General features: G+C 63.2%; 38 protein-coding genes and 2 pseudogenes. 24 read left to right on the top strand and 16 right to left on the bottom strand.

The genetic code is table 11. The annotated features are described in order from the left end of the window. The 4 genes and pseudogenes from WFP78_RS10255 to WFP78_RS10240 all read right to left on the bottom strand — a co-directional run. On the bottom strand, positions 1 to 1,834 hold a 1,834-nt coding region (locus WFP78_RS10255), incomplete at its 3' end, for a hypothetical protein (RefSeq protein ID WP_336961441.1). A 181-nt stretch (positions 1,835 to 2,015) separates the two neighbouring features. Beyond that, positions 2,016 to 2,234, bottom strand: a pseudogene (locus tag WFP78_RS23415) (BapA/Bap/LapF family prefix-like domain-containing protein); the annotation flags it as partial. Positions 2,235 to 2,645: 411 nt separating this feature from the next. Next, complete coding sequence (locus WFP78_RS10245; protein ID WP_336961435.1) at positions 2,646 to 3,122, bottom strand: hypothetical protein; 477 nt, start codon at positions 3,120 to 3,122, stop codon at positions 2,646 to 2,648. Between the two features lie 239 nt (positions 3,123 to 3,361). Beyond that, positions 3,362 to 4,603, bottom strand: a complete 1,242-nt coding sequence (locus WFP78_RS10240; RefSeq protein WP_336961433.1) for an EAL domain-containing protein — start codon at positions 4,601 to 4,603, stop codon at positions 3,362 to 3,364. A 252-nt stretch (positions 4,604 to 4,855) separates the two neighbouring features. On the opposite strand from WFP78_RS10240, the gene WFP78_RS10235 reads away from it, so the two are divergent. Further along, positions 4,856 to 5,797, top strand: a complete 942-nt coding sequence (locus tag WFP78_RS10235; protein ID WP_336961429.1) for a tyrosine-type recombinase/integrase — start codon at positions 4,856 to 4,858, stop codon at positions 5,795 to 5,797. Between the two features lie 530 nt (positions 5,798 to 6,327). Here WFP78_RS10235 and WFP78_RS10230 read toward each other — a convergent pair. Then, the gene (locus WFP78_RS10230) at positions 6,328 to 7,194 is read right to left on the bottom strand and encodes an AraC family transcriptional regulator (RefSeq protein WP_336961770.1); all 867 of its coding nucleotides are present in this window, start codon (positions 7,192 to 7,194) and stop codon (positions 6,328 to 6,330) included. Positions 7,195 to 7,346: 152 nt separating this feature from the next. Between WFP78_RS10230 and WFP78_RS10225 the strand changes: the two genes are divergently transcribed. Together WFP78_RS10225 and WFP78_RS10220 are read left to right on the top strand one after the other, a co-directional pair. Next, a complete protein-coding gene (locus WFP78_RS10225) occupies positions 7,347 to 8,120 on the top strand; it encodes an SDR family oxidoreductase (RefSeq protein ID WP_336961426.1) in 774 nt (257 codons plus the stop codon). Between the two features lie 443 nt (positions 8,121 to 8,563). Then, positions 8,564 to 11,713, top strand: coding sequence for a TonB-dependent receptor (locus WFP78_RS10220; RefSeq protein ID WP_336961423.1), 3,150 nt, complete (start codon positions 8,564 to 8,566; stop codon positions 11,711 to 11,713). 534 nt (positions 11,714 to 12,247) lie between these two features. Here the strand turns inward: WFP78_RS10220 and WFP78_RS10215 are convergent. From WFP78_RS10215 to WFP78_RS10195, 5 genes are all read right to left on the bottom strand, one after another. Next, positions 12,248 to 13,588, bottom strand: a complete 1,341-nt coding sequence (locus tag WFP78_RS10215) for a M20/M25/M40 family metallo-hydrolase (RefSeq protein ID WP_336961420.1) — start codon at positions 13,586 to 13,588, stop codon at positions 12,248 to 12,250. Positions 13,589 to 13,763: 175 nt separating this feature from the next. Continuing rightward, positions 13,764 to 14,777, bottom strand: a complete 1,014-nt coding sequence (locus tag WFP78_RS10210) for a FecR family protein (protein WP_336961417.1) — start codon at positions 14,775 to 14,777, stop codon at positions 13,764 to 13,766. Then, complete coding sequence (locus WFP78_RS10205; RefSeq protein ID WP_336961414.1) at positions 14,774 to 15,286, bottom strand: RNA polymerase sigma factor; 513 nt, start codon at positions 15,284 to 15,286, stop codon at positions 14,774 to 14,776. The genes WFP78_RS10210 and WFP78_RS10205 overlap by 4 nt, the downstream gene beginning before the upstream one ends. A 381-nt stretch (positions 15,287 to 15,667) precedes the next feature. Continuing rightward, the gene (locus tag WFP78_RS10200; RefSeq protein ID WP_336961411.1) at positions 15,668 to 15,925 is read right to left on the bottom strand and encodes a hypothetical protein; all 258 of its coding nucleotides are present in this window, start codon (positions 15,923 to 15,925) and stop codon (positions 15,668 to 15,670) included. A 27-nt stretch (positions 15,926 to 15,952) separates the two neighbouring features. Beyond that, complete coding sequence (locus WFP78_RS10195; RefSeq protein WP_336961408.1) at positions 15,953 to 16,960, bottom strand: YncE family protein; 1,008 nt, start codon at positions 16,958 to 16,960, stop codon at positions 15,953 to 15,955. Positions 16,961 to 17,145: 185 nt separating this feature from the next. On the opposite strand from WFP78_RS10195, the gene WFP78_RS10190 reads away from it, so the two are divergent. From WFP78_RS10190 to WFP78_RS10145, 11 genes and pseudogenes are all read left to right on the top strand, one after another. Next, entirely contained in the window at positions 17,146 to 17,823 is a 678-nt protein-coding gene (locus tag WFP78_RS10190) for a response regulator transcription factor (RefSeq protein ID WP_336961405.1), read from the top strand. Next, positions 17,816 to 19,141, top strand: coding sequence for a sensor histidine kinase (locus tag WFP78_RS10185; RefSeq protein WP_336961403.1), 1,326 nt, complete (start codon positions 17,816 to 17,818; stop codon positions 19,139 to 19,141). The genes WFP78_RS10190 and WFP78_RS10185 overlap by 8 nt, the downstream gene beginning before the upstream one ends. Next, positions 19,138 to 20,472, top strand: coding sequence for a TolC family protein (locus WFP78_RS10180; RefSeq protein ID WP_336961400.1), 1,335 nt, complete (start codon positions 19,138 to 19,140; stop codon positions 20,470 to 20,472). Before WFP78_RS10185 ends, WFP78_RS10180 begins: the two co-directional genes overlap by 4 nt. After that, on the top strand, positions 20,460 to 21,491 hold the full coding sequence (locus tag WFP78_RS10175) for an efflux RND transporter periplasmic adaptor subunit (RefSeq protein WP_336961398.1): 1,032 nt from the start codon (positions 20,460 to 20,462) through the stop codon (positions 21,489 to 21,491). The genes WFP78_RS10180 and WFP78_RS10175 overlap by 13 nt, the downstream gene beginning before the upstream one ends. Further along, positions 21,488 to 24,544, top strand: coding sequence for an efflux RND transporter permease subunit (locus WFP78_RS10170; protein WP_336961396.1), 3,057 nt, complete (start codon positions 21,488 to 21,490; stop codon positions 24,542 to 24,544). Before WFP78_RS10175 ends, WFP78_RS10170 begins: the two co-directional genes overlap by 4 nt. Before the next feature lie 325 nt (positions 24,545 to 24,869). Next, a complete protein-coding gene (locus WFP78_RS10165; RefSeq protein WP_336961393.1) occupies positions 24,870 to 25,463 on the top strand; it encodes an RNA polymerase sigma factor in 594 nt (197 codons plus the stop codon). Continuing rightward, positions 25,405 to 25,587: pseudogene (locus WFP78_RS23410) on the top strand (FecR/PupR family sigma factor regulator); the annotation flags it as partial. The gene WFP78_RS10165 and the pseudogene WFP78_RS23410, both read left to right, overlap by 59 nt. A gap of 24 nt (positions 25,588 to 25,611) precedes the next feature. Continuing rightward, positions 25,612 to 26,511: a FecR family protein gene (locus WFP78_RS10160; RefSeq protein WP_336961389.1), complete on the top strand. Its 900-nt coding sequence runs from the start codon at positions 25,612 to 25,614 to the stop codon at positions 26,509 to 26,511. Positions 26,512 to 26,651: 140 nt separating this feature from the next. Continuing rightward, positions 26,652 to 29,627 (top strand): TonB-dependent receptor, encoded by a 2,976-nt coding sequence (locus tag WFP78_RS10155; protein ID WP_336961386.1) that lies wholly within the window; start codon positions 26,652 to 26,654, stop codon positions 29,625 to 29,627. A 128-nt stretch (positions 29,628 to 29,755) separates the two neighbouring features. Beyond that, entirely contained in the window at positions 29,756 to 31,003 is a 1,248-nt protein-coding gene (locus WFP78_RS10150; protein WP_336961383.1) for a sialidase family protein, read from the top strand. Between the two features lie 139 nt (positions 31,004 to 31,142). Beyond that, positions 31,143 to 32,294: an alkaline phosphatase gene (locus WFP78_RS10145; protein ID WP_336961380.1), complete on the top strand. Its 1,152-nt coding sequence runs from the start codon at positions 31,143 to 31,145 to the stop codon at positions 32,292 to 32,294. A 229-nt stretch (positions 32,295 to 32,523) separates the two neighbouring features. Here WFP78_RS10145 and lldD read toward each other — a convergent pair whose 3' ends face one another. The 4 genes from lldD to WFP78_RS10125 form a co-directional block, all read right to left on the bottom strand. Further along, a complete protein-coding gene (gene lldD, locus WFP78_RS10140; RefSeq protein WP_336961376.1) occupies positions 32,524 to 33,720 on the bottom strand; it encodes an FMN-dependent L-lactate dehydrogenase LldD in 1,197 nt (398 codons plus the stop codon). A gap of 127 nt (positions 33,721 to 33,847) precedes the next feature. Beyond that, positions 33,848 to 34,729, bottom strand: a complete 882-nt coding sequence (locus WFP78_RS10135; protein ID WP_336961373.1) for a LysR family transcriptional regulator — start codon at positions 34,727 to 34,729, stop codon at positions 33,848 to 33,850. Positions 34,730 to 35,070: 341 nt separating this feature from the next. After that, positions 35,071 to 36,375, bottom strand: a complete 1,305-nt coding sequence (locus WFP78_RS10130; RefSeq protein WP_336961370.1) for a metallophosphoesterase family protein — start codon at positions 36,373 to 36,375, stop codon at positions 35,071 to 35,073. A 10-nt stretch (positions 36,376 to 36,385) separates the two neighbouring features. Beyond that, on the bottom strand, positions 36,386 to 38,605 hold the full coding sequence (locus tag WFP78_RS10125; protein ID WP_336961367.1) for a TonB-dependent receptor: 2,220 nt from the start codon (positions 38,603 to 38,605) through the stop codon (positions 36,386 to 36,388). A 246-nt stretch (positions 38,606 to 38,851) separates the two neighbouring features. On the opposite strand from WFP78_RS10125, the gene WFP78_RS10120 reads away from it, so the two are divergent. Beyond that, positions 38,852 to 39,517: a TetR/AcrR family transcriptional regulator gene (locus WFP78_RS10120; protein WP_336961364.1), complete on the top strand. Its 666-nt coding sequence runs from the start codon at positions 38,852 to 38,854 to the stop codon at positions 39,515 to 39,517. Positions 39,518 to 40,024: 507 nt separating this feature from the next. Here WFP78_RS10120 and WFP78_RS10115 read toward each other — a convergent pair. Then, a complete protein-coding gene (locus WFP78_RS10115) occupies positions 40,025 to 40,549 on the bottom strand; it encodes a hypothetical protein (RefSeq protein ID WP_336961362.1) in 525 nt (174 codons plus the stop codon). Positions 40,550 to 40,652: 103 nt separating this feature from the next. Here WFP78_RS10115 and WFP78_RS10110 point away from each other — a divergent pair, with 103 nt between their 5' ends. Then, positions 40,653 to 43,070 carry a TonB-dependent receptor gene (locus tag WFP78_RS10110; protein ID WP_336961359.1) on the top strand — a complete coding sequence of 806 codons (2,418 nt, stop codon included), beginning with the start codon at positions 40,653 to 40,655 and terminating at the stop codon, positions 43,068 to 43,070. Between the two features lie 79 nt (positions 43,071 to 43,149). After that, the gene (locus tag WFP78_RS10105) at positions 43,150 to 44,220 is read left to right on the top strand and encodes a tyrosine-protein phosphatase (protein WP_336961356.1); all 1,071 of its coding nucleotides are present in this window, start codon (positions 43,150 to 43,152) and stop codon (positions 44,218 to 44,220) included. A gap of 44 nt (positions 44,221 to 44,264) precedes the next feature. Here the strand turns inward: WFP78_RS10105 and WFP78_RS10100 are convergent, their stop codons facing one another. Further along, positions 44,265 to 44,435 (bottom strand): hypothetical protein, encoded by a 171-nt coding sequence (locus tag WFP78_RS10100; protein ID WP_336961354.1) that lies wholly within the window; start codon positions 44,433 to 44,435, stop codon positions 44,265 to 44,267. 236 nt (positions 44,436 to 44,671) lie between these two features. On the opposite strand from WFP78_RS10100, the gene WFP78_RS10095 reads away from it, so the two are divergent. The 7 genes from WFP78_RS10095 (at position 44,672) to WFP78_RS10065 (ending at position 51,618) form a co-directional block, all read left to right on the top strand. Continuing rightward, the gene (locus tag WFP78_RS10095) at positions 44,672 to 44,914 is read left to right on the top strand and encodes a hypothetical protein (protein ID WP_336961351.1); all 243 of its coding nucleotides are present in this window, start codon (positions 44,672 to 44,674) and stop codon (positions 44,912 to 44,914) included. Beyond that, positions 44,865 to 45,170: a hypothetical protein gene (locus WFP78_RS10090; RefSeq protein WP_336961348.1), complete on the top strand. Its 306-nt coding sequence runs from the start codon at positions 44,865 to 44,867 to the stop codon at positions 45,168 to 45,170. The genes WFP78_RS10095 and WFP78_RS10090 overlap by 50 nt, the downstream gene beginning before the upstream one ends. Next, positions 45,134 to 45,463, top strand: coding sequence for a hypothetical protein (locus tag WFP78_RS10085; protein ID WP_336961345.1), 330 nt, complete (start codon positions 45,134 to 45,136; stop codon positions 45,461 to 45,463). Before WFP78_RS10090 ends, WFP78_RS10085 begins: the two co-directional genes overlap by 37 nt. Positions 45,464 to 45,794: 331 nt before the next feature. Continuing rightward, positions 45,795 to 46,301 carry an RNA polymerase sigma factor gene (locus tag WFP78_RS10080; RefSeq protein WP_336961342.1) on the top strand — a complete coding sequence of 169 codons (507 nt, stop codon included), beginning with the start codon at positions 45,795 to 45,797 and terminating at the stop codon, positions 46,299 to 46,301. Beyond that, a complete protein-coding gene (locus WFP78_RS10075; RefSeq protein ID WP_336961339.1) occupies positions 46,288 to 47,220 on the top strand; it encodes a FecR family protein in 933 nt (310 codons plus the stop codon). Before WFP78_RS10080 ends, WFP78_RS10075 begins: the two co-directional genes overlap by 14 nt. A gap of 126 nt (positions 47,221 to 47,346) precedes the next feature. Next, positions 47,347 to 50,178, top strand: a complete 2,832-nt coding sequence (locus tag WFP78_RS10070; protein WP_336961336.1) for a TonB-dependent receptor — start codon at positions 47,347 to 47,349, stop codon at positions 50,176 to 50,178. Between the two features lie 171 nt (positions 50,179 to 50,349). Beyond that, on the top strand, positions 50,350 to 51,618 hold the full coding sequence (locus WFP78_RS10065; protein ID WP_336961334.1) for a ComEC/Rec2 family competence protein: 1,269 nt from the start codon (positions 50,350 to 50,352) through the stop codon (positions 51,616 to 51,618). Positions 51,619 to 52,042: the final 424 nt, after the last annotated feature.

The following is a 52,042-nucleotide window of genomic DNA, read 5'->3' as shown; positions in this document are numbered from 1 at the left end:
GCATCAGCATCAGCATCAGCATCAGCATCAGCATCAGCATCAGCATCAGCATCAGCATCAGCATCAGCATCAGCATCCGCGTCAGCATCTGCGTCCGCATCTGCGTCGGCATCCGCATCTGCGTCGGCGTCGGCGTCAGCATCCGCGTCAGCATCCGCATCCGCGTCAGCATCTGCGTCGGCATCAGCATCTGCGTCGGCGTCAGCGTCAGCGTCCGCGTCAGCGTCAGCGTCAGCGTCGGCATCCGCATCTGCGTCCGCGTCAGCATCCGCATCCGCGTCAGCATCGGCGTCAGCATCGGCATCAGCGTCCGCATCGGCGTCAGCATCTGCGTCGGCATCCGCATCTGCGTCGGCGTCGGCGTCAGCGTCGGCATCCGCATCCGCGTCAGCGTCAGCGTCAGCGTCAGCATCTGCGTCGGCATCAGCATCCGCATCCGCATCCGCATCTGCGTCGGCATCAGCATCCGCATCCGCATCTGCGTCGGCGTCGGCATCAGCATCAGCATCAGCGTCAGCGTCCGCATCGGCATCCGCGTCGGCATCAGCATCCGCGTCAGCATCGGCGTCAGCATCCGCGTCAGCATCGGCATCAGCGTCCGCATCGGCGTCGGCATCAGCATCAGCATCGGCATCCGCGTCAGCATCGGCGTCAGCATCTGCGTCAGCATCTGCGTCGGCATCCGCATCTGCGTCGGCGTCCGCGTCCGCGTCCGCGTCAGCATCCGCATCCGCATCCGCGTCAGCATCGGCATCAGCGTCCGCATCGGCGTCAGCGTCAGCATCTGCGTCAGCGTCAGCGTCAGCGTCAGCGTCAGCGTCAGCGTCCGCATCGGCATCGGCATCCGCGTCAGCATCGGCGTCAGCATCTGCGTCGGCATCCGCATCTGCGTCGGCATCCGCATCTGCGTCGGCGTCGGCGTCGGCGTCGGCATCCGCGTCAGCGTCAGCGTCCGCATCGGCATCCGCGTCAGCATCTGCGTCGGCATCCGCATCTGCGTCGGCATCCGCATCAGCATCAGCATCAGCATCCGCGTCGGCGTCAGCGTCAGCATCAGCATCAGCATCCGCGTCAGCATCTGCGTCCGCATCAGCATCAGCATCGGCGTCAGCATCTGCGTCGGCGTCAGCGTCTGCGTCAGCGTCTGCGTCAGCGTCAGCGTCAGCATCTGCGTCGGCGTCAGCGTCAGCGTCAGCGTCAGCATCTGCGTCGGCGTCGGCATCCGCGTCAGCGTCCGCATCGGCATCCGCGTCAGCGTCAGCGTCAGCGTCGGCATCCGCATCTGCGTCGGCATCAGCATCAGCATCAGCATCGGCGTCCGCATCGGCATCGGCGTCGGCATCAGCGTCAGCATCTGCGTCGGCATCAGCATCAGCGTCGGCATCAGCGTCCGCATCAGCGTCAGCGTCAGCGTCCGCATCGGTATCGGCATCCGCGTCAGCATCCGCGTCAGCGTCAGCATCGGCATCAGCGTCGGCGTCGGCGTCGGCATCCGCGTCAGCGTCCGCATCGGCATCCGCGTCAGCGTCAGCGTCAGCGTCAGCATCCGCATCTGCGTCGGCATCAGCATCGGCGTCCGCATCGGCATCGGCGTCGGCATCAGCGTCAGCATCTGCGTCGGCATCAGCATCAGCATCAGCGTCGGCATCAGCGTCCGCATCAGCGTCAGCGTCAGCGTCAGCGTCCGCATCGGCATCGGCATCGGCATCGGCATCTGCGTCAGCATCTGCGTCGGCATCCGCATCTGCGTCGGCGTCAGCGTCAGCGTCAGCGTCGGCATCCGCATCTGCGTCGGCGTCAGCATCGGCATCGGCGTCAGCGTCAGCGTCAGCATCGCTATCATCCCGGGGATGATGATCGTCGTCGCCAGCGACAAGGATAACGCCGCCCAGAGCGGCAAGGCCCGCCAGCGCGCCTGCGGTCGTAATCACATTTCCTGCCCCGCCAGCTGCGGGAACGCCGATCAGGGAGTCCAGGGACTGGATCTCGGAGAACTGAAAATTGGCCAGGCCGTCGCCGTGGTGGCCAAGCCACATGGTGCCGTCATGATCTTCAAGGACGAGCTCGCTTTGGGTGCCGTCGCTGGCGACCACGTAGAAATTATGAATTCGGACGGATTCGCCCGATTTGAGCTGGATGACGAGATCCTGCCCTTCCCGTGCATATGAAGCGATGTCTTCCGGCCCAAGCGGCAATTCGACAACACTGACGGTCGTCAAATCAATATTGGACATTTCGACGGACCGGGCGGCCCCATCGATCTTACTTATTACTTTAGCAGCCATACATCGCCTCCTTTGAACAAGAACTCGATGGGGCGACCACGCCGCCACCTTCGATCATCATCACTGCAGTTGGATGCCCGGCACGCACAGCCGCGCCGAGCCTGGACGTCCGACGCGGCATCACCACCCGCCATCGGACCGTTTTTGCCCGGAGCGGCCCTGATCCCGCTCCGTTCATATTTTCGGCAAAAGGCCGAAATCCGCGCCAAACGCCCCCTTCCGCCCACCCCGGATCGGCGGTCGTGAAACGGCGCGAACATATACGGCGGGGTTCGGCGATCCGCCGCCGCCGCACCGCTCCGGCTCCGGGCGGCGATATCGGGGGGATCGCCCTTCGATCCCGCGGGCCGGAATGGATATTCACCAGCGCACCTCCGCCACCAGATACCAGAGGGCGAATGCGCCGATGCCGAGCCAGAAGAGGAATGCCATCACCACCACCACCGCCACCCATGCGGATGGCCGGTCGGCCTCCAGCGCGGGCGCGCAGGGCAGCGATGCTGCAGGCTGGCAATCTTCCCCGGCCGCGACGCGCACCGGATCGGCAGGATCTTCCTGCTGCGAGCAAACGCGGTGGCGTGCAGTCTTCCGCCACCGCGCCGCTCCCAGACCGAGGGCATTCCGGAGAGGTGCCTGGCGGTCGGAAAGCCCGTATATCGTGGCGGCCATCAGCGCGACGATCGCGAGAAAGAGAAGCGGCGCCCGGAAAATCAGAATCCACAGGACCAGCGGCAGCACGACCAGAGTCAGCCCATGCAGCCAGCCTGGCGCCTTCCGCTCGGCCGGCAGGTCGACCCGCTGCCCATCCGGCGATGCCCGGCGCGCGTCTCCGGCCATCGCCCCAGCGCGCCAGCGGCCCGCTTCCGCGCGGGAGGGCTCGCCCTCCCCCCATGATCCGACGGACATGAGGCCCTGCCCCTGCTCCTGCCCCCACCCGGCATGATGGTTCCGCACGATTCGGCGCGATTCCCGGAAGCGATCGCTCAAGGCGCCGACCTGCCTCAGCCAGGCGTTCACCGCGGCAGGCGCCCATCGGGCGGCGGCGAACCGCGACCATGTCCGGCCCGCAACCCCCGTCACGCCACGGCTCCGCCGGTGAAATGCGCCGTGGCCACATCCGGGAATCGCGACGGCGCGTCCCCCTGCCGGCGGGGGACCGCCCCCATCCATGATCGCACCACGGTGGGTCGGCCCGCATAGGCGCCCTGAATCCAGGCCACGCCCACCTTTTCCGCCAGTGCGCGCTCCGCGTCCGCCTCGACGCCCTCGACAATCACAAGGGGGGAGATCGCATATGCCAGCCCGATCGCATGCACGAAAATCTGGCGGTCGCGTTCCGACTGGAGCGCGCGATGGGTGAAATAGGCGTCGACCTTCACGATATCCGGCGACAGCGCCATCAGCCTGCGGATGGAAGCGAAGCCGACGCCGAAATCGTCCAGCGCGATGCGGCAGCCCAGGCTCCGCATCCGGTCCGCAAAGGCCGTGGCCTGCGAGGGCGCGATCTCTGCCGTTTCCGTTATCTCGATGACCAGGCGCCGCGCAACGTCGCGCCGGCCAAGCAGCCGCTGCTCGATCGCCACCCACCATTGATCGTGGACAGCGCTCAACGCCGAAATATTCGCGGCAAGAACGACCGACGGGTCCGCCTCCAGCTCTTCGAGCACGCGGCCGACGACATATTGGTCGAGAGCCCGGACAAGGCCCAGGCGCTCCAGGGCGCACAAGGCATCCAGCGGCGCGGCGGCATCGGCCCCCGCGCCCGCCTCCCTCAACAATGCTTCATGGTAGAGCACGTCGCCTGGGTTCGACGCGCCGCATATGGCCTGCCAGGCCAGGTCCAGCCGATTGTCGGCGACCATCGCGTACAGCCGCGCCGCCTGTACCATGTCGGAGCGATACCGGTGGACCCATCCGTCATCGGGCCGCGCCAGAGCCTTCGCCAAAGCGGATCGGGGGAATGGCGCGACCGCGTCACTGATTGACGCGGCCGCGCCCGAGCCGGACTCGGAGGCGACCCGCCGGGCTCTAACTGGATGACATGACAGAGCGATATGAATGGGCAAACCGTCGCAGACGACCGGCCGGAAGGCGACCATCGAGCAGAGCGCGAGCGCCACGCCTGCCTTGCCGTCGGCAAGGACAAGCGCCCCGGCAAGCAACCGCGCGGGCAGCAGCACATCGAGCCATTCGTCATCGGCGACAGTCCATCTGCCGATGTCGGCGGCGACAGGATCGGGCTGGCCGATCAGTTCGCCCAGAAGCGCGATCACATGGCTTCGGGCACGCCCACAGGCCCTGGGCCCATAGGCCGCCATGACCTGCCACCAATTGTCGATCCGAACGGTAAATTCGGACCCTACAGCCTCAGCGCATGGCGCCTGTGGCTGCTGCGGACAGCAATTTTCTGACCGATGATCCCGCCCCTGCAGATCCGCCATCTTCGCCCCCCGATATCGGGCGGAAGGTCCACCTGATTCTGTGACGGAATAGCCAAAACTGTATCAACCAAAGGAAATCAGGGGTTTAGCAACTTTTCAAACCCTACGCCGTTGTCACCGAAACCGACGATGGAGGGCGGCAAACAAATGCCTTGGACGATGTATAATAGAGACGGCCAACGAAAATATCTCACGAAGTCCGAACGAGAGGCATTCCTTCGAGTTGCCAAGAAACATAGCGAAACAGTCCGTACGTTCTGCTGGATCATGGCGGCAACCGGATGCCGTATCTCCGAAGCGTTGGCGCTTACGAGGAGGAACATCGATTTCGAGGCGAAGCATGTCATCATCGAATGTCTGAAGAAGCGCGGGAGGCAGGTGTTCCGGGCGATTCCGCTCCAGTCCGACCTGCTTGTACATCTGAAGGGACTGATCGACGGCAGCGCGGCGTCAGGCGGGCGTCTGTGGCCATGGTCCCGGATGACGGGCTATCGGCGCATCTGCGAGATCATGAGCGAGGCCGGCATCAGCGGTGGGCATGCGACGCCCAAGGGATTGCGGCATGGCTTCGGCGTCTACGCGATCCAGTCCAAGGTGCCGCTGAACCTGGTCCAGCGCTGGCTAGGGCACGCCGATATCAAGACGACGGCGATCTACACCAGCGCCATGGGGCCGGAGGAACGGGAAATCGCTGCCAGGATGTGGGATGAGAGCCCCGCGGAGACCGGCGCGGCGCCAAGACGATCGAGAAGTCACGCCAAGAAGGCTTCGCGCTGCACGGAAGGTAACGAAACGCATTGCTGCTCATGTTCCCATTCAGCATCCTGCGCCGGCGCGGGGAATATCTTGAAAAAATCGGATAACCCGATGGATATCCTGAACGATTTTACCGACTTGCTGGAAATCGACAGAAAAGGCCGCACAGATTTGGAGCCTTCTTGCCATCTGATACAGTTTTGGCTAAACTGTCTCCGCAGATATGCTTGTATACCATCGACTTTCTCCGATTTTATTGACCGCCGCGCGACACCGCTGATCCTGCCCTGGCACAAGACGCCGACCAGTCCCTAGCGCCTCACCTGTGACACAGGTCTGCATCCGATATTTTTCCTGGAACGGACGGTCGGGCCACCGCAGACGCATCAAAAGCTGACAGGCGGGCAAGCCATCGAAGGCCCCGCCCATTTCCGCTTACCCCGCCAGCCGTAGCGTGCCGGTCGGGTCGATGGGGCGTGTCCGTCGTCCGGCGGCATCATACCGCCCCCAATCGCCACGAGAGCGGGCTCAAGGCCTAAGACCGTCATTCCGTTCCAAAGCGATGGACATCACAGTCAGCATCTAGACGGAGGATTATGAACAAAGTCCGAAGATTTTGAAAGAGGGCCGGATATTCTGCAAGGCGCAGCCACGGCACAGACCGGCATGGTTCCGATGGTAATCGAGGACGGACCGAAAGGCGCCCGCAGCCCGGTACCGGAGCGAACCTGCCCGGGCCGCGGTGCCGGAACGATTCGCGCATGGTCGCAAGGCGCCCGGCCCCGGCGCCGCGAAAACAAGGCGCTGGCACGCGGCGACGTCGCCACGGGCGACGGGAGCAGGCCCTATTCCCGGTGGCGACGACGCCATTGGGTGGGGCTGGCCCCCATATGCTTGCGAAATGTCGATGTCAGATGGCTGTGGCTTGCAAAGCCGGTGGCGAGCGCGATCTCCGTAATCGTTCCCTGGCCGCCAAGGAGCATCATCCGGACGCGCGCAAGGCGGCGTTCGATCACATATTGGATGGGCGTGGTTTCGAAGGCCGCGCGAAAGGCGATCAGGAAATTATGGACGCTGCGCTGCATGAGGTCCGCCATGCGTTCGAGCGAAAGCGCATCCCCAAGATTGTCGTCGATATAGCTGCGCAGATGGCCCTGCTCCCTTATCGAAAAGCTGGCGGGCAGCCCGATCTGCTCGCGCACCGTATCGCCGAGCGCATATTCGCGCAGCAGGTGGTTGCGCACCGCCTCCGAGAGATTTTCCGCCAGCATATGCCCGACATCGTCCCTCGCATCGATCAGCGAGGCGAGGCGCTCGCCGACCTGCCACAGGAAGGGGTCGCTCCCGGCGATCACCGGCCGCAGATCGGCATTGCGATAGTCGGGCATGCGCGCGGGAATCTGGATCTCGATGAAACGCGCCAGATCCCCCAGCGCCAGCGCGGCATAGCGCCACCCCGCCGGGATCAGCCAGATCCCTCCGGGCTCGGGGAGTATCTGGCTGCGGGGACCATTTTCGAAGACCGTCTCCATCGACGCCATCTGCCCGGCCGCATGGATGACGAGCACATGGCGATCCTGTGCGAAGGTCCATTCCGTCGGGCGGCGGATATTCTCGATCGCCGTTGAAACGGCGATGCCCCGCCAGTGCGCGCTGCTGCGGGCCACGACCTGACGCGGATGGCCTGCCCGGCGGCCCTGCTCTTCATGCATGTTCAAGAAGCCCCGCCTCCACCGGCCCGCAAGGAACCGGCCTGTGAGGAATTTGACAATGAACCGAGGCATTTGAAAGCAAAAAGCGCATCTTCCCCTTATGCCCCGGCCTCTGAGAACAAACCGGCAAAGGTTTGAGCGGGAGACACATGATGACCGATCACAATATCAAGAACAAAGTCGTCCTTATTGCGGGCGGCGCCAAGAATCTGGGTGGGCTGATCGCCCGCGACCTGGCCGAACAGGGCGCGCAGGCGGTGGCGATCCACTATAACAGCAGCCATGCAGGGCCCGAGGCCGAGGCAACCGTGGCGGCGATCGAGGCGGCCGGGGCAAAGGCGGTGGCGTTCCAGGCCGATCTGACGACGGCGGGCGCCATGGAAAAGCTCTTCGCCGATACCCTCGCCACGGTCGGCCCTCCGGATATCGCGATCAACACCGTCGGCAAGGTCCTGAAAAAGCCCATCCTGGAGATCAGCGAGGCCGAATATGACGAGATAAGCGCGGTCAACGCCAAATCGGCCTTCTTCTTCCTGCAGGAAGCCGGGCGCCATGTCAGGGACAATGGCAAGATCGTCACCCTGGTGACGTCGCTGCTGGGCGCCTACACCCCCTTCTATGCCGCCTATGCCGGCACCAAGGCGCCCGTCGAGCATTTCACCCGCGCAGCCTCGAAGGAATTCGGCGAGCGCGGCATTTCCGTGACGGCAATCGGCCCCGGTCCGATGGACACGCCCTTCTTCTATCCCGCCGAGGGCGCCGACGCCGTCGCCTATCACCGGACGGCGGCGGCCCTGTCGCAATTCTCCAAGACGGGCCTGACCGATATCGAGGACATCGTGCCCTTCGTCCGCTTCCTCGTTTCCGACGGCTGGTGGATGACCGGCCAGACCATTCTGGTCAATGGCGGCTACACCACGAAATAAAATGGGAGCCTCCCCGGGTCGGCCGCCGGCGCCATGGGCGTCGGCGGTATCCGCATCCTTTCCCATTTGCCCATCCGACATGAAGAACCGGCATATCATCGGTTGAGGGGGGGACAGCTTGCGCTTTTGGCGGCGCGGCAAAGCCCCGGCCCCGCGCGCGGCGTCAGTTGCGCCATCCAACGGATCGGGAGCCCGATCGCGCATTCACCCGGCCGGTTGGCGCGGCCGGGAAATCCATGGTCCGCGCGCCCCTCCTCCAGATCGGATCGCGAACGGCCAGCCGCCTTCGATACCCGGCCACCGCCATGTGACATTTTTTTGGCGGGATCGGGGACCCGCTGCGTCTCACGGAGTGGAAACCGCGATCAACGCGGCTTGTGGGGGTTTACATGCGCAACAGGGGGCGATTCTCGATCCATAACTGTGGCTCGTCGGTGGCGGCAATGATGATATGCCTTGCGGCCACGCCGGTGGCGGCGGCCCAGCAGATGCGAAGTTTCGACATTTCCGCCGGCGATCTGGGGCGCGCGCTCAACGCCTTCGCCCAGCAGGCGAACCAGCAGATCATCTTCTCCAGCACCTTGGTGGCGGGGAAGCAGACGAAAGGCATTCGCGGCAGCCTGGAGCCCCGCGCCGCCTTGCAGGCCCTGCTGCAGGGCAGCGGCCTGCGCGCCGAGGGCGGCGCCATCCTCACCCTGCGCAAGATCGGCGGGGCCCAGCCTGCAACGGTCCGGCGCCAGCCTGTGAGTTTCGAGAGCATGGCGGCGGCGGTGGCCGGCGTCCAGGAAAGCGCGAATGGTTCGGCGTCCGGCATCGCGGCCGCGCCGGTGGAGAACGCCCCGCCTTCCGATGCCGAAGTGATCGTCACCGGCTCGCGCATCGTGCGCAACGGCAACGACGCCCCGACGCCCACCACCGTTCTGAGCGCGGAGGACATCGCGGAGCGCGCGCCGACCAATATCGCCGACTATATCAATCAGCTGCCGTCGATGGGAACGGGCAACAGCCCGCGCACGACGACCGTATATGCCAATGCCACAGGCGGCGCGAACCAGATGAACGCGCGTGGGCTGGGCGTGACCCGCACGCTGACGCTGCTCGACGGCCGCCGTGTCGTGGGCTCCGGCATGTCGCCGGCGGTGGACATCAATCTACTGCCGCAAAATCTGGTGCAGCGCGTCGATGTGGTGACGGGCGGCGCCTCGGCGGCCTATGGATCAGACGCTGTGGCCGGTGTCGTCAACTTCATTCTCGACACCAATTTCACTGGTCTCAAGGGCAGCATCAACCTCAGCCAGACCGATTATGGGGACGGCAGGGTCTTCTCCGGCGATCTGGCATGGGGCGCGAAATTCGCGGGGGGCCGGGGCCATATCCTGCTGAGCGGTTCCTATTTCAACGGCCAGGGAATCGATTTCGCCGATCATCCCCGGGACTGGTATCAGCCGGGCTACCAGCTGCTGAACAACCCGAGCTGGACGGCGACCAACGGCCAGCCGGGCCAGATCGTGCGTTTCGATGGCGGCAGCACCGCCACGTCGGGCGGCGTGATCGCCGCGGGGCCGCTGAAGGGGATGGCGTTCCTGCCGAACGGCCAGATCGGCACGTTCGTCTTCGGGCCGATCCAGCAGGGCCAGTTGCAGGCCGGCGGCACGGTGGAACCCTCCTCCCAGTCGCGCGGATCGCTGCTGCCCGACGACCGGCATTGGAGCATCTTCGGGCATGCCAGCTATGAGCTGACCGACAATATCAACGCCATTTTCGAAGCGAGCTACGCGGGGAACGATACGGTCAACTGGTCGGCGGTCTACACGCGCCAGGGTTCCACCGCCATCGCCGTCTCCCGGGACAATCCCTTCCTCCCCCTGGCGACGCAGCAGGCGATGGATGCGGCGCGCGTCACCTCGTTCCAGATGGCCCGGTCATTCTATGACATGGTGAACGACCCCGACAGCCATATCGGCCAGGCGGGCTACAACCGGCGTCAGGACCGCATCCTGGCCGCGCTGGAGGGGTCGTTCCTCGACAGCGGCAAATGGCGCGCCTATTACCAGCGCGGCCACAGCAACGTGTGGTACACCCGCGACAACAACATCATCCTGGGCCGCTTCAACCAGGCGATCGACGCGACCGCCAATCCGGCGACCGGCGGCGTGCCGGGCATGGCGGCGGGCGCGCCGGTCTGCCGCTCCACGCTCGCCAATCCGACCAATGGCTGCGTGCCGATGAACCTGTTCGGCGAGGGTGCGCTGGGCGCCGCGTCCATCGCCTGGGTCACGGGCGCCAGCGAAGGGTTGCAGACGCGCCAGGATCTCGATTTCTACCAGAATGTCTGGTCGATCGACGGCCAGTACAATCCCTTTTCCACCTGGGCCGGGCCGGTCTCGATCGCCGCAGGCTTCGAATATCGCAAGGAGTCCTTCTCCTCGACCGCCGACGATTATTCGCTGCAGTCGCTGTGGAACGTGGGCAACTACAAGAACGGCGCCAACGGCTATAATGTGAAGGAGTTCTTCGGCGAAATCCTGGTGCCGCTGCTCAAGGATTCGGCGATCGCGAAGAGCCTGGACTTCAACGGCGCGGTCCGGCGGACCGATTATTCGACCAGCGGCGCGGTCACGACCTGGAAGGCGGGCCTGAGCTGGGCGGTCAACAGCGACCTGCGGCTGCGCGGCACCCGCTCGCGCGACATCCGGGCGCCCAATCTCAACGATCTGTTCGCCCCGAGCAGCCAGTTCGTGAACGCCTATCTGGATCGCACCCAGCCCGGCAGCCCACAGGTGCCCAACATCACGCTGAGCGGCGGCAATCCGCTGCTGAAGCCGGAAATCGCCGACACCTGGACGGCGGGCGGCATCTACGCCCCGGCGTGGCTCCCCGGCTTCAGCCTCTCGGTGGACTGGTACAAGATCGACATCAAGGATGCGATCACCGGAGTGGGTGCCCAGACGATCATCGACATGTGCTATGGCTATAACCGGCCGGTGAATCCTGCAGCCTGCGATTCGATCATCCTGGCGCCGGGCGCGACCAATCTGGTCAACGCCACCATCTATACCAGCGGTATCAACGCGCAGAATGTCGCGGTGGAAGGGATCGACTATGAGGCGAGCTATCGCACCACCCTCGACCGGATCAGCAGTGCGTTGCCCGGCGCGATCAACCTGCGCCTGCTGGTGTCGCAGCGGCTGAAGGACGAGACCAACCTGCCCGGCGACGTGTCTCCCGCGAACCTGGGCACCTATGGCAGCCTGAAGTGGCGCGGCATGTTGACGACCACCTATGCCGTCGGCCCGAGCCGCACGACGCTCACGACGCGCTACCTGGGCAAGGGCGTCGCCAGCAACCAGCCGGAGACTAGCCGCACCGGCATTCCCGACCAGTATAATCATATCCCCGCGGTGTGGTATTTCGAGCTTGCCGAGAATTATGACATCTCGATCGGCGGCCACAAGGTGACGCTGTTCGGCGTGGCGGAAAATCTCTTCGACCGCGATCCCCCGCCGATCCCCAATGGCCGGGCGTTCGGTTCGGATGCTCCCTATGACCTGCTCGGCCGGACCTACCGCGTGGGCATGCGGTTCAAATTCTAGAGTGTTTTCAGGATGACCGTAAAACGGTCATCCGGTTCGAAAACGCTCTGGTCTTTGTTGTCGCATTTTCCGAGCCATTGACCGTAAACGGTCAATTTGAAAATGCTCTAGGACGCTTGGAATCCCCCGCCCCTCGTCATCCCGGCATGGGCCGGGATGACGAGATGCCGATCCCATGACGATATGGGCGGCACATCCCCTCCCCCGGCGAAAGCCGGGGTTTCTTTTTGCCTGACGACCCGGAAAATGCGGAAAACGCGAGCGGATAACGAAAAGGCCGTGCCGGTTGCTTCCCGATACGGCCTTCGTTCCGTCTCGGAGGCGCCTCGCGGAGGAAACCCGTTCCAGGTCGAATCGACAATCAGCCTTTCACTACCTCTCCCCTTGATAGGGGGAGAGGATAGCGGAGCTTGGCAGCTTGGAGAGAGATAGAGCGGAGCACAGCTCCGACTAAGCCTTTGCTATGCAAAGACTGAGCCTACGCAACCCTCTCCCCTCAAAAGGAGAGGGAAGAAGGTTGAATGTCGGTCCGTTCTAGCGCCGGCGGCGAGGCGGCAATCCGCCGAATGTGGTCAGGCTTTCGGCGCCGTTCGCGGCGAGCGATGCGACGCCGACGAAATTATCGTCCACGGTCACGCCCTTGAGCATGGTCTCGGCGGTCTCGCCACCCGTCACATCGACATGATCGGTCCATTCGGACTTGTCGGCGCGGCGCCAGGAGATGCGGTAGCCCGCGGCGCCGGTGACAGGCGTCCAGCTGACCTTGGTCCCGATCGGGGCCTGCCCGAAAGCCTCGCCCCCGCTGGCGAACGCCTTGCCGAGCGTCACCGTCACCGGTGCAGCGGGCGCAGCGGCGAGGCGGCGGAGCGTGGCGACGTTGATTGCCGTCACCTTGGCCAGATAAGGGAAGTCCATCTTGTCCGGCGTGTCGCCATAGCCGGGGCGAAGATCCTGGTGCTGGGCCGCGAAGTTTTCGATGCCGACCGAGAACCGCACGGCGGCGGGGAAGCCGGCGTCGAGGAACGCCGAATGATCGCCGCCGCGCCCGAACCGATCCGGACGGTTCACGGCAAGCACCTCCAGCGCGCCCGGCATGGCTTGCGCAACGGTGCGGATGGTCCTGGCAAGCGCGCGCGAGGGGCCGTCATTCTCGCCGCCGCTGGCGCGACGGGCGAGTTGCGCCTCGATCGGCTCGGCCGCCTCGATCCCTTCGGAAAAGACCCGCACGCGATCGGCGACGACCGTTCCGTCGGTCCCCACGGTGTTGCCGACGATATCGTTGTTGAGCACCGCGCTCACGGTCCAGCCTCGCGCCTTGGCCGTTTCGGCAAGCAGCTTGCCGCCCATCAGCCCCTGTTCCTCACCCGAGAGCGCGGCATAGACGATGGTCGCCGCGAACTTCTCCTTCGACAGGAGCCGCGCGGCTTCGAGCACCAGCACCGTGCCCGATCCATCGTCATTGGCGCCGGGCGCATCCGCGGTGATGTTCATCACATCGGTGACGCGGCTGTCGATATGCCCCATCACGATCACGACGCGCGTTGGGTCGCTGCCGGGCTGGATGCCCAGGACGTCGACCACATTCACGCCATTGGGCGCACGCTCGTTGGTGAAAACGCGCTCGACCGTGGAGACCTGGACACAGCCGCCGCACTGCTTGCCGATCTTTCCCATCTCCCCCGCGAACCAACGCCGCGCCGCGCCGATCCCGCGCCTGGGATCATTCGGGTCGGAGAGTGTATGCCGCGTGCCGAAGCTGACCAGTTTCTCGACATCGGCCTTGAGCCGGGCGGGATCGGGCGCGTCCTGGGCGGCGAAGGCAGAGGTGGCGGCGGGCAGCAGGAAGGCTGCAAGGGCAAGAGATGAGTATCGCATTAACGTCAGCCTATCCTATCGATCTCGTCGCGATCACGCGAACCGGGAATGTCCATGGCGCATCTGGCGGAGGCTTGCCCCGCCCGGTCATCCGACCGTTCGACATGCCGCGGCGCACGATGTTCGCGGTCATGCCCAACTCCTCGCTGCCCTACATCTCCCCCACTCCCCTTTGCTATTCGGCGACCGGCTCCGGTCTCCTGGAGACGAAGATCCGCCCCTGGTCGTCGTTGCGCACCTCCACCGGCAGCGCGATCTGCAGCACGGCGATGAAGCCGGCCTGATTGCCCGTGCGGAACATGCCGTTGATCCGCAGGTCTGCCACCGCGGGATCGACGACGATCTTGAGATGCGAATATTGGTTCATTTCCTCGACGGCGCTGGCAAGCGGCTCGTTCTCGAAGAAGACCTGCCCGTCGGCCCAGCTGAGCGCCTTGTCGGTATCGACGGTCCGCAGTTCGGGGGAAGCCATGCCGGCGATTTCCACAAGTTGCTGGCGCGGCTTCAAGATCTGCTCGGCCGATCCCTGGCGGGGCTGCACCGGCCGGACCGCCACCCTGCCCTCGGCCAGCGTCACACGCAGCTCGCGCGGGGAGAGGCGGACGTCGAACACGGTGCCGAGCGCGGTGATGGTCCGGTCCCCCGCCCTGACGACGAAGGGGCGCTGGCGGTCCTTGGCGACCTGGAACAGCGCCCGCCCGGACAGCAGGGTGATGTCCCGGCGCGCCTTGCCGAGGCGCACCAGCAACCGCGTGCTGGAATCCAGCGTGGCCACCGATCCATCGGCCAATGTCACCCGGATGCGTTCATCCGGCGAGGTCGCATAGACCGTGTCGCCATGCAGCAGCGCGGCGATTTCGGCGCCCCGTTCCGTCTGGGGGGCGACAACCAGCATCAGCAGCAGCATGGCGGCGACCGCGAGCGCGATGGCGGACGCGACGCGCCGCCGCCTGCTCTGATGGACGCTGTTGCGCGCCTCGTCGCGCAGCGCGCTCAGTTCCGGCAGCTTGGCATGGGCCCGCAACATCGACAGCGCCGCCTGCAGACGATCATGCGCGGCCTGGTGCTCGGCATCTTCCTGCAGCCAGGCCTGGAACGCGCGGCGGTCGCGGAAGGTCGCCTTGGCGCCGCGCAGGCGCGCGTCCCACGCCGCCGCCGCGTCTTCCACCTCGTCAAGGCGCCTGCTCATCGGACCTTCTGGAGGCGATAGAGGAGGTGGCTGTTGGCCTTCGCCATATGCTTCTCGACCGTGCTGAGCGACAGCCCCATGCGGCGCGCGATCTCGACCTGGGCGACACCGTCGAAATGATAATGGCTGAACACGATGCGCACCTTTTCGGGCAGTTCATAGATCGCCGCGATCATGATCTGCAACGCCTCCCTGCTCTGCAGGATGCGTTCGGGCGAGAAACCCGCCTCGTCCTCGATGTCGAAACCCTCCGGCGCAGGCGTCACGATACTGCGGACGCTGTCGCGACGGTTCTTGTCGCGCAGGACATTGGCGGCGACCTGGAAGATATAGCCCTGGATATTGACGATGGTGGCAAGGTCCTGCCCGGCCAGGCGGCTGAAGACATCCTGCACCAGGTCGTCGGCATCCTCCCACCGCCCGGCCCTGCGCTGGAAGAAACGCAGCAACGGCGTGCGATACTGCGCGGCTACTTCCTCAAGCCGTGGATGCCTGGCGGCAGCTGACATGCGCGGTCCTCCCGCACCGTAAGACGAAACACCGCCCCCATCCCGTAAAGAAAAATCCAGGCGGCGATGTCAGGGCGATCCAGCCAGCGTCCGTCGGGATGGCCAGCGCACCGGGCGCGGGAAATGCCCGACCGGTCCGGAGAGGCGCGCGGAAGCCAGCTACGGAAAATATGGCACGCCACGCTGGATGGAACCGATAGCGATGCGACGCACCGCCCATTGCGCCAGCGTCGGCGCCTGCCGCCTTCATCCACCCCGCCGGCATATATTCAAGCCACGCAAGCGGACATGCCCGTCGCTCAAGACCGTCCAGCAACAATCGCCCGAATCCGCGAAACGTGCAGCGATGATCGGCATCTCGCGGCACGTTTCGCATCCGGATCAGAATTTCAGCGTGATGTCGCCGGTGAAGGCACGGCCGGTCTGATAATGATATTGGTCGAAATTGGCGCTTGTCGCCTTGCCGATATCGGCGAACGGCGTCTTGCTGCTTGGGCCGATATTGGTCACCGGGCGCTCGTTGAACAGGTTGTTGACCTTCACGCGATCGTCACCGGCCCGATCGCGTACCGCCAGCGAGAAACGGGTCGGCCCGCACCTGTAGAGAATGCACCCGCCGCCGACATTGGGGTCATTCAATCATGAGCAAGAGCCGGTCGCGCGCGATCAGTTGGGGCTGACCGCCAGCACATGGAAAGTCCCCGGGAGCGCCACGGGGCGGTCGCCAGCTGTGGCGGCCGGGGAAAAGCGGGCGGTCGGCAGGTATACGCTGCCATCGCTCGGGTCGAGTGCGCCGGTGCGGGCGCCCGGCTCGGTCTTGACCGTTCCGATCACCCTGGCGCCGCCGGGCGCATCGAGCGCGATGACATCGAGCACGCCGTCCCTGCCGCAGGGAATGAACGCCAGCCGCCGCCGGGCATCGACAATCGCCGCGTCAGGGCCTCTCCCGATATCGAGCAGCGTGACGAGACGATGCGTCCCGGCATCGACCACCGCCGCCTTGCCGTTGGCGCAGGCGCCGATCAAGCGGTTGGTCTTAGCATCGAAGGCGAGCCCGGTCGGCCCTTCGCAGCCGGCCAGGGGGATGGCCGGACCGACCTTGCCCGTTGCCAGGTTCGCGGTCTCGATCTCATTGGCATCCTCATTGTTGACGAACAACGTGCCGCCACCCCCGAGCACGCCATATTCCAGCCCGGCCTTCAGCGGGATCGTGCGGACGATCCTGCGCGTGGCAATGTCGATGACGCTGACCGTCCCGCCCTTGGCGTTCATCACCACGGCATGACCGGTGGCAGGATCGTAGAAGGCGGCGTCAGGGTCGGCGCCGACCGCGATCCTGGCGACTTCCCGAGCGGCGCCGGTGTCGAACAGGCGGACGCTATTGTCGCGGCCGCTGGTCACCAACAACATGCCCCCGGGGATCGGCACCACGGCATGCGCCTTGGCGAACGTGCCGAAGGAGCGGACCGCATCGCCATTGGCCAGATCGATTTCGGTCACGACATCGCCATGCGCGACATAGAGCCGGCGGGTGGCCGGATCGACCCTGGCATAGTCCCAGCCGCCGTCGGGTCCGGCGATCTGGCGACCGGCGACATAGGTCGGAGCGGGAGCGGCGGCGACGGCCGTTGCGGCAAATAAGGCGAGCGCAAGACGCGTGGCAAGGATCGACATCGGGTCGGTTTCTCTGGCTGGGGAAGGTCGCGCGATCATGCCCGGCGGCATGCCATCTTGCGAGCGCCGAACGTCGCGATGTCGATTTGTTGGGAATATTTATAGAAGCGGTCCGATTGTGCCTGTTAACGAACATTGGGAAATCGAAAGCACATGTCCGCTGCTATTTCTCTATGAGTGCCGCCATGCATATCCTGCTCGCAGAAGATGACAGCGAAACGGCGGCCTTTATCGTGGAGGGGCTCGTCGGGCTCGGCGATACGGTCGTCCGTGCCGCCGACGGCACTGCTGCGCTGGAAGCCGCGATCGCCTGCCGTTTTGACGCGATCATCCTCGATCGGATGTTGCCGGGGCTGGAGGGGCTCGACGTGCTTCGTCGCCTGCGCGCTGCGGTGGTCCGTACCCCGGTTCTGGTGCTCACGGCACTGGGGGGCATCGCCGATCGCGTGGACGGGCTGGACGCGGGCGCCGACGATTATCTGGTCAAGCCGTTCGCGCTGGCGGAGCTGGCGGCGCGGCTGAACGCGCTGGCCCGCCGGCCGCCGCTGGCCGATATGACAACCAGGATCGAGGTGAGCGGCATCGTTCTCGACCTGTTGCGGCGCGAAGTGACGCGCGAGGGGCGGCCTGTTCACCTCCAGCCGCGTGAGCTGGCGCTGCTCGAACAATTGATGCGCCATGCCGGGCGGATCGTGACGCGCACGATGTTCCTGGAACTCGTCTGGGGATTTCATTTCGATCCGCAGACCAACATCGTCGAAAGCCATCTCAGCCGCCTGCGGACCAAATTGCGCGAAGGCTTCGCCGACGATCCGATCGAGACCGTGCGGGGTGCCGGCTATCGGATGCGCATCAATGGATAGGCTGCGTTCCAGTGCCGCCTATCGCATCGCCTTCACCTATTCGGCGGCGTGTGCGCTCGCGATCCTGTTGCTGGGCGTTGCCGTCTATTTCGCGGCGGACGCCGATTTCCGGCGCCAGCAGGATGCCGGCCTGGCCGAGGAAAGCCGGGGCCTGGTCCGCGAATTCGAGGAAGGCGGCATGGCCGATATCGCCAAGGCGATCGCCAAGCGCGAGCGCGGCGTCAGCGCCTATGGCTATGCGATATTCGATGGCGCAGGCCGGCGGGTGGCCGGGTCGCTGGAAACATCGCGGCCCGATGCCGGCTCCAGCGACATCATCTTCACCGATCCCATCGAAGGCCCCGATCCGGCGCAGGCGCTGGGGACCGACCTGCCCGGCGGATACCGGCTGGTTGTCGCGCGCGATACCGAGGAACTGGAGGGGATCGACCGCACGATCCTGATCCTGTTCGGCGGCGCATTCCTGTTCGTGCTGGCGCTGGGCCTGGTCGGCGCGCTGATCCTGGGCGGCTATTTGCGCCGCCGGTTGAGCGGCATCAGCGACGCCGCCCGCGCGATCATCGCCGGGGAGCTGGACAGACGCGTCCCGCTCGGCCCGCACCATGACGAATTCGACCAGGCCGGGCGCGCGCTCAACACGATGCTCGATCGGATCAACCAGCTGATGGACAATCTCCGTCAGGTGTCGAGCGACGTCGCGCACGACCTGCGCACGCCGTTGCTGCGCCTGCGCAACCAGTTGGAACAGGTCGGGTCGGTGGACGGCGCCGCGGCAAAGGCGATCGAACAGGGCGACGCGGTGCTGGCGCTGTTCGCCGCGATCCTGCGCATCGCCGAGGTGGAGAGCGGTGCATTGTCGCGCACGTTCGCCGCGATCGACCTGTCGGCACTGGCGACCGATCTTGGCGAGAGCTATCAGCCCGCCTTTGCCGATGGCGGCCGTGAACTGGACTGGTCGATCAAGGATGGCATCATGGTCTGCGGGGATCGCGAACTGATCGCGCAGGCGCTGATCAACCTGCTGGACAATGCGCGAATCCATACGCCGCCGGGCACCAGGGTGCGGGTGGCGCTGGAGGCGGGCGACGACTGGGCGCAGCTGTCGGTCGCCGATGACGGGCCCGGCGTCCCGGCCGGCGACCATGACCGCATCCTGCAGCGGTTCGCGCGGGGCGAGGCCAGCCGGACGACGCCCGGCAATGGCCTGGGGCTCAGCCTTGTCGTGGCGGTGGCAGCCGCGCATGGCGGCAATGTCGCTGTCGGCGCCAACGCGCCCGGCTTGCGCGTTACGATCATCATGCCCAGGGCTTGGTCGTGAAGCGCCTTGCCCTGCCGCTCTGCCTCGGGCTCGCCGCATGCGCGACCTATGCGCCGGCGCCGCTCGACCGGGCGAACCCGCTGACAACCAATGACATCGCCACCATCGCGCGCGATGCCGCCGCGATTGACCGGCCCTATCTGAAACCGGTCGCCATCGACCTTTCCCGGCCGCTCGATGGCAATGCCGTGGCAACGATCGCGGTGATCGCCAATCCCGACCTGAAAGCGGCCCGGATTCGCGCCGGCATCGGCGATGCGCAAATATTTGCCGCCCGGTTGCTGCCCGACCCGACATTCAGCCTGGGGGCGAGCAAGGTATTGTCCGGCCCGGACCCTTTTGTCGATCTGGTCGGCGCGCTCGGTTTCGATCTGGCGACGCTGCGGACGCGCGGGGTCCAGCTGGCACAGGCGACGGCGCAACAGCGGCAGGTGCGGCTCGATCTCGCCTGGAGCGAATGGCAGACAGCAGGTCAGGCTCGGCTGCAGGCCGTCCGAATCCTGGCGCTCCAGCAGGCGAAGGCGCTCGCCGATGCGACCCGCCTCGGCGCGCGGTCGATCCTGGCGCGGACCCAAAGCGCCGCCGGGCGCGGCGACCTTGCCGCCGATCAGGTTCAGGCGGCACGCATGGCTGCGGCCGATGCCGAGGACAAGGCGCGTGTCGCCGAGCGCGACCTTGCCGCCGCCCGGGTCGAACTCACACGGTTGTTGGGATTGAGTCCATCGACCCCATTGGCTTTGACCGCCGAACCACAGATCGACATCATGCTGAATCCCGATCATCTGATAGCAACAGCACGCACCGGCCGCACCGACCTGCAGGCGCTGGAAGCCGGTTATGCCGCGCAGGAAGCCGCCGTCCACAAGGCGATCCTCGATCAGTTTCCGGCGCTGGCGCTGACCGTGGCGGCCAATCGCGACACTGCCAATAACCTCATCGTCGGTCCTGCCGTCGATTTCACGCTGCCGCTATGGAACCGCAATCGCGGCGTCATCGCGGTCGAAAAGGCGTCCCGCGCCGCGTTGAAAGCGGAATATGATGCGCGCCTGTTCCAGACACGGGCGGACATCGCCGCCGCCGTTTCCGGCATCCTGACCGCGCGGCATCAGCGCGATGCCCTGCGCCACGACCTCCCCGCGGCGATGGACTATGCCCGGACGGTCAGGCGCGCGGCCGATCGCGGCGACCTGTCAAAGGCCACTGCCGAAAGTGCCGAACAGGCGCTGCGCGACAAGCAAACCCAACTGACCCAAAGCGAACAGGATATTGCCGAACAGATGATCGCGCTCGAATTGCTGACTGGCACGCCAAGGGAGGCATGGCCGCAATGACCCGGTGGTGGATAGGCGCACTGGCCCTGCTGGCCACCGGTTGTTCGGGCGCGGGCGACGAGGCGGACAGCGGCGTGGCCCCGGTCGCGCTGGTCGGCCTGGCGCGGGTCGAGCGCGGCGCGATGACGCGGCAGGCCATCGCTTATGGTGCAGCAGAGGCCGGCCCCGGCGGCAGGCTCTCGCTTGTCGCCCCCGCCGAGGCGATCCTTGTCGCCATCGACGCTCCGGTCGGGACGCGCGTTACCGCAGGACAGGTGGTCGCCCGCCTCTCCCCCTCGCCGACGACGCGTGTCGATCTTGCCAGGGCGGCAAGCGATGCCCAGGCCGCCGACGCGGCGCTCGCCCGCGTCGTACGATTGCGCGCCGACGGGCTGGTCAGCGATGCCGAGGTCGAGACGGCGAGAGCGGCGGCGCGGACAGCGGATGCGACCCGGGCCGGGATGGCGCGCCGCGCTCAATCGCTCACGCTTCGGGCCCCGGTCTCCGGGATCGTCGACAGCATGGCTCCGGCGGTGGGAGACATGGTCCAGCCGGGCGCGGTCATCGCCACCCTGACCCGGCATGCCGATGTGCGTGGCCGGTTCGGGCTCGATCCCGCCATTGCGGCAGCGCTGAGACCGGGGGCAGCACTGCATGTCGATCCGGGTGGCGGTCGTCCGCCATTCGATGCGACGGTCCAGTCGATCAGCCCCGATGTCGATCCCCAGACTCGCCTGGCGACACTTTTCGCAGCGATCCCTGCCACGGCCGGCATCGACGCGGGCCAGACGCTGAGCGCGACGGTGGACATGGGCTCCGGCGGCGCGGCGCTGACATTGCCCTATGCCGCGCTGCTCGACGATGGTGGTCAGGCCTATGTCTTCGTGGTGTCGGGCGGTGTCGCCCATCGCCATGATGTGGCCGTGGGCGCGACGACCGGCAATCATGTCGCGATCCTGAAGGGGGTCGACGCCGGGGACATGGTCGTCACCGATGGCGGCACGGCGGTCGAAGACGGCATGAAGGTGCGCACAAGATGATGCGCGGCCTCGCCGGCCATGCGCGGGCATTGTATCTTGCGGCGCTGCTGCTGACGCTGGGCGGGCTCGTTGCGGCCCTGCGCATGCCGGTCAGCCTGTTTCCCCATATCGATTATCCGCGCGTCGTCGTCGCGATCGACGCCGGCGATCGCGATGCGCGCCAAATGGCGGCCCAGATCACCCGGCCGATGGAGATCGCGCTACGCGCCGTGCCCGGCGTCACCCGCGTCCGTTCGACCACCAGCCGCGGGTCGGCCGAGGTTGCGCTCGATTTCCCCTGGGGGCAGGACATGGTCGCCGCGACGCTGGCGACGCAGGGCGCGCTGGCGACGCTGTTGCCCGACCTGCCGCCGGGCACGCGCTTCGATGTGCGCCGGTCGGACCCGACGATCTTCCCGGTGCTGGGCCTTGCCCTGACCTCGCCATCGCTCGATCAACAGGCGCTGCGCAACCTTGCGGCGTTGAAGCTGCGCCCTGCGCTGACCGCCGTCACGGGCGTCGCCGGTGTCGATATCCTGGGCGGCGCGGCGCGCGAGTTCGCGGTCGATGTCGATCCCGCCCGGGCGCAGGCGCTGGGCCTCGGCCTGGCCGACATCGCCACCGCGATCGGCAAGAGCAACGATGTTCGGGGGGTGGGGCGACTGGAGGATCGCCACCGCCTGTATCTCGTCCTTGCCGAAAGCCGCGTGGCAACGATCGGCGACCTGGCCGCGTTGCCGATCAAATCGGGGCAGAGCGCCGCAGCCGGCCTGGTCACGCTCGGCCAGATCGCGACGACCGCCCCGGCGCCGGAACCCGGCTTCACGCGCGTGACCGCCAATGGCCGCGACGCGGTGCTCGTCAATATCCGCCAGACGCCCGATGGCGACAGTGTCCGCATCGTCGCCGATGTCGATGCCCGGCTGAAGCGCCTCGACCTGCCGCCCAGCGTGACGGTGACGCCCTTCTACGACCAGTCGGAACTGGTCACTGGCGCGGCGAATGCGGTGCGCGACGCAATCGTGCTCGGCGCATTGCTGGCCGGGATCGTGCTGTTCGTCTTTCTGCGGTCGGGCCGGCTGATGCTGGTCACCGGGCTGATGCTTCCTGCCGTGCTGGCCGGCACGTGCCTGATCCTGTTCGCGCTGGGCATGAGCTTCAACATGATGACGCTGGGCGGCATGGCCGCGGCGGTCGGGCTGGTGGTGGACGACGCGGTGGTGATGCTGGAACACATCATGCGCCGGTTGCAGGAAGGGACGGCGAAAGGCGTCGCCGGCGTGCTGGGCGCCGCGCGCGAGATGGCGACGCCGTTGCTGGGCGCGACCTGCGCGACGATCATCGTATTCCTGCCGCTGGCCTTCGTCGGCGGGATCACTGGCGGCTTCTTCAAGGCGCTGGCGCTGACGATGGTCGCGGCGCTTGGCCTGTCGCTGCTCTATACGCGCTTCGTCATCCCGCTCGTGTCGGCGCACTGGCTGCGCGAAAAGGATGCCGAGGCGGCGGAGCGTGCCGACGGATTCATGGCGCGACTGGACGGCGGCTACAAGCGCGTGGCCGATCGCGCCTTTGCCCGCCCCGCCCTGTTCGCCGTGATCCTCGCGGCCGGCATGACGATCGCCGGCGGTCTGGCGTGGAGCCACCTCCCCTCGGGCTTCATGCCGCAGATGGACGAGGGTGGGTTCATCCTCGACTATAAGGCGCAATCGGGCGCCGCGATCAGCGATACCGACCGGCTGCTTCGCCAGGTCGAGGCCATCATCGCGGCCACCCCGGAGGTAGCGAGTTATTCGCGCCGCACCGGGCTTCAACTGGGCGGCGGCCTGACCGAGGCCGATGAAGGCGATTATTTCATCCGGCTGAAGGGCGGTTCGCGGCGCGATATCGCGGCGGTGATGAGCGACATTCGCGCACAGGTGCAGGCCAGGGTGCCGGGCCTGGAGATCGAAACCGCGCAGTTGATGGAAGATCTGATCGGCGACCTGACCGCCGTGCCGCAGCCGATCGAGGTCAAGCTGTTCGGGGACGATCCGGCAGCGCTCGAGGACGGGGCGAAACGCGTCGGCGACGCGATCGGCAGGATCGATGGCGTGGTCGAAGTGGTCGATGGCCTTCGCGTCGCCGGGGACGCGATCAGCATCACGATCGATGCCGCCCGGGCGCGCCAACAGGGGCTCGACCCGGATGCGATCGCAACCCAGCTCGACGCATTGATCGGCGGGGCCGCCGCGACGCAGTTGCGGGTCGACGAGCAACTCGTCACCGTCCGCGTCCGCGCACCACGGGCATTGCGGTCTCGCGCGGATGCGATCGCCGCGCTCGTTCTCACGGCGCCCGATGGCCATGCGGTGCGCGTCGGCCAGGTCGCGACCGTGTCGATCGCGGCCGGGCAGAAGCAACTGACGCGCGAGGATCTGGCGCCCTTTATCGGCGTGACCGCCCGGCTCGAAGGCCGCGACCTGGGCTCGGCGATGCGCGAGATTCGCCGGACGGTCACGGGACTCAACCTGCCATCGTCGATCCGCGTCGATTATGGCGGCCTTTACGCCCAGCAGCAGCAGAGCTTCGCCGACCTCAGCATGGTGTTCACCGCCGCGCTGTTGTTGACGGCGCTTCTCCTCACCTTTCTGTTCGAACGGATCGGTTGGACGCTGGCTGCACTCGCGACGATCCTGCTATCCGCCTCTGCCGTGTTGATCGGTCTGTGGATCACCGGGATCGAGCTGGACATCTCCGCGTTGATGGGCCTCACCATGGTGGTCGGCATGGTCACCGAACTGGTGATCTTCTTCCTGGCGGAGATAGACGCGACCAGGCCGGTCGACCTGGCGACGCTTCGCGAGGCCGGCGCGAAACGGTTGCGCCCCATCCTGATGTCGGCGCTGATCGCGATCCTGACGCTCAGTCCCCTTGCGCTGGGCCTCAGCCGCGGGGCCGGATTGCAACAGCCACTCGCGACGGCGATCATCTTCGGGCTGATGGCGGCAGTGCCGCTGGTCCTGTTGTTCCTGCCCGCCGCGATGACCATTTTATCAAGGCTGGAACGCAACCAACCGGGCGCCATGCCGAAATAGCAGCGTGTTACCAAGCGTTTGGCCCGGTCTCGCGAAAGCGACAGCCCGCGCGGCGACGTGAGGCGGTCCAGCCCCTCGCATTGTGCCAAAGGCCGGGGACGCTGGCTGTCCGGTCGGCTCGACCATCTGGCCGAGGCAGGAGTGGAGTTCAGGGGACGAAGGGAACGTCGGCAGCCATGATCGAGGCGGCGCCGGGCAACGCCACAATGCGGGTCTGCGCCCCATAGTCATCAGTATGTCACAAGGGGCGTCTTTGGGAGGTCCATCTGCACCCTTGCCGACTCGGCTGGCGACAATTCAACGGATCACGAACGGCTGGCATCGAATGGGTGATGAGCAGGATATCATTTCGGCCTGGATCGGCAGGGAAATCCTGCCGCACGAAAGCGCCGTCCGCACCTGGCTTTCGCGCCGCTGGCGGAATATCGTAGATCCCAACGACGTGATCCAGGAAGCCTATTGCCGCATCGCCAGCATGGCCTCCGTCGATCATATCCGTAATCCCGCAGCCTATTTCCACCGAACCGCCCAAATCGTGGCGACGGACATCATGCGCCGTTCCGGTATAATTAATTTCACTTCCATGACCGAAAACGAATGGTCGAACGTCATAGATCATGATCCTTTGGCGGATCGGGCGATGGAAGCACATCAGGAACTCAGGCGCGTGAACGGGTTGCTCGCCGAATTGTCCGATACATGTCGCCAAGCGATTGAATTAAGACGGATTGAAGGTGTGTCACAAAGAGAGGCTGCCCAGCGCCTGGGCGTGAGCGAGGATGTCATACGGAATCACCTTGTGCGCGGCGTGCAAAAGGTCCTGAAAGTCATGGCGGCTCAGGACGCGCATCTGAGCGGCGATGAGCAAGAGACCGTCGAGCAGGAGGAGGAAGCGGTTGGCACCCCCCGGTCCCTCTAACAGCATCGACGATCAGGCCGCCTATTGGGCGGTGGAGGCGGCCTATAGCGAGATGTCGCCCGAAAGCCGCGCCGCACTGGATTCATGGCTGGCGGTGGACCCGCGCCATCGCGGGGCCTTTGCGCGGGTTCGTGCAGCCCTGCATGTGATGGAAGACGCGGTGATCGAGGCCCATTCGGCCCCGGCATCTTCGATGCCTGCCCCCTCAGTGCCTGCCCCTTCAATGCCCGTCGCTTCAACGTCCCTTTCCGACAACGACAATGATATTGCGGACGGGCATGCCGCGACCGCGCCGAATCCGTTGCGGAAAGGCTTTTTCCGGTGGGGCGGAAGAACTGTTGCGGGCGGTGCTGCGCTGGCCGCGTGCGTGGCGGCACTGGTGCTGGTTGGCGTGCCTGTTCTGGCGCCGTTCAGGCCGGCCGAGCGTGCCGCGACCGAGGAGGTCGTGACGCTCAAGGACGGCTCGATCGCGACCCTCCGCCACGAGGCAAAGATAGAAGTCATGTTGTCCGGCGACTTCCGCAGGATCACGCTGTTGAACGGCGAAGCCACGTTCAAGGTCGCAAAGGACAAGGCGCGGCCCTTCGTGGTGCGGTCCGGCAATGTCTATGCGCAGGCGACCGGGACCGTCTATTCCGTCAGCCGGGTCGGCTTGACCGGTGGGACCGTGAAGGTGACGGAAGGAAGCGTGCTGGTCTGGTCGCGCGACGAGCGCGATCAAGCGGTTCTGCTGCATGCGGGCGACGCCGTGACGCTCGATCTGGGGCCGATACAACCGCCCGCCTCCAAGGCGATGGCCTCGCCACCCCTGCCGCCACCCGAACTGGCGCAAATCTCGCTCGACAACGTGCCGATCAAGTCGGCCGTGGTCCGTTTCAATCGCGTCAACAGCACGAAGATCATGATTGCCGATCCGGCGATCGGAGACACCAGGATCGTCGGCCTGTTTGGCGCCAATGACGTTGAGCAGTTCGCACAAGCGGCCGCCATCTTGTCAGGCGGGAAGATCGAGCATGAGAAAGGAAGAATCGTAATAAAACAGAAATAAAAACGCCCAAAAAGATTAATTTATCCGGTTTGACCGAAATAAGGATCTCCCCCGTCAATAGGTTTGAGAGCATCAAACAGAGGGCAATCCTAATGAATTCTTTCTTCTTTCGGTCGGCTTCTTCGATGGCGGCAGTGGCCGTGGCGATCGTCCTTCCCGTGGCGGCACAGGCGCAGACCCGCAGTTTCAATATCCCCGCACAATCCGCATCGAGCGGTGTTCGCGAGTTTGCGCGGCAGGCTGGGATTCGGGTCATCGTGGCGGGCCGCGACACCGACGGGCACAAGACCAACGCCGTTCAGGGAAACCTCGACATGCGTGACGCGCTTGACCGGCTTCTTGCCGAAACGGGCCTCACCGTTCGATCCTTCGATGGGGGAGTCGCCATTCTAGGCGGCGCATCCGAACAGAGATCGGATATGGGGGAAGCGGCGTCCGATATCCAGGTCACCGGAACGCGCATCATCCGCAACGGCTACGACGCCCCCTCGCCGACGACCGTGTTGAGCGAAGAGGAAATCCTCCGGAGAGCCCCCGAGAACATCGCCGACTTTGTCACCTTGTTGCCGGCCGTTACGCCCGGCAATTCCCCTGCGCAAAACACGGGAACCACCGCTTCAGGCGCTGCCGGTGTCAATTCGCTGGATCTTCGCAACCTCGGCACCAACCGCACCCTGGTTCTGCTCGAGGGTCGGCGCCTGCCCGCCGCGACCATCAACGGCTCCATCGTCGACATCAACGTCATTCCCAATGCGTTCATCAAGCGCGTGGACGTCGTGACCGGCGGCGCCTCTGCCGCATGGGGGTCGGATGCCGATGCCGGCGTCGTGAACTTCGTGCTCGACAAGGAATTTACCGGCGTCAAGGGCAGGATGCAGGGAGGGGTCACCACCTATGGCGACCGGAAGAATTACACTGTGTCGCTCGGCGCCGGCGCCAAGTTCGCCGATGGTCGCGGTCATATCCTGTTGAGCGTCGAACATTCGCAGATCGATGGTATCGATGGCCTGCCCCGCTCCTGGTATACCGGATATCGGACATTCGCCAATCCGGACTGGACAGCAACCAATGGCAAGCCTCGATATCTTTCACTGGAGCATGTCGGTTACAGCGCGATAGCGCCGGGCGGTATCGTGACATCCGGACCGCTCCGTGGCGTGTATTTTGGACAAAACGGCACTCCAGGACAGCTTGATTTTGGATCGCTGCTCACGTCGTCAACCTTCGTTGGCGGGGACTGGAAATATACCGACTGGTCAAGCAATACCCAATCCTTCCTGAATGCAAACTCCCGCCAAAGCGCCTTTGCGCGCGCCAGCTTCGACCTGACGGATAATATTCAGCTATTCAGCCAGTTTATCTTTACACGTTCGCATGTGACCTCGGTTGCTGCGCCCACCATCACGACCAGCACCATTCGCCGCGATAATGCTTTCCTGCCCGCCAGCATCGGCGAACGCATGGATGCACTTGGACTCACCACGCTCAACATAGGGTCCTCGAACGCGGATTTCGGTGACAAGCGGTATGAAAGCAATCATTCGCTCTACCAATATCTTGTCGGTGCCAATGGATCGCTCGGCCTGTTCGGGAAAGGATTCACCTGGGAAGTTTCGGCATATCGCAGCATCAGCAAGATCGGCCAGGACTTCATGGTGCCTAAAAGCGCGGAATTTGCAAATGCGGTGGACGCCGTCCGCGGGCCAAACGGCGCGATAATCTGCCGCTCGACACTCACGGACCCCGGCGATGGTTGCGTACCGTATAATCGGATGGGCACGGGCGTGAACAATCAGGCAGCGATCGACTATCTGATGGGCACCGACTGGGTGCGCCAGACGATCCGCCAGGATGGCGTTGCGGGCACCCTGCGCGGAGAGCCGTTTTCAACATGGGCCGGCCCGGTATCCATCGCCACCGGCGTCGAATATCGCCGTGAGAAGGCCTATGGCACCGCGCATCCGCTCGGACTGGTCAATGGCTTCGCCAATGGAAACTACAAGCCGATCGAAGGCTCCATGGATGTGACCGAGGGATTTCTGGAGGTCGTCGTCCCGCTCATCAAGGATACCGTCTTCAAGTCGTTCGACTTTAACGGCGCCGTTCGCGGTACGGACTATAGTTCGTCCGGTTTCGTTACGACATGGAAAGCCGGGGTGACATTTGAGCCGATAGAGGATGTGAAGCTTCGATTCACACGATCGAGGGATATTCGCGCCGGCAACCTGTCTGAACTCTTCGCTGCCGGCTCCACGGGATCGTCCGCCATTTCCGATCCGTTCCTCGATGGCGAAGTATATACGACACAGCTGATCACAACAGGAAATCCGACGATCCGGCCCGAGAAGGCCAATACGATCACCTTCGGCGCGGTCCTCACGCCCCGTTTCATCCCGGGATTGTCCTTGTCCGCAGACTATTGGGACGTCAAAATCCGCGACGCGATTACTACGGTATCCGGCAGTTCGACGGTCGATCAATGTTTCAGGGGTATCCAGGATCTATGTGACAATATCGAGCGGGGCGAGAATGGCAAAATCCGGTATGTCTACACCCGCCCCGTCAATCTCGATCTTTTCTGGGCACGGGGTATCGACTTCGAGGCGAGCTATCGACTTCACTTGTCGGATATCGCGCCATCGCTTGGTTCAGGCACGCTTTCGTTCAGGGGACTCTTCACACTCAATCTGAAGAACGGCAGCGAAAGCGGATTGACCGGTGTCTTCGATTCCGCCTTGAGGGAGGGAGGCGCTCCGAAATACCGGTATCTTGCCGATCTTGCCTATAGAAACGGGTCGTTCAACGTGTCGCTGACCGGTCGCGGGATAAGTTCCGGCGTTAAAGACGCCACTTATATCGAATGCAGCACAAGCTGCCCGGGCGGAAACAATACCATCAACAATAATCATGTAGAGGGTGCATTTTGGCTTGATGCATCTGCGAGCCATGAAATCATAAAAGGCATCGAAGGCTTCTTTGTGGTCACGAACATCGCCAATCGCTCTCCCATAGCGGCGGCGGATGGTCCCGGATTCAGCACCGCGCAATTCGGATATAATCGTGCCTATTCCGACCTGGGTCGCGCCTTCAGGGCGGGCGTTCGTTTCAAACTCTAGATAACAGGCGAGAGTGGACGCGATTTCCGGGATTTATTCGGATGAAGCGCGTCCACTCTCGACCATCATGCTCCCGCCGAACATTCCTCCCTTGTGCTCATCCGTCGCTGATGGACCGGAGATTACCAATGAAGCGTAGAGAATTTGTGGCTGCCCTTATGCTGTCCTCGATCATGCCCCTCCATGCGGCGACCGCGCAGCAGCAGGTAAAGCCGGAGGTCGTGGAAACGCCGTTCAGGCAGCGATGGCCCGAAGCCCCTTATGCCCGCAACATCTGGACAATGAAGGTTTTCGAGGACCGGCTCTATCTCGGCACAGGGAATAGTTCGAACTTCGGCCCCTCCTCCAATGCAGGCCCCATTCCGGTCGTTTCCTATGACGGCGACAAGTTCACGGAAGAATATACTGTCAACGAGGAGCAGATCGCCCGTTTCTATCAAGCGGGCAATGTCCTGTTCGTTCCAGGGCATGACAGCCGCGACGACTGGTCATATGGCAACCTCTATCGCCGCGTCGACGGGCGCTGGAGCAAGCTGCGGAATATTCCCCACGGCATCCATGTCTACGACATTCGGCAATATGGCGGCCGCCTGATCGCGGCCGGCGGCGCCTATGACCAGCCCATTTCCGCCTGGATATCCGACGACAATGCCGAGACATGGAAGCCCGCCGCGCTCCTGCCCAATCCTGCACTGGCCGAAACGGTCACCCCTGCCGGCAGAATCGCGCGGGTCCTTGGCCAGCAGAGCCAGGTCGTCGGCAGATTCTGGACGCTGTTCGAGATCGGCGACACGCTCTACGCCAGCACGACCGCGCCGCTGGGGCGCACGCAAGACGATGCCCATCCCCGGATGGCGACGCTCTTCCGCTTCGACTCCGCACGCAATGGCTTTCAGCCTCTTGCCTTTGGCCACATGACCGCGCTGTTTCCCGGAGCGTCGGCCAATGGCGACCAGACCGGACTGGTCGAGCGTTGGGTCAAGCTCGGCAAGGAAACGATCTACATCGGCGGCTGGCAGCATAACGATCATCAATGGATTCCGAACGGCCTCTATGCGGCGACATCGCCCGAGAAAGCCCGTCGACTTCCTTTGTCGCCGGCCGAGCAGCCCTGGGACATCCTCGTCAAGGATGGCCGCCTTTACTGCCTCTCGGCCCGAGAGGAAGGGCCCGACCAGTTTCGCATCTCCGTCACGCGCTTCGACCGCACCCTCAAAAACGGAAAAGTGCTGCTGACGTTCGCCGCTCCCACCTTCGCAAGGTCGTTTGCGGTGTATCAGGGGCGCTTCTATTTCGGCCTGGGCTCGGAGACCGGTATCGGCGCCTCGCTTTCCGAGGCAACCGGCACGCTCCTGCGCACGCCTTTCATCCCATGAAGCGACTGCGGCTTGGCAGAGTTCGCACTCGGCCAAGCCCAGCTGCCCTACCCGCGCCTGAAACAACGGGGCGCTAAGATCGGAAACGCCAACTGCTCCAAGGGGATCAATTGGGCTTTTCCTCCAGAGGAGAATATGAATGGCTGATTTTCAACGCAGTTTCCTCCGGCGCCCTGCCAGAGTTTCCAAAGGCAGGCGATCCGCTGCAGCCCTTGCGCTGTCGACGGTGCTGCTTTGCGCAGGCGCCCCGGCCGAGGCGCGACCGGCCCGCAATGTGATCCTGTTCCTCGGCGATGCAGGCGGCCTGCCGACGTTGAGCGCCGCCGGCATCTATGCGCATGATCGCCCGCAGTCGCTGTTCATCCAGTCCATGCCGCATATCGGGCTGTCGGACACATCGGCGCTCAACCGCTGGGTCACCGATTCTGCGGCGGGAATGACGGCGATCGTTACCGGCCACAAGACAAACAGCGGCATGAACTCCGTCCTGCCCTCCGCCGACGGGACGACCGTCACCCCCGTGAAGACGATCCTGGAATATGCCGAGCAGCGCGGCCTTTCCACAGGGGTCATCACCAACATGCCGATCTGGGACGCGACGCCCGCCGCTTGCTATGCGCATGTCGCGAAGCGCACCGACAAGGACGAGATCTTCCGGCAGATGCTGGCCCCCCGCTATGGGAACGGCGTCGATATCCTGATCGGCAAGGACCGCGATGCAGCCGAAGCGGCGTTCGCAAAGGCTGGAACGACCGCCGCCCAGGCTTTCGCCGGCGCCGGCTATGTTTTCAGCGATGATCCATCGGTGCTGACGTCGCAAACGCGGCGGGCGGCGATCATCCGCAACGAAGACTTTGCCGCCATCCCCACCGTGGAAGCGGCCATCTCCAGCCTCAGCCGCAACAGGAAAGGCTATTTCCTGATGGTCGAGTGGGACATGCATACGAACAAGCTCCAGGACGGGCTTCGGCATGTCATCGAGATGGACGATCTGATCCGCAAGGTCAGCGCCATCGCCGGCAAGGATACGCTGATCCTGTTTGTCGCCGACCATTCCTATAACCTCAAATTGCTTTCGGGCACGCGCGACCAGCCATTGGCCGAGCAGATATCGGCGCGTCAGGCGACTTCAGGGGCTGAGGTGATTGCCGCCGACACAAAGGGCGCCCATGCAGGGGAAGAGGTCGTCGCAGCCGCAACGGGCCCCGGGGCGGAGCGCGTGAAAGGGTTCTTCCCGAACACATGGTTGTTCAACGTCATGATGGCGGCCTTTGGATGGAAAGCCGACTGACAGGTGGACCGTGCCGGAGACTCCAACGCCTGGGCGGGTGGAGCCTGTGTGAGCAAGACGACGAACATGTCTGTGCTGGAGGTCCGCAAGAAGGCCAGGATGATCCCGATGCTGCCTGCTTATGCTGTCGCATATTATGACATTGCGGAGAATCTTTTTGAGAATGGTATTGATCCGTCCCCAGGGCATGATCTTGGCTTCTCTCCTCGGGTGAACCCGTTGCGGGCGGTCAGGCGGGGCCTTTCGTAACAAATACCGGCTTCGGCTTAAGTTCGGCGCCGAGGTGCTTCTCGGCGCATTCCAGGCTGGCGCGGGTGATCTCGGCCGGCGACCTCGCGCCTGTCAGCGTCATCGTCACCTTCATGTCGGCGGCGAACAGTTCCAGCAGATGGGATACGCCTCGATGTCCGCCCGCCGCCAAAGCGTAGATATAGGCGCGGCCGAGAAGGACGCCTTTGGCGCCGAGCGCAAGCATGCGCACGACATCAAGCCCCGAGCGGACCCCCGAGTCGACCAGGACGGTAAGGTCGTCACCCACCGCATCGACGACATAAGGCAGTGCGCGGGCTGTCGGGCTCGCGCCGTCAAGCTGGCGCCCACCATGGTTCGAAACCACGATCCCGTCCGCGCCGAGGCGCACGGCGTCGCGCGCGTCCTGCGGATCGAGCAGGCCCTTGATGACCAGCTTGCCTTTCCAGCTTTCGCGAATCCATTCGAGATCGCTCCAGCCGATCGACGGGTCGAAATTGGCGCCGAGGAAGCCCATATAGTCGCTCATGCTCATCTTTCGCCCGGTATAGGCCTCGATATTGCCGAACGACAGCGGGCGGCCGAGCAAGCCGACGTCGAGAGCCCAGCGCGGGTGGACAATGGCCTGCATATATTGGCGGAGCGTCGCCGCCGGCCCCGACATGCCTGAATGGCGGTCGCGATAGCGTGAGCCGGGCACCGGCATGTCGACCGTGAAAACCAGCGTCTTCATGCCGGCCGCCCAGGCGCGCTCCAGCGCATTGTGCATATAGCCGCGATCCTTCAGCACGTAGAGCTGGGACCAGAGTTCTCCGCCCGCACCCCGCGCCACTTCCTCGATCGGGCAAACGGAGACGGTCGAAAGCGTATAAGGGACCCCGGCCGCTGCTGCGGCACGGGCGGCCTGGACTTCGCCGCGGCGGGCATACATGCCGGTGGCGCCCACCGGGCCGAGGGCGACCGGCATGGCCCATGTGCTTCCAAGGATATCGGTGTCGAGCGTGGGTGCGCCGACACCCTGAAGCACGCGCTGGCGGAGCGCGATGGCCTGCAACGCCTCGACATTGCTCTTCATGCTGTTCTCGGTCACGGCGCCGCCATCGATATAGTCGAACAGGAAGCGCGGGAGCTTGCGCCGTGCGGCCTCGCGATAATCGGTCGGAGCAGAAATGATCATCTCGTCTTTCCCTCGTTTGGGCGCAGCCAGGCTGTTGCGGGTTGACAGCGTCAATATCAAAGGAGGCTATATGAAGGAAATGAGATATCAGACTATATCCCAGTCGTCATGGGAATAGCCTTCCTGCTCAAGGCCCGATCTGGCCCTTCGCCATCTCCAGCCAGGCGCGGGCAGCATGGGAGACATAGGCGCCACGGCGCCAGACCATCGCCAGCCGCCACTCGGTTTGCTGCTCGGTCAGCACGAGCACGCTCACGCGCGCGCTGCGAGACTGTTCGGCAAGGAAGCGCGGGAGGAAGGCGACGCCAAGGCCGGATGCCGCCAGTTCGACGAGGAAGTCGACCTGGCTGCTCCGGGCGGTGACGACGGGCTCGAACCCGCGGCGGCGGCACGCATCGGCCACGAGCCGGTTGATCGCGAACCCCTCGGCGAACAGGATGAAGGGCAGGTCCTTCAGGGTGTCCATGTCCACGGAGGTCCGGCAAGCCAGCGGATGGTCCGCAGCCAGCACCGCCATCAGCGGTTCCCGCTTCACATCCTGCCAGTCAAAATCCTCTGTATCTGGCGGAACGGTGGCCGCCAGCTCCAGATCGCCGGAGCGGACCAGGTCGATCAGGCGATCTCCGCCATGTTCCGTCAGGCGCACCTCGATCCCGGGATAGGCGCTCCGGTAGCGCGCGAGCAGCGGCGCGAAAAGGCTGCTGCTGGCCACCGGCGCGAGTCCCAGCCTCAGGGTGCCGCGCGTCAATCCGCGCAGCTCGGCAAGCTCCGCCGACAGATTGTCGCGGTCCGCCAGCATCCGCACCGCGCGCGGATAGACGACCTCGCCGAGATCGGTCAGCCGCGGCGGATGTCCCGTGCGGTCGAGGAGCGGCGCGCCAAGCTCCTCTTCCAGCTGCTTCACGGCCTTGCTGACCGTCGACTGGGTGGCGAAGACTGCCTTGCCCGCCTGGGAGAAGCCGCCCTGCCGAACCACCTCTACGAATGCGCGTAATGTCCGGAACTCCATGAGCATTCCATAGCAGAATGAGTACCAGCCAGAATAGTCGTTCCGGCTATTTTCGGCGAAAGGCCGGGCGGGCCTGATGCTGTCGAGGAAAGCGCATGGCAAGCAGCGCATTCACTGCTCCAACGCCGCGCCACCCGGCGCGCGCGGCGTGCAATAACGAGCGTCCATTCGAAGAGCGCCTGCGGGTGGATTGGGCCGGTATCTCGACTGCACGCCCATGCCCGCCGACGGCATATGGTGCCGCCGTCGGGGTTTGCCGCATGCCGGTTCCTCAGCCGCTCAAGCCTCGTCGAGCGAAGAACCGGTGCCGGATGCACCCTGCGCTGAGCGTCGACGCTCTCTCAACGGGTGCCGATCCTGGCTGCCTGGAAACGCTCCTTGAAATCGTCCAGGGGAAGCGTGAATTCTTCCTCGGCGATGAATGCGGCATCGGAGAGCTGGGGTTTCTCCGCCGCCTTGTAGAAAGCCGAATAGGTCGGCAGCCGGTCGGCAGTCGACTTGTAGTGCGTCGAATAGGTGCGGACGCGCACGGTCGGCGTGGCGGCCATCAGGTCGAACCGCATGAGCCGCAGCCAGCCATCACCCAGACCCACCCGCGACTTCGCGCGATCGGGCGCGATGGCGATGAAGGCCTGATGCCGCTCCTGATAATCGGCCATGATCTGGTAGACCTTGTGGCCGAAGCGATTTGTGTCGACGCGGCGCGATTGCCCATATTGGTGGCCGCTCAGCACCATGAAGACCTGGTCCTCGCGCGACACGAGCTTGGTCCAGACATCCTCGGGATTGTTGTGGGCCGGGTCGACGGCCTTGAAGTCGACGGCCGCCATGGGCTCGCGATCGCCTTTGGGGTTGAGATGGTCGTGCGTGGAGATGATCGTCGGCAGGCCCGGATGCGCCTTGATCACGCCCTCGGCCCAGCGGAGCACGTCATCGGCCGGCGCCATCTCCAGCCCGATATGAAGGAAGCGATAGCCGCCGGCGGTGAACAGCTGCGCGCTGTCCGCACCGTCATGATAGCTGGCGACATACCAGTCCTTGCCCTTGAAGAAGGGCGTGTCCGCGCCGAAGACAGAGGTCCAGTTCTTCAGGCCGCCATAGGCGAGCATGCCATAAGGGAAACGGTTGTTGCCCGGGTTTCCCGGATCTTCGGCCGGCGCATAGCGGGCGTCGGACCAGTTGGCGTCATAGTCGTGATTGCCCGGCACCACCGAGAAGGGCAGCTTGCCCGCGACGATCTGATAGGCATGGCGGGCGATCGGCATCTCCACCGTGCGCGTGCGCGGATCGGGAACGATATCGACGTCTTCCAGGAATTTGTTCGCAATGGCCTTGAAGCCGCGCGCGCGATGCTCCGCGTCCATCCGTTCGGTGGGATGCTCCCAGACGTCGCCGACCGCCGTGGCGAACGCGATGTCGCCGCCCTGCGACTGCGCGTTGCGTGCGATATAGTCCATTTGGTCATAGAGCAGTTCGCGCGCGTCGAACGGAAAGCCCTCTTCGGTCTGGTGGGTGAAGTCGGTATAGAATTGCGTGTCGGGAATGACCGCGACGGTGAAGGAGCCGTCCTGCGCATGCAGGGCGGAGACGGGGATCACCGCCAGGATGAACGAAGCCAGGGTGACGGCGGATTTCCGGATGATCATGGGCTTCTCCTCAGAAATCGAAGCGGACGCCGCCGCCGATGGTTCGGGGCGCGCCGGCCAGGCGTGACGTGGCGGTCAGATCGGTGAAATAGATCCGGTCGGTCAGGTTGCGGGCATAGACGAACAGGGTGATCCGCTGCTGTGTGAATGCGAGATCCATCCGCGCGTTGAGGAGCGTATAGCCGGGGGCGTGCCCGCCTTCATTATTGTCGAGCCGCTTATATTCGCTGCTCTTGCGCCTCGCATCGACCGCCGCGGTCAGGTTCCAGCCCCGCCCGCTGTCGTAATTATAGGTGAGTTGCGCATTGCCGGAAAAATGCGGCGCGGCCGGAAGATCATTGCCAAGGTTCACCGCGACCAGATTGGGGTTGGACGAATCGAACGCCAATATCCTGGTGCTCAGCAGCGTGGCGCCGCCATCGACCGACAACCGGTGCGGGCCGGACTGCACAAGCGTCATCCCCGCCGCGATATCGACACCATAATCCCGCGCCTTGGCGACATTGGTGCGGATATTGGCGGTCGTCTGCTGCCCCGCGAAGATCTGGGTCGTATTGGCCTGGAGATTGTCGAAGTCGTAGTAGAAGGCATCGACGTTCAGGAACAGGCCGTGCGTGCCGGCGATCTTGAAGCCACCCTCATAGGCGCGGACATTCTCCGACTTGAACGGCAACGCTTCCGGCGTGCTGAAGATCGACGAGCCGTCGAAACCGCCCGCCTTGTAGCCGGTGCCATAGGAGACATAGATGTTGCTGTTGTCCGAGGGACGATAGGACAGGGTCAGGCGGCCCGAGACATTATCGTCCGAGAAGTCATTGTCGAAGACCACCGGAATGCCGGGCACCGCCGCCTTTGCGGTGGAGATGCCGAACGGATCGACATCGATGGTCGAACCGGCATAGTTGGCGTCGTCCTTCGTATATCGCAGGCCGCCGGACAAGGTCAGGCGATCGAGCAATTTCCAGTCCAGCTGGCCGAACGCCGCCTTGCTGGTGCGCGTCTGGGCATAATCGGTGAGGAGATTGGTGCCGAGCACGTCGAGCGCGAGCAGGTCCGTCCGGAAGCTGATGCGGTCATGGATATAATAGCCGCCGACAACCCATCCGATCGGTCCTGCGTCATGCTGCGACACGCGCGCCTCCAGCGAATGCTGGCGGATATGGTCGGAGAAGTTGAAATCCAGATTGCGCTGCGGCGAGCCCGTGCCTTCGCCCTCGAAATAGCGCTTTCCATCCTGGTAGCCGGCCACGAGCGCAAGATCGATGCTGTCGGTCAGCTTCTGGTCGAGCGAGGCGGAGACGCCCCATATGTCGATCCGCTTCTTCTGCCGGCGGTCGGAATAGAATGTGTAGGGATCGTTATCGGGCTCGATCCAGCCGCTATTGGCCACGCCGCCGCGCGAATCCTGCTGGATCGGCTCGCCGCGATCGCGGCTGCCGAACAGCTTGACGATCAGCTTGGTGCCGGAAGACGGCTCGATATCGAGCGTGGCGCGGCCGGCATAAAGATTGCGGTCGCCCCAGCCATTCTGCTTGCCCGGATCGGGAACCGGCCCGACGACCGAGTAATAGACCTTGCCCGCGAACGCGCCGGCGCCCTCGGCGGTCTGATAGCCCCCGCCCTGGTCCACCGTTCCGGCGAGCCGAAGACCGACGCCCTGGGCAATCGGCAGGCCGACCGCGCCCTCGATCCGGTAGCGGCCATAGCTTTCGACGGAAGCATCGGCATAGCCGTTGAGCACATCGCTCTTGCTGCGCGTGATGAGGTTGATGACCCCGCCCGTGCTGTTGCGGCCATAAAGCGTGCCCTGCGGCCCCTTCAGCACCTCCACGCGGTCCACGTCGAAGAACGGGACCGTCTGGAAGACGTTGGACGCCTGATAGATGTTGTCGACGTGCATGGCCACGGACGAGCTGCCGTTCGGCCGATAATCGTCGGTGGCGCCGACGCCGCGGATGCTGATCGATCGCGATGCGCTGCCACCGTAATCCGAGTTCACGCTGACGCCGGGGATCTGGTCGACCAGATCCGCAAAGCTCGTGACGCCATGTTTCTCGATCCGGTCGCCACTCAGCACGCTCACTGGCGCGGCGACGGACACCAGCGTCTGCGCGCGCTTGGACGCCGTGATGACAATGTCGTTCGGGCTACGGTCGGCGGACTCTTCCGGCGATTGCGTTTGCGCCAAGGCAGGAAACAGGTTGCCAGACAGGCCCGTAGTTGCCAACATGACGAGAAGATATTTCATTGGGGCGACGAGTTTCATAAGTAACTCCGTATATATAGAGATAAAATTCAGGATATCGGATCAGATTGCATTGAAATCATGAAGGATTATTCCGTTGTTGCTTACAACAACGGTGGAATGAAGATATGGAACCTCATATTATTATGAGAGACTTGCGATACAGCTTATGATATGACCTATCGACTAAAAAATCTTACTCACAGTCTAGTTTTTTGATATGACGAGATCATGACAGTGTCGAATTTTCTGGATCAATGGCGCCAACTGCCCGCGCTTCAGCGCGATCGGAGGAGCGCCGATCCGCTGGGCAAGCAGGAACGCACGCGTCGGCGCCTGCTGGGCTTTGCGATGCAGCTCTTTGCCGAAAAGGGTTACGAGCCCACAACGGCGGCGGACATTGCCGCCGCCGCGGGTGTGTCCCGCGCGACCTTCTTCGCGCATTTTCCGACCAAGGCCGCCTTGCTCGGAGAGATAAGCCGCACGCTGGCCGAACAGTGGGCGCTGGAGCCGGCGCCGGCGGACGAACAGCTCGGGGAACGGCTGCTCCGTTTCGTCACCTTCCTTTTTCGCGAGAGCGAATCCAACGCCATCACCAACGCCCTCCTCGCGGATTTCGTGACAACCTATGGCGATGACATGGGCGCGGGCAGCGGCCTGGGTTCGGTCCATCACTGCACCGAGCAGATGATCCGCGATCTCCAGGACGGCGGCCTGTGGACGCGCGCATGGTCGGCCGAAATGCTGGCGCACTTCCTGCTGATCACCTTCAACCGCGTCAGGCCGGAACTCGAACATCTGAGCCCGAAAGACGCGGCAATCGCCATGATGGACCTGCTATCGTTGGGCGTGAGCATCGAGCGAACGCAAAGAGCCGTCAGCCCCCCTTCCGAATAAGCGGCATCCGCCTGACGGAAAACGCTGACGCGCTCAGGACCGAGCGCGACGGCGTGGCATTGCGGATGACGAGCCCGCGGCTGTCGACGTCAACGGCATGATCGAGGCGCCGCCGACCAGTTGCTCCTGTCCCCGAGGCCGACCGCCGTGGAGTAATCGGTCGCTGCAGGCGTCCGGCTCCCGTTCCTGGCAGACGACCTGTTCGTGAACTTCCACGCCGAACGCTCGGAGACGGACTTCCACGTCTTGACGAAGCCCCCCGGAAGGGGGTCGGCGAGGCTGACTATTCAAAGCGGAGAAGGACCCCGGATCGCGTCGAACGGCAGCTTATAGGAACATATCTGTTGCAGCAGAATGACCAAAACCGAGCGCTCAGCAGTTCATCCGCACTATGCGTCGCATAGTGCCGAAGCAGCCACTGCATCGGCCTGCACAAAATTGCGGGGGCAGCATGCGCTTTCCTCAAGCCTGCTGAAATCTGCCCAACATCCATTTGGCCCGGCCGTTTCAGCCGGGCCACCCCATCAGGACGCTTGTCAGGCACAGGGTGGAGATGAACACAACCAACGGCCAGAGCGATTGTTTCGTCAGAGCCCCGACCTGCTGGCCAAGCCAGGCGTCCGTCAGCAGGCCTGAAAACCTCAGACCGATCTTCGACGTGGCAGTGAACCAGCCATAGCTGCGTGCGGCCATCGCCTGGTTTCCCTCCAGCCCAAGACGCGACAGAAGCTCGGAGAAGGCGGACCAGGCAAGCAATCCGACACCCCCAATGGACTTGCCCAGCACCGACAGGACGACAATCGTGCCCACTATCCCTTGCGCGATCGCTACCAGCAGCGGCCAGCGCCGCACAGCGTAAAATCCTCCTTGCAACCGGGGCGAATATGTTCGTTCAGATTTGGCTGGGCAGTCGCTGGCGATCAAGATTGCTCCAGGTCGCGACAATGGCCGGTAAAGCTTCTCTACTTGCCGATCGTTGATGTCACAAAGATGACATAAGACATATTCACTTAAATGAAGCAAAAAATTCATATAAAAGTCATTTTATGATAAAAGAAATTACATTTCTGCAATGTAACATTGCAGAAATACAGAGACGCCAATGGAGCGCTTCCAATTGCACGGGGGCTTCATCATGTTTTTCCATCAAGCACGTCTGTCCGGGCGCATTCCGACGGCCACCGCATTTCTTGCGCTGAGTTTTGCTCTCACCGCAAACGCTGCGACGGCTGCTGAGGCGGTTCCCGCCGAGGCAGCGGCCGACGACGCAGGGTCGCTGGCAGAGGTTGTTGTTACCGCCGAAAAGCGGCCACAGAACCTGCAGAAGACGCCGATATCGATCTCGGTGCTGAGCGGGGATGATCTGGTCAATCGCCACGTCCAGTCGCTGACCGATCTTGGCGACGGTGCGATCCCGTCGCTGCGCGTCGCGCCTTTCTTTTCGCGCCCCGGCGCGTTGATCGTCAACGTCCGCGGCGTCGGCGTCTTGTCAGACAGCAATCAACCGGCGCGTGACCAGGGCGTCGGCATCTATATCGACGGTGTCTATCAGGGCCGCCCCCAGGGACTGGGCGCCACGCTCTACGACGTCGAGAATATCGAAGTGCTGAAGGGCCCGCAGGGCACGCTCTTCGGTCGCAACACCGAAGGCGGCGCAGTCAACATCGTCACCAAGCGGCCGAGCGGCGAGTTCAAGATGAACAGCACCGCCGGCGCCGGCAATTTCGGCAGCTACAAGGGCGAAACCCATATCGACCTGCCGGAATTCAACGACATCAGCATCAAGATCGACGCCGTCGTCAGTCACCGTGACGGGCTGATCAAGAACCCGCTCGCCAGCGCATCGGACTTCAATGGCTATGACAAGCGCGGCGTCCATGCCGAAATGCTTTGGAAGCCGCTGCAGAACTTCACCGTCGACCTGGCGGGCGACGCATCATATGACGCGACCACCACGCTATATCAGCAGCTGCTGGCGCCCGGCACCAACAAACTTGCCGCCGCCGCGGTGATCCAGGATCACCGCGCGGACACCGCCGCTGTCGGTTCACCCCAGCAACCCAGCATCGGCAAGTCGAAGGGCGTCCGCCTCAATCTCGAATGGCAGGCAGCGCCGTCGCTCATGCTGAAATCGATCTCGTCCTACCGAAAGCTCACTCAGAGCCAGTTCGACAATGGATCGGGTGCCACGGCGATGCAGCAAGCGCTGACCACGGCAAACCCGACCGGTAATTTTACCGGCTTCGCCTTCTCCCGCTATAGCCTCGCTTATTTCAAGCAAGATCAGGTCAGCCAGGAATTCCAGGCGATCGGCGACTTCGGCGACCAGTTGAAATACGCCTTCGGCGCGCTCTTCTATCAGGAAAAGGTGACCGACAACGCGCAGGCCTTCAACACCAATACATTCACGGACGCCGCCGGCAGCGCCTACACCATAGCCAATATCGATCCCGCGACGCAGCGCATCGATCGCGCCAGCCATGTGAAGACCACCAGCATCGGCGCCTATGGTCAGGCAACCTATACGCCCGCGCTGATGGACGACATGTTCCACCTGACGGTCGGCGCCCGGTTCACGCGGGACAAGAAGGTCGGCTCGCTGTTCATCGTCAACAATGCGCCGCCGGTCATTCCGATCAACGGCATCAATGTCTCCGGGCCGATCGGCCTCGATTCGTCCTGGTCGCGGGTCGATCCGCTGATCAACCTCTCGGTCGATCTTTCGCGCGACATGCATGTCTATGGAAAGTGGAGCACCGGCTACAAATCGGGCGGCGCCAATTCGCGTGCGCTGGACTATGAGCCCTTCAACCCGGAAACGGTCTCGATGTTCGAGATCGGCGCCAAGACCGAATTTTTCGACCATCACGCGCGCTTGAACGTGGCGGCCTATTACGGCCACTACAAGAATATCCAGCTCGACTTCAGCGGCCTGTACGAGGATGTCGTCAACGGCGTGCGCGTCGCGACAACGCGCACGACGACCAACACCGTCAACGCACCCGGCACCGGCAAGTTGAAGGGTGTGGAGGCCGAGCTTACCGTCGCCCCGGTGACCGGTCTGACGCTGACGGGAAGCTACTCCTACAACAGCGTGAAGATTCCCGACACGCTCAACCCCTTCCCACAGACGGGCGGCGTTCTCATCACCGTTCCGATTCCGATCTATCAGGTCTACACACCGGAGCATTCGGCGAGTGGCGCGATCGATTATGAAGTGCCGATGGACGGTTTCATCATCCGCGCCCATCTCGATGGGGCTTATGACTCGGGCTATTATGGCGCCTACACCGACTCGGCCTATAATCCGGTGACCCGCGCAGTCACCTTCAAGCAGCCCAAAGGCGATTCCGGGCTGATCTTCAACGGAAGACTCTCCCTGGCCGACATCGACCTTGGCGGCAACGGCACCAAGCTGACCATCTCGGCCTGGGCGCGCAACCTGTTCAATGAGGAGCATGTCTTCCTGAAGTCGGGCGCGCCCACGAGCGGCTTGGCCGGCTTCTTCAACGACGCGCGCACCTTCGGCGGCGAAGTCAACATGAAGTTCTGACCATAAAGGCGGCAGGCGGGCGTCATCCAGTGTCGGGATGGCGCCCGCCCCCGCCTGAAACGCATGCAAGGATCATGATATGATGACCAGATGTTCCACGATGCTCCTCGCCCTGGCGACAATATCCGTCAGCCAGTCGGCCATGGCCGGAACCGTTGACGGGGCGCAGGCGGAACGTACGGCGGCCGGGGCGTTGTCAATCGAATGGAACGACCGCGATCCGGTCGATGTCTTCATGACGGACAATCCCGCAGGCGGGATCTCGCAGGCCAAGCTGCTCTCGGACAATGATCGTGACGGCCGCTATGTTCTTCCCGCCGCCGGGGTCGAACGCCGCTATTTCCTGTTGCGCGACGAGAAGACCAAACGCGTGGTCACGGTTGCCGAACGGCTGTTGCCGCTGGAACATGGGTCCAATTTCCGGGATATTGGCGGCTATCCGGGCGCGGGCGGAAAGCATGTCCGCTGGGGACTGATCTATCGATCGGGCGCTTCGGCGATGTTGAGCGATGCAGACATACAGCAGGTACAGGCGCTGAGGCTGAAGGAATTGGTCGATCTGCGGTCGAGCGAGGAACGTGTGCTCGCCCCCACACGGATCGATGGCGTGCCCTACACCGCGGTCGGCTATTCCATGGCGGCCGTGCTGAAGCCCGCCGGCGGCAGCGGCGAAATCAAGAATGGCGGCACGATCTACCGCAATTTCCCGACCTTCCTGGCCCCCCAGCTTCGGATCGTGTTCGATGGCCTGCTCTCGAACAAGGGGCCGATCGCTTATAACTGCTCCGCCGGGCAGGATCGCACCGGCTTTGTGACGGCAATGATCTTGAGCGCATTGGGAACCCCACGCGACGTGATCATCCAAGACTACCACCTGTCGACGAAATATCGGCAGCCGGTGAATGAAATGCCCAAGATCAACCTGGCGGCACATCCGAACGATCCTGCCGCTGCGCTCTTCGCCAAATATCAAGACGATCCCCATGCAGCGGTAGCCCAGCCATTGAAGGAAGCGGATGGAACGCCATTCCTGTCGTCCGCCTTCGACGAAATAGACAAGCGCTGGGGCTCGGTAGACGGCTATCTCGAAAAGGAGATCGGGCTCAACAAGGTGGACATCGCCAATCTGCGCCGGATCTACTTGCAGTAGCCAGCCATGACCCGGATATATCGCCTCAAGGCAGATATCGGTTATCAGTGCAATCTGCCGGAAGCGTAGATGAGCGCTGCAATGGAGCCGACGCCGGAAACGCGCATCAGGCAGGCGCAGATCGGATCGGCGACGGCGCGCGCTTCCGGCAAGCGATTATAGGCGCGCAACCGCCCCTCGATCAACGCCATGGATGTAATGGGCGGGGCGAGCAAGACGTCCAGATCAGGCCGCTGGCGTTAAAGCACGGCCAAGCGTTCAGCACGCTTGCCGGAGATTCTGGCCGAACCCAGGCGCAGACCAAACAGCTTCAAAAGCCCGCGCAACTGGTTGATCATGGCAGTATGCGATGTGACCAGCTGGGCACGGCTGCATATGGCAGCGCGGTCGACATGTGCGGCGGAGGCCTTGATCGCTTCATTACCTTCCGAAAGAACGAGGGCCTGGGCGGATGGACGTCAATCGCGACCTGAAGGCGCTGCGCGGGAGCCTGAGCCATGGCTGGAAGAACGAGCTGATCACGTCCATGCCGTTCGTCCATGACGTCGACCCCAAAGACCGAGCGAAGCCTCGCAACCTTGTTTACACGCCCGAGCGCGTCGCTGCGCTGCTTGAAGTGGCTGCGCGCCGCGAAGATCGGCATCATGTCCCGCTTCTACATCCTGATCGCGATGAGCACATGCGGACGGTCTGAGGCGATCCTCGATCTTGATGCCTCGCAGATCCGCGACGGGCGTATCCACTTTCTCGCCGACGCGCGCGGCCAGACGAAGAAGCGGCACTCGACAGTCCCAGTCGCGCCGACGCGCGCGCCATGGCTTGAGGGCGTCAAGGGCAAGGTCATCGTGTCACGTGTGCCGAAGCTGGAGAAGAACTGGGCAGTGCCAAGCATGCCGGAATATTATGAGCGGCTATGCTACGACCTTCGCCGCGCGTTCGAATCGGCCTGATCGAAGCAAGTATCTGCCGCGAGATGTTCGGCGCAGATGCCAATCAGCTGTTCCACCCGATTCGCCGCAAGCTCGGCGTGCCAGAAGGCCAGATCGATGCCGCGGCCGGACATCTTGGCGACAGCACCGGCAAGCGCAATTACAGGCACTTGCGGCCAGACTATTTGTCAGAGCTGATGAATGCGGTCGAGGATTACTGGTCCGAGATGACGCGCCTGACTGCTATCCATTTGCGGTCCCAACACGACCCAAAATCGTCTCATTCGCCTCTGCGTCGGCAGCCGCGAGAATAAAAACAGATAATTCCAATGGTTTGTGATAGTGCGCCGCGCTGGATAAAACCGATAACTATGTGACGCACTGCCTACTACGCTAGAGCCGCCTCCTGCCGCATTCGTCCGCCCTATGCCGCCCGCACATGCTGTCGCGCACTATGCCCTTGCGGAAGACTTTGGTGTTGAGAATAGCATTGATCTTTCCCTACGGCGAGGTTTGACCGATTGCAGAGAATGACGGCTTAACGACATACAGCCCCGAGAAAGCTATCACGATTGCAGTGCGATCCCGACAGCTTGGTTTGCGTGCAGCGATACTGTCACAAACCGATCATATAGGCTCGCGCCGATGGCGGTCACCACCTCTCTCCTGCGGGCGCAACGGGCAAACCTATTGCAATATGTGGGGCGGCAGGTTCGCGACTCCGTGCTGAGCGAGGACATCGTTCAGGAGGCATATGTCCGCCTTCTCAGTTTCGAGGCAAAGCCCGAGAGCAAGGTCAAGGATGCTCCAGCGCTCCTGCGCCGCATCTCGCTAAACCTGGTACGCGACCATTTCAGGCGCGCGAAGCATATCTCGCTGGCCGAACTGTCGGAAGCGATCGCCTGCCCGTTGCCCACCCCCGATCAGCAGTTGGAGCGCAAGCAGCTTGTCGATCTGGTTTTCGAAATTCTAAAGGCCATGCCTCGCCTGCGTCGTGAGGTATTCATGCGCCGCCGCGTCAATGGCGAGTCCGCCGGCGAAGTGGCTGACGCATTGGGTCTGTCGCCCAGCGCCGTGAGCAATCACGTGGCGCGGGCAATTCTGAATTTGGATGCAGCGATTGAAAAGGTCGAACAGCGTGGCAGCCGTTAACGAGATCGACCCGATCAAGTGGGAAGCTGCGCAATGGGTTGAGCGTCGTATGGACGATGGTCCGTTCGACGATTCCGCCTTCGGAGACTGGATCGCGGAAGATCCGCGCCATCAGTCGGCGTTCGACATCATGTGGCGCCGGATCATGGGGCCGGAATTGGGCGTCGCCCTTCACGACTATGGCCGTCGCAAGGCTGCGCGGCGCACGGCGCTGGCCAGTGTGGCAGCCGTCCTGATGGTTGTCGCTGGCGGCTATAAGGCAATGCCGTTCGTAGTGCTGCAACTGACAACGCCGACCGAGTTCGCAGCGGCCGACGGTACGGCTCGCGAGATCAGCCTTGAAGATGGCACCCGCCTGACCCTGGGCGGCGGTGCCAGCGTCAAGGTTCGTTATACAGGCCATGACCGGGTCATCGAACTGAGCCAGGGCGCCCTGTTCGCCCATGTGGTCCATGATGAGCGCCGGCCTTTCAGGATCGAAACGGGCGATGCCGAGATAGTCGACATCGGAACCAGCTTCGAGGTTGTGAGCAAGCCGTCAAGCGTGCGTGTGACGGTCGCTGAGGGCATCGTCGATTTTGCGCGCAGCGGTTGGTTCCGCACGCCGGTCAGGCTCGATGCCAACGAGGCTGCCCTTCTCGATCAGGCGGGGTTGAACCGACTACCCAATGTCGGAGCTGGTGATGTTGCGCCATGGCGCGGCGAATGGGTCGAATATAAGGGGGAGACGCTTCGCGAGGTTGTGGCTGATCTACGGAGCCTGTCCCCCGTTCCCATCGAAATCGCCAGCCAGCGTCTTGGCGATCAGCCGGTGAGTGGACGGATACGGCTTACCGACCCGATGGGTCAGTTAGAAAATCTGTCAGTCATCCAGGGATTCAACATCCGTAAAACTGAAGATCGCATCATAGTTTACTAATTGAAAATCCATTTCATGATAGTGAACTCAATACGTCATTAAAATGTAACAATAAAAATTGTGAAATATCGAAAGGAGTAGCGTCTTTGGTTTGAACTCGTTTATTTTGAACAGGGGATTACCAAAGTGTCTGCAATACAAGGTTCGCTTCGCATCAGCGTCGCTGCGTTCGCTCTCGCCATCGGCACCGTTTCGCCCGCCATCGCGCAAAGCAGGATCAGCCTGCCTTCCGCCAGCCTCGAAGACTCGCTCAACCGGCTCTCGCGCCAAGCCGGTGTACAGATCCTCGTCAACCAGACGCTGGTGAAGGGCAAAAAGGCTTCCGCAATCAGCGGCGCGGCATCGGCCGAGTCCGCCCTTCATGATCTGCTGCGCGGTTCGGGCCTGACCTATGAGAAGCGCGACGGCACCTTCCTTGTCGTTCGTGGCGGCAGCTCCAGGCCTGCCCAGGTGGCAAGCGCCGCTTCCATGGCGACTACGGCAATGGCGTCGGAGCCGGAAGACGAGCCTGCCAACGAAATCATCGTCACGGGTACGAAGAAGCGCCTGAGCGCCTCGCCGCAGGATGAGAAGCAGATGTCGATCGCCTTCGTGGCGACGGTCGGCTCGGAGGAAATGGCCAAGCGTACTGACACCAGCGTCGTTGCGGCGCTGGAGCGCCTGCCCGGCGTTGTGCGTCAGCGCGGTACGCAGACCTCGCAAGCCTGGTATCCTGCGATCCGTGGCTTCTCAGGTTGGTATAACAGCGTGTCGATCGATGGTGGCATGCTTTACCTCTCGACGCGTAATCAGCGCGGCGTGCCGCTCGACTTCATCCCGACCGCCGTGGTGAACGAGTTGGTCGTCAGCAAGACCGTCACGCCGGAAATGGATGCAAACTCCATTGGCGGCCACATCGATGTGCGCACGCTGCGCTCGTTCGACAATGACGGTCAGCCGCTGACCATGCTCGACACCCAAGGGGTATTCTACTCGCAGCCCGGCTCGCTGAACAACGCCAACCCGTCCTATGCCATCAACGGCGTCATCAAGCGGACCTTTGGCCCGGACGGCAATTTCGGCTTCGTGCTCGGCGGTTCCACCCACAAGGATCAGTATAGCGAAAAGATCAACAATTCCTCGGGCTTCGTGCAGCGCGATGGCGTCGACATCCCCTCAGGCAATTTGCAGCGGGGCAATTACAACAGCCGCGCCCATGGCCTCAGCCTCATGGGCAAGCTCGAAGGCCGTGGCGACAAGTGGTATGGCTATGTGGCCGGCAACTACTTCCGGGAGCGCATCTGGCGCGACCTGACCCGCTCGAACGTCTCGATCGTTCCAGCCAACGTGACGAATGTGGCGGACGGCACAGGCAGCTTCACCGGCGCAACTCCGACCGCGCTGTCGCAGATTTACTACAACGACCGCAAAGTCTTCTCGGTTCGCGGTGGTTTGGAATATCAGACCGGCGAAACATCGAAGATCGTCGCCAACGCATCGTATCTCGATGCCAATTTCGGCGAAGGCTTCTGGACGGGCGGCTCTTTCACCCCGGGCACCGTGTCGGGCACCTACAACGTCACTGACCGTACCCCGGGCACGACGATCTCCAGCGCTGTCAATCTGAACGATCCCACGCGGTGGATGCAGGCTGCGGGGACGGTTGCCACCCAGGAAGAATACCCCCTGTCGACGAGGATCGTCACCGGCAGGATCGAGTTCAAGTCGAACAATTTCGACTTCTCGGACGGCATCGGATTCGATGTAGGTGTCGATTACCGTCGCATGTGGCGCAAGCTCAGCCAGTATCAGGATCGCTCGGTCCTGGCATCGGCGATCAACGTCGGCCAGGTGCTGGATGACCGCTCGACGTTCAATGGGGCAAATCCCGCTGCACCGATCTACATCGACCAGAACAAATATTATAACCTGATGCGCTCGCTCGGCACGACGACGCGCGTCTATAACGACACGGCTAATTACGATCTTGACGAAACCGTGATCGCGCCCTTTGCCGCACTCTACTACACCACCGAAACATTCCGTGTGATTGCCGGTGTTCGCTATAACATCACCGACTATGACAACTCGGTCGCCACCATAACCAACGGCGCGATCACCCCGCTGAACACGAGCCGCAGGCTTCCATATCTGCTGCCCAACGTTCAGGGTTACTACAATCTCGGCGGTGGCTTCCGCGTCCGCGCCGCCTACACCGAAACGACGGCGTTGCAGAACTATGGCGACTTCGCGACCGGCATCACGACAAACGTTGACGGCAAGGGCAATCCGTACGTCCAGGGAGCAAACCCACTGCTCAAGCCTCGACTCTCGTTCAACGAGGACGTGAGCCTCGAATGGTATGGCGACAAGGGCTATGTGTCGCTGGGATATTTTCACAAGACGGTGAAAAACGAAGCGGTGAGTATTCGCCAGGAGAACTACGATTCCAATGGCGTGCTGATATCGACCACCCAGCAGCCGGTCAACGCAGGCAGCGCCAATGTTCATGGTATCGAGTTCGAAAGCCAGATCCGCGACCTGACGGGTATTTCGCCATTGCTTCGCGGCCTGACGGTCGATCTCAACGGTGCATGGTTCGCCTCTACGACCGACCTGCTGGTCAGCCAAGGCGTTACCCGGTCCCTTGATGGTTTCCGACAGCAGCCCAAATGGGTAACGAACCTGATCCTGACCTATGACAACGGCCCGTTCTCGGCCTCGCTGATCGGGATGACCCGCGGCAAGGCGCTACTGTCGATCACATCCACGCCAGCAACTGACGTTTACCTCAAACCGTTTAGCACGCTTGATGCCAAGATCGGCTACCAGCTGACCCGCAACGTCAAGCTGTATGCCGAAGGCCGGAACCTGACCAACTACTGGTACAAGGAAGTCACGGGCGTGAACTCCGACAAGATTTCCACCGCGATCCAGGGCGGCCGCACGTTCATCGTCGGCGCCAAGATGACCTTCTGAAATTAGAGTCTGGCTGGAATAGCCTCCCTGATGACCTGGTCGGCGTCCTCTCCAGACGCTGGCCGCGTCATTCTTCGGGCTGGGCCAAGTGTCATCTCGGGCGATCGTGCCGGTACCGAGTTAGCCAGCGGACGTCGCCGGCACTGAATTTACATCCGAAGGGAAATCCTCATGACCGACCATTTCGGTATTCGCCGTCGCACTGCCCTTGGCCTTCTTGGTGGCGCATTGTCCGCTACCTTGGTGAGCGGCATGGCGCGGTCGGCCGCCGCCATCGGAACCTCACTGCCGGCGTGGCAGCCAGGTATGCTCGACATCCATCATATCTCGACAGGACGCGGCAACTGCGCGCTCTTCATTTTCCCCGATGGCACCACTGCCATGATCGATGCTGGCGACCTGGCCGGAAGCGAGCCTCAGTATCTGATCGATTTTAAACCCGACGCGTCACGCCGGTCCGGAGAATGGATGGGCCGCTATGCCAAACGCCACCTTGCCGCGGCTGGCCGTCGCGAGATCGACTATTTCATCCTCACCCACTTTCATAGCGATCATATGGGCTCGGTCGTCCCAGGGTCGCCGCAGGGACCGGACAATGCCTATTGCCTGACGGGCGTGTCGGACGTGGCGCAGATCTTGCCGATCAATCGATTCCTCGATCGTGATTTCCCTGAATATTCCTACCCTGTGCCTCAGGCCGACAAGAGCACTCTCAACTACATGGCGTTCGTCAAATATCAGCAGGCGCACGGCAAGAAGGTCGAGCGATTCAAGCCGGGCAGCAACAGTCAGGTCGCGTTGTTGCGTGCGCCGAATAAATTTGCAAATTTTCAGGTCCAGAACCTCGTGTCGAACGGTGAGGTATGGACCGGCCATGGGAGCGAGACGGTCAAGCGTTTCCCCGAACTCTCTGATCTTGCCAAAGCCGATTACCCGACCGAGAATATGTGCTCGCTGGCGCTCCGCCTGAGCTATGGCAAGTTTGACTATTACACTGGCGGCGATCTGCCCAATTTCGACAATTACGGCGCAGCGCCGTGGCGCGACATTGAAACGCCAGTGGCTCAGGTCACTGGTCCCGTCGAGGTCGCGGTCGTCAACCATCACGGCTATACCGACGCTGCTGGTCCCGGCTTCGTGAGCGCGCTGCGCCCCCAGCAGTTCATCATCGAGGCGTGGGATTCCGCGCATCCTGTGGTGAACACGCTGGCGAACATGCAGAGCAAGCTGCTCTTTCCGGCTGACCGCGAAATCTTCGAGACCGCGATGAAGCCGGAAAACGTGATCGCCAACAAGGAAATCCGCAAGATGACCAGCACAAACGGCCACGTCGTCGTGCGGGTTGCCCCTGGCGGAGATACCTACGAAATCTTCGTTACCACGAACGCTGACGAAAGCGATCGCATTGTCACGGCGCACGGACCTTACCGATGCAACTGATCGGCGATTAAGGCACTGTGCCGGGGCGGTTGACGCCTTGGTGCAAATAAGAATGCAATATCCACAGCGGACAATCGCAGCCTTGGCTATAGTCGTGCTCCAAAGCCGACCGAGCACAGAGCCCCAACTGCGAACGATGTCGCACCGATTCACTTAAGGTCTGGCAAACGGCAGGTTTGAGAATTGGCGATCAGCCTCATGAGCGGCGACAATGGGCGCAACCTCGGCCATTTCACCGGAATGGATTCGAATTTTCTGCCATCGTATACCGCCGTGCCACACCCACAGCGTTAGCCCCCATTTTGGGCCGCCATAGTGTCGGCGGTCACCGGCGTTGAAAGGCGGCGCTAGGCAGCGTGGACAAATTTGAGCCAGTATCTGGCGGTGGCGATGTGGACCATGCCCAGGAAGCTGTTTGCCAGTT

This window comes from Sphingobium aquiterrae, from assembly GCF_037154135.1.
GTDB lineage: Bacteria > Pseudomonadota > Alphaproteobacteria > Sphingomonadales > Sphingomonadaceae > Sphingobium > Sphingobium aquiterrae.
The sequence above is the reverse complement of the archived record's forward strand: the minus strand, read 5'-3'. Positions and strand labels throughout refer to the sequence as shown.

Bases quoted from the DNA above. Each gene is read 5' to 3' on its own strand.
- WFP78_RS10230 (WP_336961770.1), bottom strand. From the start codon at position 7,194: ATGCATGAAGAGCAGGGCCGCCGGGCAGGCCATCCGCGTCAGGTCGTG.
- WFP78_RS10195 (WP_336961408.1), bottom strand. From the start codon at position 16,960: ATGTCGATCCTTGCCACGCGTCTTGCGCTCGCCTTATTTGCCGCAACG.
- WFP78_RS10185 (WP_336961403.1), top strand. From the start codon at position 17,816: ATGGATAGGCTGCGTTCCAGTGCCGCCTATCGCATCGCCTTCACCTAT.
- WFP78_RS10135 (WP_336961373.1), bottom strand. From the start codon at position 34,729: ATGGAGTTCCGGACATTACGCGCATTCGTAGAGGTGGTTCGGCAGGGC.
- WFP78_RS10090 (WP_336961348.1), top strand. From the start codon at position 44,865: ATGTCCCGCTTCTACATCCTGATCGCGATGAGCACATGCGGACGGTCT.
- WFP78_RS10160 (WP_336961389.1), top strand. From the start codon at position 25,612: ATGGAAGACGCGGTGATCGAGGCCCATTCGGCCCCGGCATCTTCGATG.
- WFP78_RS10210 (WP_336961417.1), bottom strand. From the start codon at position 14,777: ATGAGCAGGCGCCTTGACGAGGTGGAAGACGCGGCGGCGGCGTGGGAC.
- WFP78_RS10085 (WP_336961345.1), top strand. From the start codon at position 45,134: ATGCTACGACCTTCGCCGCGCGTTCGAATCGGCCTGATCGAAGCAAGT.
- WFP78_RS10235 (WP_336961429.1), top strand. From the start codon at position 4,856: ATGGAGGGCGGCAAACAAATGCCTTGGACGATGTATAATAGAGACGGC.
- WFP78_RS10110 (WP_336961359.1), top strand. From the start codon at position 40,653: ATGTTTTTCCATCAAGCACGTCTGTCCGGGCGCATTCCGACGGCCACC.
- WFP78_RS10190 (WP_336961405.1), top strand. From the start codon at position 17,146: ATGCATATCCTGCTCGCAGAAGATGACAGCGAAACGGCGGCCTTTATC.
- WFP78_RS10220 (WP_336961423.1), top strand. From the start codon at position 8,564: ATGATGATATGCCTTGCGGCCACGCCGGTGGCGGCGGCCCAGCAGATG.
- WFP78_RS10165 (WP_336961393.1), top strand. From the start codon at position 24,870: ATGGGTGATGAGCAGGATATCATTTCGGCCTGGATCGGCAGGGAAATC.
- WFP78_RS10240 (WP_336961433.1), bottom strand. From the start codon at position 4,603: ATGGCGGCCTATGGGCCCAGGGCCTGTGGGCGTGCCCGAAGCCATGTG.
- WFP78_RS10175 (WP_336961398.1), top strand. From the start codon at position 20,460: ATGGCCGCAATGACCCGGTGGTGGATAGGCGCACTGGCCCTGCTGGCC.
- WFP78_RS10120 (WP_336961364.1), top strand. From the start codon at position 38,852: ATGACAGTGTCGAATTTTCTGGATCAATGGCGCCAACTGCCCGCGCTT.
- WFP78_RS10170 (WP_336961396.1), top strand. From the start codon at position 21,488: ATGATGCGCGGCCTCGCCGGCCATGCGCGGGCATTGTATCTTGCGGCG.
- WFP78_RS10225 (WP_336961426.1), top strand. From the start codon at position 7,347: ATGACCGATCACAATATCAAGAACAAAGTCGTCCTTATTGCGGGCGGC.
- WFP78_RS10145 (WP_336961380.1), top strand. From the start codon at position 31,143: ATGGCTGATTTTCAACGCAGTTTCCTCCGGCGCCCTGCCAGAGTTTCC.
- WFP78_RS10105 (WP_336961356.1), top strand. From the start codon at position 43,150: ATGATGACCAGATGTTCCACGATGCTCCTCGCCCTGGCGACAATATCC.
- lldD (WP_336961376.1), bottom strand. From the start codon at position 33,720: ATGATCATTTCTGCTCCGACCGATTATCGCGAGGCCGCACGGCGCAAG.
- WFP78_RS10080 (WP_336961342.1), top strand. From the start codon at position 45,795: ATGGCGGTCACCACCTCTCTCCTGCGGGCGCAACGGGCAAACCTATTG.
- WFP78_RS10130 (WP_336961370.1), bottom strand. From the start codon at position 36,375: ATGATCATCCGGAAATCCGCCGTCACCCTGGCTTCGTTCATCCTGGCG.
- WFP78_RS10215 (WP_336961420.1), bottom strand. From the start codon at position 13,588: ATGCGATACTCATCTCTTGCCCTTGCAGCCTTCCTGCTGCCCGCCGCC.
- WFP78_RS10125 (WP_336961367.1), bottom strand. From the start codon at position 38,605: ATGTTGGCAACTACGGGCCTGTCTGGCAACCTGTTTCCTGCCTTGGCG.
- WFP78_RS10115 (WP_336961362.1), bottom strand. From the start codon at position 40,549: ATGAATTTTTTGCTTCATTTAAGTGAATATGTCTTATGTCATCTTTGT.
- WFP78_RS10150 (WP_336961383.1), top strand. From the start codon at position 29,756: ATGAAGCGTAGAGAATTTGTGGCTGCCCTTATGCTGTCCTCGATCATG.
- WFP78_RS10245 (WP_336961435.1), bottom strand. From the start codon at position 3,122: ATGGCCGGAGACGCGCGCCGGGCATCGCCGGATGGGCAGCGGGTCGAC.
- WFP78_RS10205 (WP_336961414.1), bottom strand. From the start codon at position 15,286: ATGTCAGCTGCCGCCAGGCATCCACGGCTTGAGGAAGTAGCCGCGCAG.
- WFP78_RS10065 (WP_336961334.1), top strand. From the start codon at position 50,350: ATGACCGACCATTTCGGTATTCGCCGTCGCACTGCCCTTGGCCTTCTT.
- WFP78_RS10095 (WP_336961351.1), top strand. From the start codon at position 44,672: ATGGACGTCAATCGCGACCTGAAGGCGCTGCGCGGGAGCCTGAGCCAT.